This is a genomic window from Latilactobacillus sp., assembly GCF_033176295.1.
Classification (GTDB): Bacteria; Bacillota; Bacilli; order Lactobacillales; family Lactobacillaceae; genus Latilactobacillus; species Latilactobacillus sakei.
Genome location: NZ_JAMQEX010000008.1, coordinates 1 through 57,671 on the forward strand (window position 1 = coordinate 1; position 57,671 = coordinate 57,671).

General features: G+C 41.6%; 59 protein-coding genes, 1 tRNA gene, 1 riboswitch and 2 other annotated features (1 of these 63 running past the window's edge). Of the genes, 50 read left to right on the forward strand and 10 right to left on the reverse strand.

Translation table 11 applies throughout. From position 1 onward, the window contains the following. Positions 1–185: 185 nt before the first annotated feature. From fabZ (NDN60_RS05210) to NDN60_RS05285, 16 genes are all read left to right on the forward strand, one after another. Positions 186–641, forward strand: a complete 456-nt coding sequence (fabZ, locus tag NDN60_RS05210; protein ID WP_011374518.1) for a 3-hydroxyacyl-ACP dehydratase FabZ — start codon at positions 186–188, stop codon at positions 639–641. 10 nt (positions 642–651) lie between these two features. After that, complete coding sequence (locus NDN60_RS05215) at positions 652–1,632, forward strand: beta-ketoacyl-ACP synthase III (protein WP_011374519.1); 981 nt, start codon at positions 652–654, stop codon at positions 1,630–1,632. Between the two features lie 42 nt (positions 1,633–1,674). Beyond that, entirely contained in the window at positions 1,675–1,914 is a 240-nt protein-coding gene (locus NDN60_RS05220; RefSeq protein ID WP_011374520.1) for an acyl carrier protein, read from the forward strand. Positions 1,915–2,054: 140 nt separating this feature from the next. Continuing rightward, positions 2,055–2,996: an ACP S-malonyltransferase gene (locus tag NDN60_RS05225; protein WP_011374521.1), complete on the forward strand. Its 942-nt coding sequence runs from the start codon at positions 2,055–2,057 to the stop codon at positions 2,994–2,996. Continuing rightward, a complete protein-coding gene (gene fabG, locus NDN60_RS05230) occupies positions 2,996–3,727 on the forward strand; it encodes a 3-oxoacyl-[acyl-carrier-protein] reductase (RefSeq protein ID WP_011374522.1) in 732 nt (243 codons plus the stop codon). Before NDN60_RS05225 ends, fabG begins: the two co-directional genes overlap by 1 nt. A gap of 13 nt (positions 3,728–3,740) precedes the next feature. Continuing rightward, entirely contained in the window at positions 3,741–4,973 is a 1,233-nt protein-coding gene (fabF, locus tag NDN60_RS05235) for a beta-ketoacyl-ACP synthase II (RefSeq protein WP_041820810.1), read from the forward strand. A 4-nt stretch (positions 4,974–4,977) separates the two neighbouring features. Beyond that, a complete protein-coding gene (accB, locus tag NDN60_RS05240; protein WP_099947649.1) occupies positions 4,978–5,433 on the forward strand; it encodes an acetyl-CoA carboxylase biotin carboxyl carrier protein in 456 nt (151 codons plus the stop codon). A gap of 3 nt (positions 5,434–5,436) precedes the next feature. Then, entirely contained in the window at positions 5,437–5,859 is a 423-nt protein-coding gene (gene fabZ, locus NDN60_RS05245; RefSeq protein WP_011374525.1) for a 3-hydroxyacyl-ACP dehydratase FabZ, read from the forward strand. Positions 5,860–5,872: 13 nt separating this feature from the next. After that, positions 5,873–7,219, forward strand: coding sequence for an acetyl-CoA carboxylase biotin carboxylase subunit (accC, locus tag NDN60_RS05250; protein WP_011374526.1), 1,347 nt, complete (start codon positions 5,873–5,875; stop codon positions 7,217–7,219). A 13-nt stretch (positions 7,220–7,232) separates the two neighbouring features. Then, the gene (locus NDN60_RS05255; protein WP_011374527.1) at positions 7,233–8,084 is read left to right on the forward strand and encodes an acetyl-CoA carboxylase carboxyltransferase subunit beta; all 852 of its coding nucleotides are present in this window, start codon (positions 7,233–7,235) and stop codon (positions 8,082–8,084) included. Beyond that, positions 8,062–8,859, forward strand: coding sequence for an acetyl-CoA carboxylase carboxyltransferase subunit alpha (gene accA, locus NDN60_RS05260; RefSeq protein WP_011374528.1), 798 nt, complete (start codon positions 8,062–8,064; stop codon positions 8,857–8,859). Before NDN60_RS05255 ends, accA begins: the two co-directional genes overlap by 23 nt. 23 nt (positions 8,860–8,882) lie before the next feature. Further along, positions 8,883–9,632, forward strand: coding sequence for an enoyl-ACP reductase FabI (gene fabI / locus NDN60_RS05265; protein ID WP_016265006.1), 750 nt, complete (start codon positions 8,883–8,885; stop codon positions 9,630–9,632). A gap of 5 nt (positions 9,633–9,637) precedes the next feature. Further along, positions 9,638–10,393 (forward strand): biotin--[acetyl-CoA-carboxylase] ligase, encoded by a 756-nt coding sequence (locus NDN60_RS05270; protein WP_011374530.1) that lies wholly within the window; start codon positions 9,638–9,640, stop codon positions 10,391–10,393. 18 nt (positions 10,394–10,411) lie between these two features. Continuing rightward, complete coding sequence (locus NDN60_RS05275) at positions 10,412–10,945, forward strand: biotin transporter BioY (RefSeq protein WP_011374531.1); 534 nt, start codon at positions 10,412–10,414, stop codon at positions 10,943–10,945. A 114-nt stretch (positions 10,946–11,059) separates the two neighbouring features. Further along, a complete protein-coding gene (locus NDN60_RS05280; RefSeq protein WP_056948494.1) occupies positions 11,060–12,202 on the forward strand; it encodes a DUF4767 domain-containing protein in 1,143 nt (380 codons plus the stop codon). A gap of 63 nt (positions 12,203–12,265) precedes the next feature. Beyond that, on the forward strand, positions 12,266–12,736 hold the full coding sequence (locus tag NDN60_RS05285; RefSeq protein ID WP_011374534.1) for a GAF domain-containing protein: 471 nt from the start codon (positions 12,266–12,268) through the stop codon (positions 12,734–12,736). A 38-nt stretch (positions 12,737–12,774) separates the two neighbouring features. Here NDN60_RS05285 and NDN60_RS05290 read toward each other — a convergent pair whose 3' ends face one another. Beyond that, complete coding sequence (locus NDN60_RS05290) at positions 12,775–13,320, reverse strand: ECF transporter S component (RefSeq protein ID WP_011374535.1); 546 nt, start codon at positions 13,318–13,320, stop codon at positions 12,775–12,777. A 12-nt stretch (positions 13,321–13,332) separates the two neighbouring features. Next, on the reverse strand, positions 13,333–14,307 hold the full coding sequence (locus NDN60_RS05295; protein WP_011374536.1) for a nucleoside hydrolase: 975 nt from the start codon (positions 14,305–14,307) through the stop codon (positions 13,333–13,335). An 18-nt stretch (positions 14,308–14,325) separates the two neighbouring features. Further along, a riboswitch (PreQ1 riboswitch) is annotated at positions 14,326–14,370 on the reverse strand. A 171-nt stretch (positions 14,371–14,541) separates the two neighbouring features. On the opposite strand from NDN60_RS05295, the gene NDN60_RS05300 reads away from it, so the two are divergent. Then, positions 14,542–14,632: transfer RNA gene (locus tag NDN60_RS05300), tRNA-Ser, on the forward strand. Between the two features lie 131 nt (positions 14,633–14,763). On the opposite strand, the gene NDN60_RS05305 is transcribed toward NDN60_RS05300, so the two are convergent. Then, complete coding sequence (locus tag NDN60_RS05305) at positions 14,764–15,366, reverse strand: nitroreductase family protein (protein WP_016265012.1); 603 nt, start codon at positions 15,364–15,366, stop codon at positions 14,764–14,766. A gap of 327 nt (positions 15,367–15,693) precedes the next feature. Between NDN60_RS05305 and NDN60_RS05310 the strand changes: the two genes are divergently transcribed. The 3 genes from NDN60_RS05310 (at position 15,694) to NDN60_RS05320 (ending at position 18,338) form a co-directional block, all read left to right on the forward strand. Further along, positions 15,694–16,668 (forward strand): DUF2785 domain-containing protein, encoded by a 975-nt coding sequence (locus tag NDN60_RS05310; protein WP_099947650.1) that lies wholly within the window; start codon positions 15,694–15,696, stop codon positions 16,666–16,668. A 26-nt stretch (positions 16,669–16,694) separates the two neighbouring features. After that, a complete protein-coding gene (locus NDN60_RS05315; RefSeq protein WP_016265014.1) occupies positions 16,695–17,345 on the forward strand; it encodes an HAD family hydrolase in 651 nt (216 codons plus the stop codon). Between the two features lie 96 nt (positions 17,346–17,441). Beyond that, positions 17,442–18,338, forward strand: coding sequence for a helix-turn-helix domain-containing protein (locus tag NDN60_RS05320; RefSeq protein ID WP_231953189.1), 897 nt, complete (start codon positions 17,442–17,444; stop codon positions 18,336–18,338). A 40-nt stretch (positions 18,339–18,378) separates the two neighbouring features. Here the strand turns inward: NDN60_RS05320 and NDN60_RS05325 are convergent, their stop codons facing one another. The 3 genes from NDN60_RS05325 to NDN60_RS05335 all read right to left on the reverse strand — a co-directional run bounded on the left by NDN60_RS05325 (position 18,379) and on the right by NDN60_RS05335 (position 20,806). Beyond that, entirely contained in the window at positions 18,379–18,873 is a 495-nt protein-coding gene (locus NDN60_RS05325; RefSeq protein ID WP_011374541.1) for a universal stress protein, read from the reverse strand. Between the two features lie 62 nt (positions 18,874–18,935). Then, positions 18,936–19,211, reverse strand: a complete 276-nt coding sequence (locus NDN60_RS05330; RefSeq protein WP_016265016.1) for a hypothetical protein — start codon at positions 19,209–19,211, stop codon at positions 18,936–18,938. Between the two features lie 314 nt (positions 19,212–19,525). Beyond that, entirely contained in the window at positions 19,526–20,806 is a 1,281-nt protein-coding gene (locus NDN60_RS05335) for a replication-associated recombination protein A (RefSeq protein ID WP_011374543.1), read from the reverse strand. A 132-nt stretch (positions 20,807–20,938) separates the two neighbouring features. On the opposite strand from NDN60_RS05335, the gene gshAB reads away from it, so the two are divergent. Next, positions 20,939–23,218 (forward strand): bifunctional glutamate--cysteine ligase GshA/glutathione synthetase GshB, encoded by a 2,280-nt coding sequence (gshAB, locus tag NDN60_RS05340; RefSeq protein ID WP_099947324.1) that lies wholly within the window; start codon positions 20,939–20,941, stop codon positions 23,216–23,218. Positions 23,219–23,272: 54 nt separating this feature from the next. Here the strand turns inward: gshAB and NDN60_RS05345 are convergent, their stop codons facing one another. Continuing rightward, positions 23,273–23,716 carry a YueI family protein gene (locus tag NDN60_RS05345; protein WP_016265018.1) on the reverse strand — a complete coding sequence of 148 codons (444 nt, stop codon included), beginning with the start codon at positions 23,714–23,716 and terminating at the stop codon, positions 23,273–23,275. 70 nt (positions 23,717–23,786) lie between these two features. On the opposite strand from NDN60_RS05345, the gene NDN60_RS05350 reads away from it, so the two are divergent. Further along, positions 23,787–24,392, forward strand: a complete 606-nt coding sequence (locus NDN60_RS05350; RefSeq protein ID WP_056948499.1) for a DUF1054 domain-containing protein — start codon at positions 23,787–23,789, stop codon at positions 24,390–24,392. A 95-nt stretch (positions 24,393–24,487) separates the two neighbouring features. Here NDN60_RS05350 and rpsD read toward each other — a convergent pair whose 3' ends face one another. After that, positions 24,488–25,093: a 30S ribosomal protein S4 gene (gene rpsD / locus NDN60_RS05355; RefSeq protein WP_011374547.1), complete on the reverse strand. Its 606-nt coding sequence runs from the start codon at positions 25,091–25,093 to the stop codon at positions 24,488–24,490. Between the two features lie 372 nt (positions 25,094–25,465). On the opposite strand from rpsD, the gene ezrA reads away from it, so the two are divergent. From ezrA to cls, 17 genes are all read left to right on the forward strand, one after another. Beyond that, positions 25,466–27,178 carry a septation ring formation regulator EzrA gene (gene ezrA, locus NDN60_RS05360; protein WP_011374548.1) on the forward strand — a complete coding sequence of 571 codons (1,713 nt, stop codon included), beginning with the start codon at positions 25,466–25,468 and terminating at the stop codon, positions 27,176–27,178. A 159-nt stretch (positions 27,179–27,337) separates the two neighbouring features. Next, positions 27,338–28,486: a cysteine desulfurase family protein gene (locus NDN60_RS05365; protein WP_056948501.1), complete on the forward strand. Its 1,149-nt coding sequence runs from the start codon at positions 27,338–27,340 to the stop codon at positions 28,484–28,486. A 24-nt stretch (positions 28,487–28,510) separates the two neighbouring features. Then, entirely contained in the window at positions 28,511–29,728 is a 1,218-nt protein-coding gene (gene thiI, locus NDN60_RS05370) for a tRNA uracil 4-sulfurtransferase ThiI (protein ID WP_096585058.1), read from the forward strand. A 127-nt stretch (positions 29,729–29,855) separates the two neighbouring features. After that, complete coding sequence (locus tag NDN60_RS05375; protein WP_011374551.1) at positions 29,856–30,482, forward strand: redox-sensing transcriptional repressor Rex; 627 nt, start codon at positions 29,856–29,858, stop codon at positions 30,480–30,482. 45 nt (positions 30,483–30,527) lie between these two features. Next, positions 30,528–30,745: a binding site (T-box leader), on the forward strand. A gap of 55 nt (positions 30,746–30,800) precedes the next feature. Further along, on the forward strand, positions 30,801–33,449 hold the full coding sequence (locus NDN60_RS05380) for a valine--tRNA ligase (RefSeq protein WP_011374552.1): 2,649 nt from the start codon (positions 30,801–30,803) through the stop codon (positions 33,447–33,449). Between the two features lie 121 nt (positions 33,450–33,570). Beyond that, positions 33,571–34,875 carry a bifunctional folylpolyglutamate synthase/dihydrofolate synthase gene (locus NDN60_RS05385; RefSeq protein ID WP_082268166.1) on the forward strand — a complete coding sequence of 435 codons (1,305 nt, stop codon included), beginning with the start codon at positions 33,571–33,573 and terminating at the stop codon, positions 34,873–34,875. Further along, positions 34,876–35,526, forward strand: coding sequence for an HAD family hydrolase (locus NDN60_RS05390; RefSeq protein ID WP_016265026.1), 651 nt, complete (start codon positions 34,876–34,878; stop codon positions 35,524–35,526). A gap of 73 nt (positions 35,527–35,599) precedes the next feature. Further along, positions 35,600–36,274, forward strand: coding sequence for a RadC family protein (radC, locus tag NDN60_RS05395; RefSeq protein WP_011374555.1), 675 nt, complete (start codon positions 35,600–35,602; stop codon positions 36,272–36,274). A 163-nt stretch (positions 36,275–36,437) separates the two neighbouring features. Next, on the forward strand, positions 36,438–37,442 hold the full coding sequence (locus NDN60_RS05400; protein ID WP_011374556.1) for a rod shape-determining protein: 1,005 nt from the start codon (positions 36,438–36,440) through the stop codon (positions 37,440–37,442). Positions 37,443–37,599: 157 nt separating this feature from the next. Then, complete coding sequence (mreC, locus tag NDN60_RS05405) at positions 37,600–38,460, forward strand: rod shape-determining protein MreC (RefSeq protein ID WP_011374557.1); 861 nt, start codon at positions 37,600–37,602, stop codon at positions 38,458–38,460. 1 nt (position 38,461) lies between these two features. Further along, positions 38,462–38,992 carry a rod shape-determining protein MreD gene (gene mreD / locus NDN60_RS05410; RefSeq protein WP_041820821.1) on the forward strand — a complete coding sequence of 177 codons (531 nt, stop codon included), beginning with the start codon at positions 38,462–38,464 and terminating at the stop codon, positions 38,990–38,992. Between the two features lie 16 nt (positions 38,993–39,008). Next, positions 39,009–39,680 (forward strand): septum site-determining protein MinC, encoded by a 672-nt coding sequence (locus tag NDN60_RS05415; RefSeq protein ID WP_056948505.1) that lies wholly within the window; start codon positions 39,009–39,011, stop codon positions 39,678–39,680. A 1-nt stretch (position 39,681) separates the two neighbouring features. Continuing rightward, positions 39,682–40,476: a septum site-determining protein MinD gene (minD, locus tag NDN60_RS05420; RefSeq protein ID WP_016265029.1), complete on the forward strand. Its 795-nt coding sequence runs from the start codon at positions 39,682–39,684 to the stop codon at positions 40,474–40,476. Positions 40,477–40,515: 39 nt separating this feature from the next. Continuing rightward, positions 40,516–40,739, forward strand: a binding site (T-box leader). Positions 40,740–40,927: 188 nt separating this feature from the next. Next, positions 40,928–41,569, forward strand: coding sequence for an amino acid ABC transporter permease (locus tag NDN60_RS05425; protein ID WP_011374561.1), 642 nt, complete (start codon positions 40,928–40,930; stop codon positions 41,567–41,569). 12 nt (positions 41,570–41,581) lie between these two features. Beyond that, on the forward strand, positions 41,582–42,223 hold the full coding sequence (locus NDN60_RS05430) for an amino acid ABC transporter ATP-binding protein (RefSeq protein ID WP_016265030.1): 642 nt from the start codon (positions 41,582–41,584) through the stop codon (positions 42,221–42,223). Next, positions 42,220–43,023, forward strand: coding sequence for an amino acid ABC transporter substrate-binding protein (locus NDN60_RS05435; protein WP_011374563.1), 804 nt, complete (start codon positions 42,220–42,222; stop codon positions 43,021–43,023). Before NDN60_RS05430 ends, NDN60_RS05435 begins: the two co-directional genes overlap by 4 nt. Before the next feature lie 12 nt (positions 43,024–43,035). After that, entirely contained in the window at positions 43,036–44,472 is a 1,437-nt protein-coding gene (gene cls / locus NDN60_RS05440) for a cardiolipin synthase (protein ID WP_025015815.1), read from the forward strand. A gap of 54 nt (positions 44,473–44,526) precedes the next feature. On the opposite strand, the gene NDN60_RS05445 is transcribed toward cls, so the two are convergent. Continuing rightward, positions 44,527–45,849, reverse strand: coding sequence for an N-acetylmuramoyl-L-alanine amidase (locus NDN60_RS05445; protein WP_016265033.1), 1,323 nt, complete (start codon positions 45,847–45,849; stop codon positions 44,527–44,529). A 388-nt stretch (positions 45,850–46,237) separates the two neighbouring features. Here NDN60_RS05445 and hisS point away from each other — a divergent pair, with 388 nt between their 5' ends. The 8 genes from hisS (at position 46,238) to NDN60_RS05485 (ending at position 54,997) form a co-directional block, all read left to right on the forward strand. Beyond that, on the forward strand, positions 46,238–47,542 hold the full coding sequence (gene hisS, locus NDN60_RS05450) for a histidine--tRNA ligase (RefSeq protein ID WP_025015814.1): 1,305 nt from the start codon (positions 46,238–46,240) through the stop codon (positions 47,540–47,542). Then, complete coding sequence (aspS, locus tag NDN60_RS05455; RefSeq protein ID WP_056948509.1) at positions 47,542–49,314, forward strand: aspartate--tRNA ligase; 1,773 nt, start codon at positions 47,542–47,544, stop codon at positions 49,312–49,314. The genes hisS and aspS overlap by 1 nt, the downstream gene beginning before the upstream one ends. 112 nt (positions 49,315–49,426) lie before the next feature. Continuing rightward, complete coding sequence (msrB, locus tag NDN60_RS05460; protein WP_056948511.1) at positions 49,427–49,858, forward strand: peptide-methionine (R)-S-oxide reductase MsrB; 432 nt, start codon at positions 49,427–49,429, stop codon at positions 49,856–49,858. Continuing rightward, entirely contained in the window at positions 49,858–50,376 is a 519-nt protein-coding gene (msrA, locus tag NDN60_RS05465) for a peptide-methionine (S)-S-oxide reductase MsrA (protein ID WP_099947651.1), read from the forward strand. Before msrB ends, msrA begins: the two co-directional genes overlap by 1 nt. A 107-nt stretch (positions 50,377–50,483) precedes the next feature. Beyond that, complete coding sequence (locus NDN60_RS05470) at positions 50,484–51,332, forward strand: YitT family protein (RefSeq protein WP_016265038.1); 849 nt, start codon at positions 50,484–50,486, stop codon at positions 51,330–51,332. Between the two features lie 147 nt (positions 51,333–51,479). Beyond that, positions 51,480–52,382, forward strand: coding sequence for a deoxyribonuclease IV (locus NDN60_RS05475; protein ID WP_035146949.1), 903 nt, complete (start codon positions 51,480–51,482; stop codon positions 52,380–52,382). Continuing rightward, the gene (locus tag NDN60_RS05480; protein WP_056948515.1) at positions 52,379–54,244 is read left to right on the forward strand and encodes a DUF2207 domain-containing protein; all 1,866 of its coding nucleotides are present in this window, start codon (positions 52,379–52,381) and stop codon (positions 54,242–54,244) included. The genes NDN60_RS05475 and NDN60_RS05480 overlap by 4 nt, the downstream gene beginning before the upstream one ends. Positions 54,245–54,343: 99 nt before the next feature. After that, entirely contained in the window at positions 54,344–54,997 is a 654-nt protein-coding gene (locus tag NDN60_RS05485) for a nitroreductase (RefSeq protein ID WP_056948517.1), read from the forward strand. Between the two features lie 50 nt (positions 54,998–55,047). Here the strand turns inward: NDN60_RS05485 and NDN60_RS05490 are convergent, their stop codons facing one another. After that, on the reverse strand, positions 55,048–55,890 hold the full coding sequence (locus NDN60_RS05490) for a pyruvate, water dikinase regulatory protein (RefSeq protein ID WP_016265042.1): 843 nt from the start codon (positions 55,888–55,890) through the stop codon (positions 55,048–55,050). Between the two features lie 208 nt (positions 55,891–56,098). On the opposite strand from NDN60_RS05490, the gene rpsU reads away from it, so the two are divergent. The 3 genes from rpsU to NDN60_RS05505 form a co-directional block, all read left to right on the forward strand. Further along, the gene (gene rpsU / locus NDN60_RS05495) at positions 56,099–56,275 is read left to right on the forward strand and encodes a 30S ribosomal protein S21 (protein WP_004270806.1); all 177 of its coding nucleotides are present in this window, start codon (positions 56,099–56,101) and stop codon (positions 56,273–56,275) included. A gap of 24 nt (positions 56,276–56,299) precedes the next feature. Continuing rightward, the gene (locus NDN60_RS05500) at positions 56,300–56,743 is read left to right on the forward strand and encodes a GatB/YqeY domain-containing protein (protein WP_016265043.1); all 444 of its coding nucleotides are present in this window, start codon (positions 56,300–56,302) and stop codon (positions 56,741–56,743) included. A gap of 354 nt (positions 56,744–57,097) precedes the next feature. Continuing rightward, positions 57,098–57,671 carry the 5' portion of a PhoH family protein gene (locus NDN60_RS05505; RefSeq protein WP_231953193.1) on the forward strand. 335 nt of this gene lie beyond the right edge of the window, so 574 of the gene's 909 nt are visible here — the first part of the coding sequence; its start codon is at positions 57,098–57,100; the stop codon falls past the right edge of the window.

Sequence of the window (57,671 nt, forward strand, 5' to 3'; positions counted from 1 at the left end):
TCCCTATATTGGTTGGAATTAGCTACTACCATTGTAAGTGATTGCTTTGGGCTTTTTAATTTCTGTTCGGATTAATTATAGAATTTGCCAAGTCGAATTGACTTCAAAAAAAACATATGGTATTGTTCATGAATGGAAATGTGATGCGCCGTATTACATTTTTAAATAATCAATGGGGAGGCATTATGACACTCTTAAATACAACTGAGATTATGGCGCTAATTCCAAATCGGTACCCGATTATTTATATCGATACTGTTGAGTCGTTAGTACCTGGTGAAGAAGTGGTGGCAATCAAGAACGTCACGATTAATGAACAGTTCATGCGTGGCTATCGTCCCGATTCACCACAGATGCCAAATACATTAATGATTGAAGCCTTGGCACAGACAGCTTCAATATTAATTCTAAAATCACCAGAATTCTTTGGGAAGACAGCTTACCTAGGCGCTGCTAAAAACGTTTTGTTCCACCAAACGGTTCGGCCCGGTGATCAAATCGTCTTCACGGTTAAATTAACTAAGAAAAAAGAAAATATGGGAGTTGTCCAAACCAATGCGACTGTTAATGGTCAAATGGTTTGTGAAGCGGAGCTAACCTTTGTTGTGGCCCCGCGTGATGATCTCCTCGGAAAAAAGTAGAGGTTAACAAATGGCCTTTAAAATAATTGAAACGGCAAGTGCTTTACCCGCCAACATTGTGACTAACGACGATTTAACGGCCATTATGGAAACTTCTAATGAATGGATTGAAAGTCGAACAGGTATTTTAGAAAGACGGATTTCGGAAACGGAAAATACGTCTGATTTATGCTTACGCGTAGCACAAACGTTATTGGACAAGAGCGGTATCGCAGTTTCACAAATTAAGGCGATTATCGTTGCGACGATGACGCCGGATTATTACACACCTTCAACAGCAGCTATTGTGCAGGGGCGATTAGGGGCTGACCAAGCATTTGCGTTTGATATTAGCGCAGCTTGTTCCGGCTTTACTTACGCATTATCTGCTGCGCGAGGATACGTGCAGACACCAGATGATTACGTTTTGGTCATCGGTGGCGAAGTTATTTCCAAAATGCTCGATTGGTCAGACCGCAGTACTGCCGTTTTATTCGGTGATGGCGCTGCGGGTGTCTTGTTACAAGGCACTACCTCTGACCAAGAGAGTTGGGTCAGTGAAAAGCTGATCACGATTGGTACGGAAAGTGACCAATTAGTTTCAGGTTACGCACCGGTTAAACGGCCTAATTTCGGGCAGGTTGGTCAAACGCAAGTCGGGATTGATTTTTTCAAAATGACCGGTAAAGCAATCTACCAATTTTCAACACGGCGCGTGCCTAAGGCGATCGAAGCGGCGGTCCTAGAAGCCGGTTTGACACTTGATCAAATCGATCACTTCTTAGTCCACCAAGCGAATTCACGCTTGATTACAAAAATGGCTAGCATGTTGGATCAACCGCTAACCAAGTTTCCAATGAATTTACAGCACTACGGTAATACTTCGGCTGCCAGTATTCCACTATTATTAGCGGAACAAGTCGAAACAAACCAAATTAAGCGCGGTGATTTATGCGTGCTCTGTGGTTTTGGCGGTGGGTTAACCATCGGCATTCAAATTATTCGTTATTAAAAATAAACTAAAAAAATTAATTAATTATAAGGGGTTTTAATCATGACACAAGCAGACATCTTAAAAAAAGTACAAGCAGTTATTGCAGAACAATTAGACGTTGAAGAAAGCCAAGTAACACCAACAACGAACATCCGTGAAGATTTAGATGCAGATAGCTTAGATATCTTTGAAGTAATGAACCAATTAGAAGATGACATGGAACTTAAATTAGATCCAGACGAATCAATCGTAACGGTTCAAAACGTTGTTGACTACATCGAAAAAACAATAAACAAATAAAGAGTGCGTTTGAAACGGTTTGACTCTGAGCATTAACCGCATTTGGCGAATTGGCGATGGAATCGCTGATTTGACAAATATCGTTAAGCGCAAGAGTCAGTTTCAAAATGGACATTTAGCAATCTAAAGGAGCACAGATGATGGTTAAAATTGGACTTTTAATGAGCGGTCAGGGTAGCGAAGCCGTTGGAATGGGGAATGATTTATATCAAGATTATCCCATTTACCGCGACACGATTGACCAAGCGAGTCAGCTGACACAACTTGATTTACAAAAAATCATGAATGATGCTGATTTATTAGGTCAAACGCGTTATGCACAGCCGGCGATTGTAGCCATGAGCGTTGGGATTAGCCGCATGTTAACAGACGCGGGGGTTTCAACAGCTGGTGCCTTAGGGCTTAGCTTAGGTGAATATTCAGCATTAATTGCCAGTGGCATGTTTGATTTGACGACCGGTTTGCCGCTAGTCGCCAAGCGTGGTGCTTTAATGCAAGCGACTGTTGAAGCACATCCTGGCGCGATGATTGCGATCTTAAAACCTGATATTAATCAAATTCAAGCAGCTTGCGAGACGATTCAAAAGACTGGTGAAACGGTGGCGATTGCGAATTATAATTCGGCCAAACAAATCGTCGTTGGTGGGACTCAAAAGGGGATTCAGGCATTAACAACGTTATTTGAAACGCTTGAAGTAGCGCCTAAAGTGATTCCGTTACCCGTTAAAGGGGCCTTTCACACCGCTTTATTTGAAGAAACGGCGCACCAATTTGAACAAGCACTAGCGCAAGTCACTTTTAAAGAGGGCGTTTATCCCGTGATCAGTAATACAACTGAACAACCTTTTGAAGTCGCTAGCTTACAAGCAACCTTAACCGCACAGATGTATCAACCTACTCATTTTGCGACTGGCCTGACACAATTGGCTAAGCAAGAGGTGACAACGGTTATTGAAGTGGGGCCGGGCAACGCACTTAGCAAGTTTGCACGTCAAACGGTCCCTCAATTAGACCGATTTAATATTAGCAGTAGCGCACAGTTTGAAACTGTCGTGGCTGCCTTGAAAGAAGGCGCACATTAATGACTTCAAATGAAAAAGTAGCCGTGATTACTGGTGGTAGCCGCGGTATTGGTCGGGCAATTACCCTCAAATTTGCAGCAGCAGGTTATCAACTCGTGCTTAATGCGCGTTCAGCATTGGATGCTGAACTCGTCCAAGCAATCGAAGATTTAGGCGTGACCTATTTATTCGTACAAGGCGATATTACCGCAGCAGACACCGCTGATCGTTTGGTGAAAGAAACCTTTGAACGCTATGGTCGATTGGACGTTTTGGTGAATAATGCCGGTATTACGCGCGATAAACTCGTGATGGCGATGTCCGTTGAAGATTTCCAAGCGGTCGTTGATGTCAACTTGGTCGGCACTTTTAGAGTGACCCAAGTGGCCTTCAAAAAAATGTTACGTCAACGCAGTGGTTGTATTATCAACCTTTCAAGCGTGATTGGCCAACACGGTAATATGGGCCAAGCCAATTACGCCGCTAGTAAAGCTGGCGTGATTGGATTCACCCAATCCGTCGCCAAAGAAGGCGCTATGCGCAACGTCCGGTGTAACGCGATTGCACCAGGAATGATTGAAACTGAAATGACGGCGGTCTTAAAACCGAGTGTTAAAGAAGCGATTATGACGCAGATTCCATTACAGCGTTTTGGTCAACCAGAAGAAGTGGCATCGGCCGCTTTATTTTTAGCAGAAAATGACTATTTGACGGGGCAAGTTTTGACTGTCGATGGCGGGATGACAATATAAGTGAGGGATTAAGATGACGAGAGTAGTAATTACAGGAATGGGCGTTGTGGCACCTTTAGGAAACGACGTTGAGACATTTACACGCCGGATTCTAGCGGGCGAATTAGGCATTGGCCCCATTACAAAGTTTGATGCAACCACAACGGGTGTGTCATTAGCTGCCGAAGTTCTTGATTTTGATCCGGCATTACGAATCGGCAAGAAAAAAGCAAAGCGAATGGATTTATTTTCACAATACGCGCTTGATAGTGCACTAGCAGCACTCGAACAAGCCGGTATTAACGACGAAAATACCGTACCAGCCGACATGGGCGTCATTTACGGTTCTGGGATTGGTGGTTTAACCACGATTCAAGAACAAGTGACGCGTATGGTTGAAAAGGGTGCTGATCATATCTCACCACTCTTCGTACCTAAATCAATTGGAAATATGGCTGCGGCCAACATCGCCATTGAAATCGGTGCGCAAAATATTTGTACAACAATCGTAACGGCTTGCTCAAGTGGGGCTAATGCGATAGGTGAAGCTTATCGCCAAATTAAAGAAAATCGGGCCACTGTGATGGTGACCGGTGGTTCTGAAGCCTCAATCAATGAAATTGGGATTGGTGGCTTCGCGGCGTTATCAACGTTATCAACCGCGACAGATCCAACGCGGGCTTCATTGCCTTTTGACGCAGACCGTAAAGGGTTTGTGATGGGTGAAGGTGGCGCCACTTTAATTTTAGAAAGTCTTGAACACGCACAAGCACGCCATGCGACCATTTTAGGTGAAGTCACAGGATACGGGACCAATTGTGATGCCTACCATATGACATCGCCTAATCCAAATGGTGAAGTTGCTGCTCGTGCAATGCAAATGGCAATTGATGAAGCTGGGATTACAGCGGCCGATGTTGATTACGTTAATGCACACGGCACTGGAACGGTTGCCAATGAGTTAGCAGAATCTGCTGCTTTGGCACGTGTTTTTGGTGATGAAGGAACAGTTCCTGTCAGCAGTACAAAGAGTATGACAGGTCATTTATTAGGGGCAGCCGGTGCGCTTGAAGCAATCGTTACAATTGGTGCTTTACAAGCCGGTACTTTGCCACCGAACGTTGGGTTACAAAATACTGATCCGGATTGTCACGTGAACTTAATTAAGACACCATTAGCTGCCCCAGACGCACAATATGGTATGAGTAACTCATTTGGCTTTGGTGGCCATAACGCTGTGTTGTTGTTGAAGAAATGGAGCGATTAGTTAAATGAACTACGATGAAGTCAAAGAAATGGTGGCCTTGTTTAATCAATCGGGCAACCAAGAAATGCAACTTGAAACAAGTGATATCAAACTTTATTTAAATAAACGAGGCGTTCAAGATGTGCAACACGCACCTGTAGCGCCGTCAGTGCCACCCACAACGTCAATGACAAGTATGCCAACTGAGAGCACTGAAGCACCAATGGTTGTTGCTGATGACACAATTGCGATTGAAGCACCGCTGGTTGGGAGTATTTATTTACAACCAGCACCTGCTGATCCAGCTTTCGTGAAGGTTGGTCAAACTGTAGCGGTTGGCGATGTCGTTTGTGTGATTGAAGCCATGAAGATGATGACGGAAGTCAAAAGTACGGTGGCTGGGACAATTACTGAAATCCTCGTTCAAAACGAAGAATTAGTTGAATACCAACAACCACTATTTAAAGTGAAAGAAGGCTAAACCATGTTAGATAGTCAAGAAATCCAAGCGATTCTACCCCATCGTTATCCGATGTTATTAATCGATCGCGTATTGAGTTTCGAACCAGGTGAATTCGCGATTGCACGGAAAAACGTGTCAATCAACGAAGCTGTTTTCCAAGGCCATTTTCCAGGTAATCCAGTATTGCCAGGTGTTTTCATTTTAGAAGCAATGGCCCAAACGGGGGCAGTCGCTTTATTAACGCTTGACCAATTTAAAGGGCGGACAGCCTTTTTTGGTGGCGTTAAGTCGGCTAAATTCAGACGGGTGGTTCGCCCTGGCGACACACTTGAAATTAAAGTCACACTTGAAAAATTAAAAGATCGGATTGGGGTCGGTAAAGCGATCGCAACGGTTGATGGTGAAAAAGCCTGTACCGCAGAATTAACATTTATTATCGAATAGGAGGCACCACGCGATGTTTAAGAAAGTATTAGTCGCTAATCGGGGCGAAATCGCGTTGCACATCATTCGGACGTTAAAAGAAATGGGCATTCCCTCTGTATCGGTTTATTCTAAAGCCGATAAAAGTAGTTTGCACGTTCAATTAGCGGACGAAGCGGTCTGCATCGGCGGTAATCGACCACAAGAATCCTATTTAAATATGCAAAACGTTTTATCCGCAGCGATTGGGACTGGTTGCGACGCGATTCATCCAGGTTACGGTTTTCTATCTGAAAACAGTCAATTTGCTGAAATGTGTGAAGCCTGTGGCGTGACGTTTATCGGCCCTTCTAGCCAAGTGATTGCGCAGATGGGGGATAAAAGTCAGGCCAAAACCAGTATGAAGGCGGCCGCCGTGCCGTTGATTCCTGGGAGTGATGGCCCATTAAAAAGTCTTGCAGACGCTAAAATCGTCGCCGCTAAAGTTGGTTATCCCGTAATGATTAAAGCCGTCGCTGGTGGCGGTGGCAAAGGCATTCGCTTTGTTGATGATGAAAGCCAACTCGCTGACAGTTATGCGCAAGCACAATTAGAAGCGGCTGGTGCTTTTGGCAATGATCAATTGTACCTAGAAAAAATCATGCTGGACGTTAAACATATCGAAGTCCAAATTTTTAGAGATCACTTTGGCAATGCTGTCTACTTCCCAGAACGGGATTGTTCAATGCAACGCTTTAAACAAAAGGTGATTGAAGAAACGCCGTCGGCTTTATTAACCCCGGATGAACGGGCTGAATTGGGCGCAATTGCACTCAAAGCGGCTGAACAAATTAATTATGAAAATACGGGAACCGTTGAATTTTTAATGGACCAAGATCATCAGTTCTATTTCCTAGAAATGAACACCCGAATTCAAGTTGAACATCCGGTAACCGAAATGGTGACGGGTGTCGATCTTGTCCGGGAACAAATTTTGGTGGCCGCGGGGGCACCATTATCATTTGATCAAGCTGCCGTTGAAACGCGTGGCTTTGCGCTTGAATGTCGTTTAAATGCTGAAGATCCGGACAATAACTTTGCCCCATCGGCTGGTACGGTGAACTATTTATACTTACCAACTGGTAACTTAGGTGTGCGCATCGATACGCATTTATTCAGTGGTTATGCAATTTCACCGTTTTACGATGCGATGATTGGCAAGTTAATTACTTGGGGCGCAACGCGAGAAATTGCGATTGCTAAAATGCATCGGGTGCTCAACGAGTTGATTGTCTCAGGGATTAAAACGAATGCACAGTTCCAACAAACGTTATTAGAAGATCCGGTCTTTTTAAGTAGCCAAGCGACGACGGATTATTTAACGTCATTAGCAACAGATTAAAAGGAGGGGCACCATGCAATTATTCAATGCCGTTCGTAATATCGGTAAAGCCCATCTTAAATATAATCAAGAAGCACGACAAAAGGTGCCAGACGGTTTATGGGTTGCCTGTCCTAAGTGTCAGCAATCGATTTATCATAAGGACCTTGGTTATTACCGGACTTGTCCGGTCTGTCAATATGGATTTCGGACGCGGGCTAAGGTTCGCCTAGATTGGTTGGTGGATAGTTTTGAACCAGCCGGCGATCTAGCGCAAACGCCTAATCCGCTCCATTTTCCCAAATATCCGCAGAAATTGCGAAAAGCACAGCAAATCACTGGACTAGAAGATAGTATTCTGACCGGTGTTGCGACTATTAAACAACAAAAATTCGCATTAGGTATCATGGACCCTTATTTTATTATGGGAAGCATGGGTAGTGCGACTGGTGAAAAAATTACACGGCTTTTTGAGCTAGCAACTGAAAAAGGCTTACCCGTGATTTTAATTGCGGCTTCTGGTGGTGCTCGGATGCAAGAAGGGATTTTTTCTTTGATGCAGATGGCTAAAACCTCAGCGGCTGTTAAACAGCATGCCGAACAAGGACTGTTGTATATTAGCTTATTAACCGATCCGACAACCGGTGGGGTAACAGCTAGTTTTGCAACGGAAGCCGATATTATTTTAGCCGAACCCAAAGCGGTGATTGGCTTTGCGGGCCGGCGCGTGATTGAACAGACGATGCACGAACAGATCGCACCGGATTTACAAGATGCTGAAACCGTCTTAAAAAATGGGTTTATTGATCAAATCGTAGCACGTCAGGATCAAAAAAAGGTACTTCATCAATTGTTGAAGTTACATGAAAGAGGGGCTCATTATTAATCGTCAAAAAAAGACAGCCGCTAAGATTGTCGCCGGCGCCCGTAGTAGTCAAAAAATAACGACACCGGCATTATTGGCCAACCTTTTTGATGATTTAATGATTCTCAAAGGCGACCGAGTCGGCGGCGAAGATCCAGCCATTATTGGTGGTATCGCGTTATTTAATAATCAACCGGTGACGGTGATTGCAACTAATAAAGGGACAACACTTGAAGAACGTATGGCGTGTCACTTTGGTTGTCCTGAACCCGCCGGTTATCGCAAAGCACTACGGTTAATGAAGGAAGCAGAAAAATTCAAACGTCCGATTATCACTTTGGTGAATACCGCGGGAGCTTATCCCGGGGCGCACGCTGAAGCGACTGGTCAGGGAATGGCGATTGCCAATAATTTATATGAAATCAGTACTCTGAAAACACCGATGATTAGCGTAATCTTCGGTGAAGGGGGCTCAGGTGGTGCCTTGGCACTTGCCTGTGGCGATCAAGTTTGGATGACCACTGAGAGTATGTATTCCATTTTATCGCCAGAAGGGTTTGCTTCAATTTTATGGAAAGATAGCCAGCGCGCTGATGAAGCGGCGGCAATCATGCAATTAACACCCCAATCTTTACAAGATGCCGGTGTGATTGAAGGGATTATTCAAGAAGAACCAGATGAACACCTTTTCTGTCAAAATATAACCACCGTCTTAACCGAACAATTAAATCAATTACAACAATTACCTGTCGAGACTTTATTGGCCAATCGACAAGCCAGATTTAGGCAATTTTAACGAAAAAAAGGAGTGTCAGAAACGTGTTAAATGGAAAGAAAATCCTAGTGATGGGCGTTGCTAATCAAAGAAGTATCGCGTGGGGATGTGCACAAGCAATTACACAAGCTGGTGGGGAGGTTATTTATACCTACCAAAACGACCGAATTAAACATAGTTTGTCAAAATTTGTCCCCGAAACAAGCTTATTGGTTGAATGTGATGTCAGCGATGATGCCGCAATTGAACAAACTTTTGCTGAAATTAAAGCTAAAGTGGGTCAAATTGATGGGATTGTTCATGCGATCGCCTATGCCAACCGTGAAGAGTTAGAGGGTAAGGTTTATGAAACATCTCGTTCAGGTTACTTATTAGCCCAAGAAATCAGTGCGTATTCATTAATCGCCGTCGCTAAATATGGTCGTGACCTCTTAAAACCAAATGGTAGCATTGTGACAATGACTTACTTTGGTTCAGAACGCGCTGTTCCTAACTACAACGTGATGGGTATCGCCAAAGCATCATTAGAAGCTAGTGTTCGCTATTTAGCACGAGATTTAGGCGCTGATCAAATTCGCGTTAATGCCATTTCTGCAGGGGCCATCAAGACACTCGCAGTGACCGGGGTTAAAGATTTCCGTTCATTATTAGAAGAATCAGAAAAACGAACTGTTGATGGTCAATCAGTCACGATTGAAGAAGTTGGGAATGTCGCTGGGTTCTTACTCAGTGATATGGCAACCGGTGTGACTGGTGACATTATCTACGTTGACAAAGGCGTTCATTTACAATAGACTTAATGACAATCGAGGCGGCGCAGATACAGCGGGTACTTTCCCCGGAACTACGCGATTTGCTCACCCTCTCAGTTCAGCAAGTCCTACCATCAACCAACGCTTATTTGTTGCAACAGCCAATGCGTGATCAGCAATGGTCAGTCGTGATAGCACAACAACAAACACAGGGCCGCGGGCAAAGAGACCACCAATTTGCATCACCGATTGGTGGTCTTTATTTAAGTCTTTTGATGCCAGTTAGAGATTCCGCGCAGTTTAATACCTTTCAACAGACGGCTGCAGCTGGTGTTGCACTTGCTGAGACAATTCAAGCCTTATTACATTATGAAGTTCAGCTTAAATGGGTCAATGATGTCTATGATCAGCAGCAAAAACTGGCGGGTATTTTAACAGAGGGCTACCTGGATGTCACCGGCCGCTTAAGTGGTGTTGTGGTGGGGGTCGGGCTTAATTTTGCCTCAACGATTGAAACTGAACACATTGGTAACTTGCGGGCGCTAGTAGTGGCACAGCAAGTCACGATTAACCAATTTAGTGCCCAGTATCTCAATCGATTGTATACACTCTTACAATTACCAGCCCTTGAACTAACACGACGTTATCAGCGCTGGACGCCTTTGGTTGGTCGTAAGCTTCAAACGATTGCCGGACAACCAGTTCAAGATATAAGTGTTAGTGCACTCAAACCAGATGGTACATTAATTTTAAGTAATCAACAAATCGTGCGAATTGGACAACGAGTCCGGTTTGCAGATTAATGAGCAGGAGGAATTGCGATGTCAGTATCAGTTGCGCGCCGGTTAAGCTATATCGGCGTATGTCTAGCCTTATTAATTGTTTGTGCCCAGATTAGTATTCCGATTTGGATTGTTCCGATTACACTTCAAACACTAGCTGTTGGACTGATTGCAACCGTCTTACCATTACAGTTGAGTAGTGCGGTCATTGCGGCTTATCTATTACTAGGATTAGTTGGATTACCAGTCTTTGCTAATTTTGCCGGTGGGGCGAGTGTTATCGTCGGGCCGACAGGTGGTTATTTATTTGGCTTTATCATCTATATTGGCATCGTGCATTATGGTTTGCATTATTTTGGCCGTTCACGGCGCGTGATGTTTAGTGTTAATTTACTCGCTAGCCTCTGTCAGTTATTAATTGGCACGTTGTGGTTGAGAATAGCACTTCATTTAGGCTGGCAAGCTAGTTTCTTAACTGGTTTTGCGCCCTATGTCCCAATTGAAATATTAAAAAGTGGGCTGATTGTGGCAGTGATTGCACGATTGCCACAACGCATTCAGCAGTTCCGTTAATCATGAAGAAAGTCGCCGAAGAAGGCGGCTTTTTTTGTGGTCAAAAAAAGCAAGATTTGCATAATATGCTATAATAAAACCGTTATCATATTCAAGTACAATGGGGGAGTTTATATGAAAAAGCAAGGGGTATTATTTGGTGCAGCGGCGCTCTTATTATTAGCAGGGTGCAGTCAAAAGGTTGAAGGACCTAAGTCAACAGCCAAAAGCAGCAGTACGAGTCAACAAGTTAAAACATCAAAAAAGGCGAAGAAAACAACGACTAGCTCGGCTAAAAAAGTGAGTCGTAAACAAGTAACACAAACATCGTCTTCAGATAAGGCAGTCTGGTCATCAGCCAAGTCACAAGCGTTGAAGACCTATATGGCCAGTTTTAGTCAAGCGATGAATCAACAATATGCGGATTATCAACCGGGTAATGAAACCCATTTCTTTGGGCTTAATTATCCAAGTTACTTTAAAGAAGACAAACTAGCTGTTGATGATCAACACGTGACAGCTGATTGGTCAGCAGACGGGACTGGCAGCAACGATTACAATGTCGTGGGGATTTATTCAGACAGTGCGGCTGCGCACGATATGTCGGCTCATCTATATCTATTTACGATTCATGACGGCCAACCGGTGGTCTTGATTACAGAACAAAATCAAGGCATGCCAGATGGTCTTGTGCATTTCAAAGAAACAGCCAATACTGACTTAAAACAAAACTTTGCGCAAATTGTCGGTGGTGGCTCGGCAACTTCAACTTCAGAAAGTACCAAAGCAGCGAGTGATGTAAAAGAAAATACGAAGCAAGCGGGTTATCAAGTTCCAGCTACGTTCGAGGGAACTTGGTATAGTAGTGATGCGACTGGTGAAATTACTAAATTACAAATAGCTGGCAATAAGATGATTGATCCTGATCATACAACGGAGTTACACAGTAGTTCGGAAATGAATACTGAAGAACGTGGGTTAGTAAACGGGACTATTGGAATTAATCAGACCACACCCAATTCCGCTAAAATGAATTGGGGACGAGTTGATCCGATTAATTTTGATGGTCGGGAATGGTTAACCGTTCACGGATGGTATCAAACTAATGGTGCAGGACTGCTCTACGGTGTTAAGGATAGGGATATTAATGGCAAGAGTATGCCAGTGTTATCAATACTTGAAACCGCTAGTCGAAGCTCGTATGGACACTATTATCCAACCGAAGAAGCGGCATTAGCAATGAAAGATACTAAATTTGCAGATGAACATAATAGATAAAATGTTAAAAAATTGCGCTTATACGCAATTTTGATTATAATAGCCTAAAAAGAAGGTTATGAGATGTTATTTAAATCAACTGAAGCTAAGCGTGGCGCTTACGAAATGCTACTCAAGCAACAAGCAGCATTATTAGAAGGCGAGACAAATTTAATTGCTAATTTGGCTAATTCTTCGGCCTTGTTGAACCAAACGTTACCAGAAACAGTTTTTGCCGGTTATTATTTGTATCAAGATAATGAGTTAGTTTTAGGGCCTTTTCAAGGCAATGTCTCATGTATGCATATTACAATGGGCAAGGGCGTCTGCGGTGAAGCTGCTGCTGAACAAGCGACTGTGATTGTAACGGATGTGACGAAACATCAAAATTACATCGCCTGCGACTCAACAGCTCGCTCTGAAATCGTCGTACCAATGATGAAAGACGCGCAATTGATCGGCGTTTTAGATCTCGATAGCCGCGAAGTCGGCGCTTATGATGCAGTTGATCAAGAATACTTAGAACGTTACGTGAAGTTATTAATGCAAGCATAAAAAAACAAGGTCCCTTTTAGGGGCCTTGTTTTTAGTTTCTAGAGTGTTGCAATTTGCTTTTTGAGGTGGTAACAAACTTGGGTCACAATCACAATTGCCAACAAACGGTCCAAGTAATCAGTTCCGGCTTGGACAAGCGTGATGCTCGCGAATTGATTGAGGCCGAGGCCACTGAGTAGTTGAACAATCATGCTGGAACCTGAAGACGTAATACCGTGGAATAGGAAATAAGTAATCAGTGAACTAACGACAGTGCCCGGCAAAGCAACGCCAATGGCAACTAACGGAATTTCGCGTTTACTACGTTGATGTTGGTATAAAAACCAACCTGCTAGTAAGCCGGTTAAAAGGCCATCTGGTAAATAGTATAGCGCGAATAAGTCAGTCGTAATACCACTAAGAACGCTACTGGCAGTCGCCGTTAATGCGCCAGCTAAGGGCCCTAGTAAGGCACCGGCAAGGATTGTCCCAATACTGTCGAGGTAAATTGGTAACCGTAAGACGAGCGCAATGTTACTGCCAACGTAATTTAAGGCGATTGCCAAGGCGATAATTGTTAGATGGCGCGTTTTAAATTTTTTCATTAAAGGTTGTTCCTATCTGAGTTTTTTTAAGTCCGTTTTAATGATTGAAGCCTGTGCATTTAAAACGACGGTCAAAAACTGTTCAAAGAAACGATTTGTATCTACCTCAGTTAAAATGAGGCTATTAATAGGACGGTGCCAAAAGTCGAAGCGGTCCACCAGTGTTTGGCCAATACTGATGCCGGTTGTTTCGACAGTGGTGTAGCTTTCAAAACCCTGACAAAGTGTCGGGTCGATGAAATAGGCGACTGCGAGCGGATCATTAATGACACAGCCGATGATATGTTCATATTGCCAGTGGAAATCAAAATAAAACTGCGTAATAGCGGCTAAATAGTCACCAACTTCAGGATTGATCCGCTGACAATAAGCTAACAAAGTGGGCGTGAAGACAATCTCACGAGTGATATCTAAGCCAATCATTTCGATTTTCTGATTGAGGTGTTCATAGACCGCCAAAGCAGCCTCCGGATCACTCCAATAATTAAATTCCGCCACTGGGGAGCAATTACCATGACTTTTATAGGTGCCACCCATCGAAACGAACCGCGCACAATTGGCCCCCAATTGGGGATTTAATGTTAGCGCGGTCGCAATGTTGGTCAGTGGCCCGAGTGCGATAATACTAATATCACAAGGTGCCTTAAAAGTCGTCGCTAAAAAATCGGCTGCCGATTGCTCAGCGGCCTTGGTAGTCGTTTGGCGGGGAATATGACTATCGCCCAAACCATCCATACCATGTGTATCTTGAGCACTAACAAAGGTCTTCTTGAGCGGCTGGGCCGCACCAGCGTAGACCGGGATATCTAGTCGACCGAGTCGTTCTAGACATTTAAAGGCATTGTCGACGCCAATTTCGACGGGGACGTTGCCGCAAACAATCGTTAAAGCAACGACTTCTACTTCAGGCGATTGAATGGCCAAATTCAACGCGAGAGTGTCATCGATGCCTGGATCGCAATCAATAATAATTTTGCGAGTTTGCATTTATTTCTAACCTCCTTGAGATCCTTAGTTTTTTATTCTGGGAAGTTTCCGAACCAGTCCAAGCGGGGCTTAGGCGCTTGATTTCAAATGCACCATTTCATAATAACGTGTTGATAGCCTCCTGTAAATAGGGGGATTTAAGCCGGATTGAAAAAAATTAAATAACTTAGTAAATTTGAGTTGACATTAATTGTCAGACTTGGTATTATAATAAACGTTGTAAGATATTGATATGGAGAATTACCCAAGTCTGGCTGAAGGGAACGGTCTTGAAAACCGTCAGGTGGGTTCTGCCCACGCGAGAGTTCGAATCTCTCATTCTCCTTAATAAATAACAGATAAACACCTCATCGGATAATCGATGAGGTGTTTTTTGTTTTGATTGCGCAAAAAAATAACCAGACGATTGAAAAATCAATGACTGGTTATTTTTTGAAATGCCTTAATTAAAAGCGCTTATTTATTGTATGTTGTGAAACGGTCTTCAACAGTTGCGTATTCCTTAGCATCTGCTGGATTTTCGATTGAGCCAAATGGCATTTGAGCGCGTAGTTTCCAGTTTGATGGGATATTCCATTTAGCAGCAACTGCTTCATCAATGACTGGATTGTAATGTTGCAAGTTAGCACCGATATTTTGTTCAGCGAGTGCCATCCATGTTGCGTATTGTGCCATACCATTTGATTGTTCTGCCCAAACTGGGAAGTTTTCAGCATATAATGGCACGTTTTCTTGGAAGCCTTTGATAATATCTTGATCTTCGAAGAACAGAATTGTGCCGACACCACCAGCAAATGATGCTAGTTTAGCTTGTGTATTAGGGAAGTATTCAGCGGGTGTTAATGGTTTTAAGGCACTTGCTGTAATATCATTCCACAAAGTATTGTTGGCTTCACCGAATAAAATAACTGCACGTGAACCTTGGCCGTTGAAAGCACTTGGTGTTTCTTTGATTGTCTTGAAGATTAATTCTGAAACTTCAGCTTCAGTTAAGTCGATGTTTTGACCTAAAGCGTAGATTGAACGGCGTTGTTGTTGTAAATCGAATAAGTTTGTCATATTTAAAATGCCCCTTTAGAAGTTAGTTTATTGATAACAGGTATTACTATATTACACTTACAAAAGATAAGTAAAGTGTTTTGTAAGCCTTTTTTTGTTAATTAATTTATAGATTGTTGACAATTTAATTGCTAAAAGCCGTTATGACGCTATTTATAGCATATCTAAATGTTGGGATTAATATTTAATTTAGTAATATTTTTTTGGCGATTAGGATTATTAGTTTCAGAAAGCGTTTTATTAATCTTAACGGTTTATGTCTGGGTTAGAATACTCTATAATAAGGAGCTATGAGCAGTTGTCTGTAGAAAGTAGGGTGACGATTAATTGAAACAAGTTCAAAATGTTATTCAGCAACTTACAGAAATTAGAACAGCACTAATGAATGGTGAAATTTATCAATCTGTACCAGAAAAAGTATTAGCCGTCATGGACGGTGTTCAATACAAAACACGGCGCACGCACATTGCAATTCCGGATGATGCGGATGCCGCTTTGGCACGAATTGCCGTAATTGACCAACAAATCAAAACCGATGGTAAAGCAGCGCAGATATCGGATGAAGCGTTGGATGATTTATTACGGCATATGGCTAGTCCAGATGCACGTGTGAGAGATAAGGGTGTCTTTTATCTCTTTAATCGGTTATTACGCCAAACCGTTTTAACGAAAGAACAATTATTATGGGTTAAAGATCGTTTGTTAAGCGATGACTATTTATTCGCCCATATTTTTGAACCTGAAAACGATGGTGTTTTCTTGCGCTCATTTAGCGCGATGTTTTTGGCCGGTGTTTTATACGCCAATCGGACGTTCTATCACGTTTTAACAGAGGCTGAGTTAGTGGCGATTGAAATGCGCGTTATGGCCTATACGGTCATTGAATTGGATTCAAGAGGGTATGTTGAAAATAAAGGCTGGGCGCACGCAATGACGCATATTATTAACGTCTGGTCTGAACTAAACGAAACGACCGAATTACAACGGGCGGATAAATTATTAATGCTAGTGGTTGTGATGCAAGCTTATCGCTTCTCTGATAATGCATTAGCGTATGGTGAAGACAGTCATTTAACCAACGTGATTATCAATTTAATGAAGAAGAATCGGTTATACATCGATTACTTTTTAATCGTGCTGCAAGAATGGCAACAAGCGATGTTAACCATTGCACCGGAAGAAAACGTGGCGTTTTGGAATCGTTGGTATAACCGGAATCGATTTTTACAATCATTGCTGGTACAGCCAGAATTACCAGAAAAAATTGCGGATTATTTACGTAAAATTTCTGATTTATTTTAAGACTATTAGTGAGGATTGAAACAAGGATGACAGTAAAAGGTGTAATTTTTGATGTTGATGGGATTTTAGTCAACAGTGAACCATATTATTTTGAACAACGCTTAACATTTTTAAATGCAATTGGGGCAAAGTTAACCGTTGAAGAAAGTCGACGCCAAATTGGCTCTAACATGAATGCCGTTTTAAAACAGGTTTATCCGGGTAGAACTATGAATGACTATGCGATGATTAAAGAGGGCTATCGCTCTTATAAGCGTAAACATCCGATTCGCTTTGATAAAATTTTAAATCAGGATGCGCAGACGCTGTTAGCCGAGATTGCACCGAAATATCAAATCGGGTTGGCCTCAGCTGGTGAACGTCAAATTATTAATCAAATGCTTGCTGAAACTAAACTAACGCCTTATTTTGAAACAATTGTCAGTGGTGCGGAGACGGCTCACAATAAACCGGCACCGGATGTTTATACAACTGCAATTGCACAATTGGGGTTAAAAAGTGATGAAGCAGTGGCCATCGAAGATTCTGAGTTTGGCATTAAGGCTGGTAAGGCGGCGGGATTAACCGTCATTGCTTTAAAACCGCTTGACAGTCAATTTAAAATTAACCAAGAAGAGGCTGACTACCGTGTTGAATCTTTAACCGAGGTACCGGCTATTCTGGCACAATTATCATAAAAGTATAATCTTGAACCTGAGATTATTTTTTAGTTAATTGGCTAAATAACGTATATTAATACCTGTTTATCGTATATAATGGTAGGCAGGTATTAAGTGTCAACGGGGTTAAATAAGAATGTCACTGGGAATTTGAAGATGATGAAGATATTAGGGGAAAACTTTAAACGAATCCGTAAGTCAAAAGGATTCACGCAAGCTGATTTAGCGCATGGTATTTGTACGCAAGCGACGGTTAGTCTCGTCGAACGTCGTAATCAGGTGCCGAGTACGAAAATCTTAATGCAGCTTTGTCAACGCTTGGAAGTCTCGGTCGATAAAATTATCGTCCAAGAAGAAGATCAATTACACGTTTTAATGCGTAAACTACAAGATTTAGCGAATGATGATGAGTTTGAACAGGCGCATCACATTATTCAACAGATTCATAGTAATGAGTTAGCCGAACCTGAAGATTTTAAACGTTACTACTATTATCAGGGGCAGATTAGCTTATTATTACAAGATAGTCCGGATGATGCACTCTTTTTCTTCCACCGGGCTTATGAACAATATGTGACGTCACGAACGGATACGTATGGTGTTTTATGTATTATTGGTATGAGTTTGGCCAATGTGAAGAAGGGTCAATTAGACCGCGCGCAAAAGCAAGTCGATAAAGCAATCCGGATTATGGATAGTGAACCGGGCTTAATGATGATTGATTTTCCGAATCATTTGCGCATTTACGGCACCATTGCTGAAATTTTCTGTGCATTAGGCGCTTATCCGACAGCACGACGTTATGTGAAAGAAGCAATCCAAGATGCACTCGATAAACATAGTTTGTATCTATTGGATTATCTCTACTTCGTTTTAGGCCAAATTGAAGTTCAACGCGAAAACGACCAAAAAGCATTGCAACATTTTCACGTTGCCCAAACACTTGCGCAAATTAGAAAGCATCCTTTAATTTTGACGCAAGCCAACGCACAAATTCAAAAATTAGCATAAAAAAAGCTGAGGATTTAAATCCTCAGCTTTTTTAGTGCCATTAAATATCTTGGCCAATACTACTTTTCTTCTTATTGAGTGCATGTTTATTGTCGAGATCTGTTCTAACCACTAAAACGTCGCAAACAGCTGTCCGAGTAACGTATTCCGTTACTGAACCGATTAATAATCGTTCAACCGCATTTAGACCTGTCGCACCAATCATGATGAGATCGATGTCTTTTTTCTCAGGGACTTCGCGAGCGATAAGGCTCTTAGGTGCCCCGTATTCGATACTATAATCGACGTCGGTTAAGCCGAGATCATTGGCAGTAACGATATATTCGTCCATTGTTTTCTTAGCTGTTTCAGTTACTTGTTCGACCATTGCTGAATCGAAACTTGAAATGTTTTGGAAAGCGCGTGTATCGATAACGTGAATCAAATGTAATTGACCGTTGTTTCTAAGGGCTACTTCAACTGCTTTTCTAAAAGCAAGTTCAGCTTCATAAGAACCATCAATTGCGACCAAAATATGTTTATATTGTTGTAACATAGTCATCACCTCATTTAGATTTACAAGCTTATTGTACGCTAATTCAAGAACAAAAGTAAAACTTAAAGACTACCAGCAAAAGATAATGCAACAAATCCAGTGACTAAACTAGCGGCAATTACGGTGATTAGATTCCATGTGAGGGGCAGTGTTATAAAAATAACGAGGCCCAACACAGCAATTAATAAGAGTAACCAACCGGCAACTAGCACGCGACGACCTAAGCGACGATTCTCAGCGAGGTTGAAAAGTAAAAATGATTTATTTTGGTAGTAACAAAGTACACCGCCTAATAGGGCGATGACTACCAAAAATAAAATAAGGACAAAAGAAATCAAAAGAAAACCTCCTAAAAATTGTCAACAAAAAAGGGCCAACGCAAATGTTAGCCCTGTCAAAGTCATTGGACTTTGGGAAATCTAGTGGTACCGTAGAAGCTTCCCGATAGTTGAGCCCGCTTTAATATGCAGGTGGGTCAGACTATTGTTAGACTTGGTTCCTTCATGAAAAAGTATACACTTGCTAACAACTCGTCCATCCCATTAACGAATTACTTGATCGGTCAACATAAGGTGGGAAGACGCGCATACCTTAGAAATCCTACTATTATAGTAGCACGCTTATGGGATTGGTGCAACTTTTTTGTAACCGTTCACTTGTGGCGGCTTGCTTGTCTCAGCCGTTCAAGTTGTTGTTTCAAAACTTGCTCGTATTTACCAGTTGCTTTGGCTTCGTAGTAATGACTCCCTAAAAGTTTTGTCGGGAGGTAATCTTGTGCGACCCAATCATTGGGATAGTTGTGTGGATACTTGTAGTCTACACCATGACCAAGCTTAGCAGCACCGGCGTAATGGGCGTCTTTTAAATGCGCGGGCACTTCACCGGCCTTACCGGCGCGAATGTCGCCTAACGCATTATCGATTGCTGTGATAGCGGAGTTTGATTTTGGTGAGAGACAGAGATCAATCACGGCAACTGCCAATGGAATCCGTGCTTCGGGGAAACCTAATTGCTTAGCGGCTGTTACTGCTTCAACGGTTCGAGCGCAGGCTTGCGGATTAGCTAAACCAACGTCTTCATAAGCCATCGTCATCAAACGGCGACTAATGGAAGGCAGATCACCGGCTTCAATTAAGCGGCCCATATAATGTAAAGCGGCGTCAACGTCGCTACCGCGAACAGATTTTTGAAAAGCCGAGATGACGTCATAGTGCGCATCGCCATCTTTATCATGGGTAATGGCCTTTCTTTGAACGCATTCCTCAATGACAGCAATATCAATGTCGATTAAACCAGTTTCTGGGTTTTTAGGTGTCGAGCGGACGGCTAATTCTAGCGCGTTTAAGGCGCTTCGAAGATCACCATTGGTGACTTGTGCGAGGTATTTTTCAGCCGTTTCATCGAGGTTAACGGGTTCATCACCCAAGCCTTTTTGAGGGTCGGTTAGGGCCCGCTGGATGGCGACGTGAATATCGGCTTCATTAAGTGGGTGAACTTCAAATATCTGGGTCCGACTCCGAATAGCGGGGTTAATCGTGATGTAGGGATTTTCGGTGGTAGCACCAATTAGAACAATCCGACCGCTTTCGAGATGGGGCAGTAAGAAATCCTGTTTTGTTTTATCGAGCCGATGAATTTCATCGAGTAATAAAATAACAGTACCGCTCATTTTAGCTTCTTCAGCGACGATTTGAAGATCCTTTTTACTATCTGTTGCGGCATTCAGCATCCGAAAGGCGTATTGCGTACTACCAGCAATGGCGCTGGCAATACTGGTTTTTCCGGTGCCAGGTGGGCCATAAAGAATCATTGACGAGAGTAATTTGGCATCAACCATTCGTCGAATGATTTTTTGCGGACCCACTAAGTGTGTTTGACCCACAATTTCATCGATATTTGTGGGGCGCATACGATATGCGAGTGGTTGTTGCATAGCTGTCATCCTTTAAAATAATGTTTACCATTAGTATAACACGTGTCAAAAATTTAACGACGAACAAGCGTTTTAAAAAACGGTGGGGATGTGTATAATGGGGATACAACTTTGAATAAAAGAGGCCTCGATATGTCCAATCAACTATTTGAACAAATTCAACAATTACATTTAGCCCCACTTTTAAATTGGGGGGCCTTCGGGATTGAAAAAGAAGGGCACCGGGTGACAGCCGTTGGACAATTAAGTCCGCTAAGTCATCCAGCGAGTTTGGGTTCTCGTGATTTTCATCCGTACATTAAAACTGATTTTGCCGAAATGCAGACGGAATTGGTTAGCGATACCTTCGATAATACCGACGAAATCATGCAACAGCTAGGTGCCTTATCAGAAGTACTTGAGATGAATCTAGCCGACGATGAATTGATTTGGCCCCTCAGTATGCCACCTGTATTACCAAGCGATGAAACGACGATTCCAATTGCAGACGTCGCACCAGATGCGCGTGCTTACCGTGATTACTTAGCCAAGCGGTATGGTCGTCGGCTACAGATGATTTCTGGCGTTCACTTTAATTTTAGCCTGGCCCCAGCCTTAATCGCGCGCTTATACGATGAGGTCTATCATGATCAATTTGCAACGGTGAAAGATTTTAGCGATATGTTGTACTTACAAATCGCACAGAATTATAGCCAATACCGGTATTTATTAACTTATTTATTTGGTGCTAGTCCGATTACTGAAGCACTTTTTCAAACAGATACGACGAACTTGCCAGATTATGCAGTCCGCAGTTTACGTTCAAGTCAACTCTTTGGTTATGCCAATCATGACTTGGTAGTCTCGTTTGAATCGGTTGCTGCGTATCACGATTCATTGGAACAGGCAATTAGTAAGAAACAATTGATTTCAGAACGTGAATATTACGGCAGTGTTCGGTTACGTAGTCACGGCCATCTCGCCCAAGACGGTGTTGATTATCTTGAATTCCGCGGTTTTGATTTGAATCCATTCGCTGCAAGTGGTGTGACACAAGAACAACTTGATTTCTTACATCTGTTCTTTATGTACTTATTATCGTTACCTAAGGCTGCTGAAAGTTTAACTGCTCGCATGGCAGAAGGGCAACAACTAAATGAGGCGATTGCGCTTGAAGATGCGACGAAAGCATCGGCACAACAAGCTAATATGCAAATGTTGATGACTAATATCCGTCAATTTATCACGACTTATCAATTGGATCAACGATTTATTGATGCGTGGACAGTTATGAATGAACGAGTTAATGATTTCAAACAGACATTGAGTTATCGACTAGCCCAAGAAGTCCAAGACGATTCTCTAACCGCTTTTGCCATGCAGCAAGCACGGCAATTTAAACGCGAATTAACCGAGAAACCATTCCAATTACAAGGCTATACGGATATGGAATTATCAACGCAAATGTTAATGCTAGATGCCTTTCAAAAAGGGCTCCACGTTGCCGTATTAGATCGTAGTGATCAATTTGTCGAATTGACCTACCAACAACATCATGAGTTGGTGAAAAATGGCAATATGACCAGTCTCGACCGTTTAATTAGTTGGCCGTTGGTGGATAACAAAGTTGTTACCAAGATTGTCTTGGCCAACCAAGGTATTCGCGTGCCAGCCGGTGCTGAATATGCGGATTTAGAAGTTGCTAAGCGCGACTACCAAGCGGCCTTTGGGCAACGGGCGTTGGTGATTAAGCCCAAGACTAGTAACATGGGGGCCGGTATTACGACCTTTTTAACGCGACCATCAGAAACTGATTTTGTTACAGCCTTTAAACTCGCACAACAATACGACCAACAGGTGTTAGTTGAAGAGTATATCGCCGGTTCAGAATACCGTTTCTTAGTCATGGATCATCAGGTGCAAGCCGTCTTGGAACGCGTGCCTGCCAATGTTGTTGGCGATGGCCGTTCAACAATTACGCAATTAGTCGCTAAGAAAAATCGAAATGAGTTACGTGGTGAGGATCACCGCACACCGCTCCAAAATATTCGCTTAGGAGCGCGTGAACAATTGATTTTGAAACAACAAGGTTACCAAGTCGATGATGTGCCAATGCGTGGGTCGCAGGTCTTCTTATTACAAAATTCCAATATTTCAAATGGTGGGGATTCCGTTGATGTGACGGATGATATCGATAAGAGCTATTTTGCAATTGCCGAAAAGGTTGCGGAAATTCTTAATCTGAACGTTACCGGTGTTGATATCATTATTCCTAATTTATATCAACCGTATGATCCTGAACATCCTGAAATGGCGGTTGTCTTAGAAGCTAACTACAATCCAGCGATGTTGATGCATCTTTTCCCAATGATGGGGCAACAGCGCCGTGTGACAACTAAAATGTTAACGATGTTGTTCCCTGAAATGGATTAATTTAAAAAGAATACCAAAAAAGCCGTTGGCATTGCCCACGGCTTTTTTGTGTGGTTAATCGAATAGACGACCGAAAAGCCCTTCTTTTTTAGGCTTTTCCGGAGTCGGTGCTGCTGATGGATATTTAGCGCTAATTGCGACAGTTTCGCAATTAATCGCGTCTTTGGCAACGACTAGTAAGCCGATTGCTTCTGGTGCAGTTTGCGCAGTTTCGTTATTGACCAAAGTAAATTCAACTTGGTGTTTGGTAATTGCCGCGAGATAATTAGTGGCCGCGTCATTTTTACCATTCAAGAGAATATGGTAAGCCTTGAAATCGGGTAGATGGCTTTCAAATGTCGCTTGAATTGCAGGTTGGCTTAATTCAGCATTGGTGATGCTGAGTAAGACGCGTTCGCGCAGAGAGCCTAAATACCGACGGCGTTCATCAGGATTGGTTTGGGGCGCGCCATGGATCGCACTATCTAGATGTTGTTGCAATTGATCGTTCTCTGACAAAATGGTCACCTCATTTCTAATTTGTGCTATATTAGAACTAAACCTAAGTATAACATGTTGGAGGAAAAAGATGTTTACACGTGCTGATTTTGAAATTTTTGATGACCCGACTCTAAAGGGGCGTTTAAATAAAATTTATACGGAACTTGATCCCAAATTTGAAGTATTTGGGGCCCAATTACAAAATGAACTAGCTGTAGCTACTAACCGCGAATTTACGCTGCATATTGCCAAACATTTACGCCGCTTCAAAAATCCACCAATGAATACTTGGATGGCGCTTAGCGAGAGTTCACGTGGTTACAAGATGATGCCGCACTTTGAAGTTGGCTTTTGGGATGATCGAATTTTCGTTTGGTTTGCCCTAATGGCCGAGATGCCAGACAAGACGGATTATGCACCACTATTGGCGAGCCAATCAGAAAAACTCTTAAGTGATTTTACTGATTATGATTTAAGTTATGATCACATGACGAAACAAAAATTCCCGATGTCACCGGATAACTTACAGTTGATCCAAGACAAGTTTGCTAAGACCAAAAAAGGGGAGTGGTTGCTCGGAAAGGTCTATCTGAAGGACAATCCTTTGTTTGACCACCCTGAAGAACTAATGGCCGATATCCAGACCACATTATTAAAGATGGTGCCACTTTACGAATTAATAAATGCTAAATAAACCAAAAGGTGCTGCTAAATTTTAGCAACGCCTTTTTTGATGACAAAAAAAGAGCCAGACCGAAGTCTGACTCTTTTTGTTTAACAGATAACAGCTTATCTGTTGTAGAATTCAACGATTAAGGCTTCGTCGATTTCTGGTTCTAATTCTGAACGTTCTGGTAAACGAACAAGTGAACCTTTTAAGTTGTCAGCGTCAAATTCAACGAATGAAGGACGACCAACAGTGCCTTCGATAGCGTCTTTGATGATAACAAGGTTCTTAGATTTTTCACGGATTGAAATTTCTTGACCAGGTTTTACTTCGTATGAAGGAATATCAACACGTTTGCCATCAACGGTAACGTGACCATGGTTAACTAATTGACGTGCTTGTGCACGAGTGCTTGCTAAACCTAAACGATAAACAATGTTGTCTAAACGTTGTTCTAGTAAGATCATCAAGTTAACACCATGTTTACCTTCGCGAATCTTACCAGCGCGAGCAAATAAGTTTCTGAATTGGCGTTCTGTTAAACCATACATTAAACGTAGTTTTTGCTTTTCGCTTAATTGCATACCATATTCTGAAATCTTACCGCGACGGTCGTTACCATGTTGACCAGGAGCGTAAGGGCGACGGGCAAGTTCTTTACCTGTACCTGATAATGAAATTCCTAAACGACGTGAAAGTTTCCACTTTGGACCTGTATAACGTGACATAAAAAAATCCTCCAATAATTGTTTTGGAGTAAAATAATCCGATGTAAACTTAGTAATCGTTCAGTTCACTTATTAACAATCTTCACCTTTGCAGCCGCAAGGTTACACAATTGAACCAAAACTCTGGGCAAATGAACTGTTGACGGCTTTACCGTTTACTGCTGCATTATTTTACACAATGGCTAGTATAGCTTATTCATTTGGACAACGCAAGCTATTTTAATAGTTGCTTGGTTTAATTTTTATACAATTTATCGGCAAATATTGCTGTATCAACGGCTTATTCATGCTATAATCAAGATTAGTTTGTAATAAAGAAATCGGTTAACTATTTAAAAATCTGAGTTAAATCGCAAAAGGGTGGGTCTTTGAATGCTTTACATTCTAATAGGAATCGTAGTCGTCGTTTTGATTGGCTACTTAGGAGTTGCTTTTTATCAGCGTTACTTCACCAAACAAATTAAGAGTTTAGAAGAACGTAAGGGCGCTTTAATGGCGTTGCCGATTCCCGAAAAGTTGACGAAGTTGCGCTCACTACGTTTAACGGGTGAAAGCCAACAAAACTTTGATCGTTGGGAAAAACAATATAATGACATTACCAATCATAATTTCGAAGCGATTGAAGCTTATTTATTTGATGCAGAAAAAGCCAACGGTAAGTATCAATTCCTATTAGTAGCGCGGATTTTAAAACAACTACGTGCCTACCTACAGGAAACGGATCAAGATTTGGTTGATGTCAAAGATGCGCTGGATCAACTATTAGCAAACGAAGCTGATACGCGCGAACAAATCGAAACGCTGCGGGTTAAGTATCAAGGTCTGCGCAAACGTCTGTTGACTAAGAGTTTTTCATTTGGCCCAGGACTAGAAGGACTAGAAGCCATTTTAGGCCAACTAGAAGAAGATTTTAACCAAGCTAATGAATTAACGGGTGCCGGTGATTACTTAGGTGCCAAGATGATGTTACAAAAATTAATTGAACAAACTGATGATTTAGAAGATAAAATGGCACGTATTCCGAAGCGTTATAGCGAGTTAGCCAATGAGTTCCCTGAACAAATTGACGAAATTAGTGAAACGTATCAAGCCATGTTGCGTGAACATTATAATTTTGGCGATAATCAATTGGAAGTGCAGCTCACACAAGTGACAGAACGCGTTGATAAGAGTTTAGATTTAATGGAAGCTCTTGATATTGAATCTGTTGAAGCCAATAATGTTGAAATTGCGCAAAATATTGATCAACTCTATGCGAGTTTAGAGGTTGAATTAAATGCACGCCAAACAGTTGAGGAACATATTGGTAAGACTGAGACAATTGTGTCACACGCGCAAACTCAAAATCGCGAACTACTATTAGAACTTGATCATTTGAACCAAAGTTATGCCTTAACGCATGATGAGTTGGTTACTGCTAAAAAATTAACGAAGCAAATTAATGAGCAAAAAGCGATGCTTGAAGGCCATCAAGGTAAGATTGCCAATCATGAAGCCGTTTATTCTGTTATTGCGGATGACTTAATGGCCATTGATGAGCGTCTTACTGAGATTGAAACGCAACAAAGAGATATTCATGAACAAGTTTCTGGATTACATCAAGGTGAAGCAGTTGCTAACGAGAATTTACAACAATTCGAATTAGAATTGCGAAATTTAAAACGAACCGTCGAAAAATTACACTTACCAGGTCTTGCGGATAGTTACCTTGATTTCTTCTTTGTGGTAACGGATGAAATTAAACGCTTAGATCATGATTTAAGTCAGATTAAGATTAATTTAGACGAGATTGCCAAACAAATGGTACTTATTCAAGATGATCTAGATAAGTTGAAAGTCAAAACAAATAATTTGATCGATAGCGCGTTGATTACAGAACAGCTATTGCAATATGCTAACCGCTACCGAATTGATTTCCCTGAAATTCAAACGGCTTGTGAAGAAGCACAAGCGGTCTTTAACCGTGAGTTTGATTATCCTAAGTCAGTTGATATTTTAGCAACAGCTTTAGAACGAATCGATCCAGGGGCTTATACGCAGGTTGAAAAGAACTATTATAGTCAAAAACAAACTGATGCATTATAATCTTTAAAAAAGTGGGCTAAAAGATAGCGCTGATATTAATCAGGTGTTGTCTTTTGGCCCACTCTTGTGTTTAATGTAAGATAGAACACTGGTCTTTATAAAAGAATTTGTTATAATTAAAAAAGTTTAAATACTAATTTTTAGTAAGAAGGATCGATAATGATTTATTTTGATAATAGTGCGACTACCAAGATAGCGCCCGGCGCGCTACAAACTTACCAGGCAGTCAGCGAACAGTTTTACGGTAATCCCTCAAGTTTACACGTTGTCGGCGAAAAAGCATTTCATCTTCTAGAACAATCACGGCAGCAAATCGCCGATTTATTGAACGTTCAATCCGATGAAATCTACTTCACCAGTGGCGGGACTGAAGGTGACAACTGGGTATTAAAGGGGACTGCGATTGAAAAGAGTGCTTTTGGCAAGCATCTGATCACAACGTCAGTCGAACATCCAGCCATCATTAAATCAATGCAGCAACTTGAAAAATTAGGCTTTGAAGTGACCTACTTACCAGTTGATAAGTTTGGCCGGATTAATCCGGCTGATCTAAAAGCGGCGATTCGTTCCGATACCATTTTGGTGTCAATCATGGCCGTTAATAATGAAATTGGGACGTGCCAACCGTTAATGGCAGCGGCAGAAACCTTAAAAGATTATCCCAATATCCATTTCCACGTTGATGCGGTTCAGGGGATCGGTAAAGGTATCCAAAAAGAAATCTTTAACGATCGCGTCGATTTTGTAACACTCTCTGGGCATAAGTTTCATGGCCCACGTGGCACGGGAATTTTATACAAAAAACGGGATCGTCATCTTGCACCGCTACTAACAGGTGGCGGTCAAGAACATGATTTGCGTTCTGGTACCGAAAACGTTCCGGCAATTGCCGCTATGGCTAAGGCCCTTCGTTTGTTATTGACTGATGAAGCACAAAAGGTTCAAAAACAAGCAGCTATTCGTGAACGCATCTACCAACATGTCAGCCAAGCTGAAAAAACGGTGATGTTTTCACAATTGACACCTGATTTTGCACCGCATATCTTATGTTTTGCAATCAAGGGTGTCCGGGGTGAAACGACGGTTCATGCTTTTGAAGAACACGAAATCTATATTTCAACGACGAGTGCTTGTTCTTCTAAGAAGGGCATGGAATCAAGTACGTTAAAAGCGATGCACGTTAACGAAAAGATTGCGACAAGTGCCATTCGGATTTCATTGGACGAATATAACACTTTAGCTGAAGCAGATGAATTCATCAAAGCCTTTGACCAAATTAACCACCGTTTCAAGAAAATTAATTCTTAAAATTAAACATTAAGGGAGATATTAATGCAATACACTGAAATTATGGTTCGCTACGGCGAGCTCTCAACAAAGGGTAAAAACCGTAACGATTTTATCGGTCGTTTGAACGGTAACGTGACAAAAGCACTTCACGAATACAAGCAATTAAGAATTCATCCAAAACGCGATCGGATGCACATTATTTTAAATGGCGACGATGCTGAAGGGGTTATCGAACGTTTGCGCCACGTTTTCGGGATTCAAAACTTTTCACCAAGTATTGAAGTTAATCGTGATTTAGATTCTGTTAAAGAAACAGCTTTGGCGATGATGAAAGAAATTGGTAAACCCGGTATGACTTTCAAGGTCAATACACGTCGTTCTGATCATAACTTCTTCTTGGATACCAATGATATGAACCGTGAATTGGGCGGTTACTTATCAGACGAATTACCAGAGTTAGAAGTTCAAATGAAAAAACCTGATATCACATTGCGCGTTGAAATTCGCCAAGATGCGATTTATTTAACAAATCAAGTGATCCAAGGTGCCGGTGGTTTACCAGTTGGTTCAGCCGGTAAAGGGATGTTAATGTTATCTGGTGGGATTGATTCACCAGTTGCTGGCTACTTAACACTTAAACGGGGCGTGGATATTGAAATGGTTCATTTCTTCAGCCCACCATACACAAGTGATAATGCTTTAAATAAGGCGAAAGAATTAACGGCTAAATTGGTACCATACGTTGGCGGAATTAAGTTTATCGAGGTCCCATTCACTGAAATTCAAGAAGAAGTGAAACATTCTGTACCAGAAGGCTACTTGATGACGATTCAACGACGGATGATGCTGCGTTTAACGGATCAAATTCGTGCCAAACTTCAAGGGTTAGCGATTTTTAATGGCGAATCAGTTGGTCAAGTGGCTTCACAAACGCTTGAAAGCATGATGGCAATCAATGACGTTACAACAACGCCAATTGTCCGCCCGGTAGCAACGATGGATAAGAATGAAATCATCGAAATCGCTAAAGATATCGATACGTATGATTTATCAATCATGCCATTTGAAGATTGTTGTACAATTTTTGCACCACCAGCACCAAAGACGCGTCCTAATTTGGATAAAACACGTTTTTACGAACAACGAATCGATGTCGACGCTTTAATCGAACGTTCACTTGCTGGCGTTAAGGTAACAGAAATCAAAGCAGGTGATCAATTCTTAAATCAAGACGAAGAGATCATTGCCGAACTTTTATAGCATCAAACGGTCCAACCAGAAATGGTTGGGCTTTTTTTGTTTTTAAAAGAATATGAAAAAATTCACAAAAATGAAAGCGCTTATGTTATGATAAATTTATCAGGATTAATAAAGTGAGGTTAGCAAAATGAGAACGCCAAAGCATGATTTACCAGAAGCAGTTGCTAAACGGATTCCAATTTATTATCGTTACTTTAAACTACTCGAAACAGATGGTATCGAGCGGATTAAATCGGAACAATTGGCAAAATTGGTTGCCATTCCTTCGGCGACGATTCGCCGCGACTTTTCTTATATTGGTGACTTAGGCCGGAGCGGTTACGGTTATGAAGTGAGTCACTTAATTCAAATTTTTTCAGCTGTTTTAAAAGCCGATATTCTAACTAAAATGGCCGTTATCGGGGTTGGTAACTTGGGCCGCGCCCTAATTGAAAACAACTTTAGAAGAAATGACAACTTACAGATTACATGTGCTTTTGATACGAACCCCGCATTAGTCGGTCAGACTTTAAATGGCGTACCAATCTACGCCATTGATCAACTGGCGACCGTTATTCCCGCTGCTGGGATCACAACGGCGATTTCGACCGTGCCTAGTGAAGCCTCGCAACGGTCAGCTGAACAACTAATTGATGCTGGGATCACATCAATTTTGAATTTTGCACCGACGCGTCTGCAAGTGCCACGGCATATCAATGTGCGTTATTTAGATTTAACGGCGGAACTTCAAACTTTATTATTATTTGAGGAATGAATGGCCTAGCCTATTGACCTTTGGCGTCGACTCAGCTAAACTATTAACAACGCGTTGAACAAGAGCGATTAATATTGGACTAGTTTAGAGAGAAGATGCATGGCTGAGACGTCTTCCAATGACCAATTAATCGGTAGCTTGTGAGCTGTTAACCTGAAATTTAGTAGGGCTAACCGGACCATTTCGTTCGTTAACAAATCATGAGTTGGGGACTAGTCTAGTCCTAATTTAGGTGGTACCGCGAAAAAGCATTCGTCCTATTGTGAGGAATGCTTTTTTGTTTGCCATTAAACGCAATATTCAAAAGGAGTGAAGCAGATGACTGATCACAAAGAAATGTCAACCAAATACGATCCTAATCAAGTCGAAGACGGTCGTTATCAAGATTGGTTAAAAGAAGATTTATTTAAACCAAATGCAAATCCAGATGCAAAACCATATTCAATTGTTATTCCACCGCCCAATGTTACAGGTAAGCTACATTTAGGCCATGCTTGGGATACCACTTTACAAGATATGTTAATTCGCCAAAAACGGATGCAAGGTTACGATGTGTTATGGCTACCAGGAATGGATCACGCCGGCATCGCAACGCAAGCCAAAGTTGAAGCAAAATTAGCAGAACAAGGGATTTCACGTTATGACCTTGGCCGCGAAAAATTCATCGATCAAGTTTGGGAATGGAAAGATGAATACGCCGCAACAATTCATGATCAATGGGCTAAGATGGGCTTATCACTTGATTATTCACGTGAACGTTTCACATTAGATGATGGTTTATCAGACGCTGTTCGTAAAGTCTTTGTTAACTTATACAACAAAGGACTAATCTATCGTGGCGAATACATCATCAACTGGGATCCAAAAGCGCGGACTGCTTTATCAGATATCGAAGTGCTTCATCAAGATGATGAAGGGGCCTTCTATCATGTTAGTTATCCGTTGACAGACGGTTCTGGCAGCATTGAAATCGCCACAACGCGTCCCGAAACATTACCTGGGGATACAGCAATTGCCGTTCACCCAGATGATGAACGTTACGCTGATCTTGTTGGCAAGACAGTCACATTGCCATTAATGAATCGTGAAATTCCAATTATCGCCGATCACTATGTTGATAAGGATTTTGGAACAGGGGCGCTTAAGATTACACCAGCGCATGACCCTAACGATTTTGAAGTTGGTAACCGTCATGACTTACCACGGATTAACGTAATGAATGAAGATGCAAGCATGAACGAAAGTGCCGGTAAGTATAACGGTATGGATCGTTTTGAAGCACGTAAAGCAATTGTTGCCGACTTAAAAGAACAAGGTTTCTTAATTAAAGTCGATCCAATGACGCATAGTGTTGGTCATTCAGAACGGACTGGTGTTCAAGTTGAAGCGCGTCTTTCAACCCAATGGTTTGTTAAGATGAAACCACTTGCTGAAATGGCTTTGAAGAATCAAGAAACAGATCAAAAGGTTAACTTTGTGCCAGAACGATTCGAAAATACCTTCACACAATGGATGGAAAACGTTCATGATTGGGTTATTTCACGTCAATTATGGTGGGGTCACCAAATCCCAGCTTGGTACCATAAACAAACTGGTGAAATGTACGTTGGTGAAGAAGCGCCAGAAGATATCGAAAACTGGACACAAGATAGTGATGTCTTAGATACATGGTTCAGTAGTGCATTATGGCCATTTTCAACAATGGGTTGGCCTAACACAGAAGCACCTGATTTCAAACGGTACTTCCCAACAAATACGTTGGTAACTGGTTATGACATCATCTTCTTCTGGGTATCACGAATGATCTTCCAAAGTTTGGAATTCACGGAACAACGCCCATTCGAACACGTCCTTATCCACGGTTTAATTCGTGACGAACAAGGCCGTAAGATGAGTAAATCACTTGGTAACGGGATTGACCCAATGGAAGTCATTGAAAAATACGGTGCTGATGCATTGCGTTGGTTCTTAACAAGTGGTTCAACACCTGGTCAAGATGTGCGTTTTAGTTACACGAAGATGGATGCTGCCTGGAACTTCATTAATAAGATTTGGAACGCGAGTCGTTTCGTTATCATGAATCTTGAAGATACACCGGCACCAACTAAGGTTCCAGAAGCTGCTAACCTCGATTTAACGGATAAATGGATCTTAAGTCAATTAAACCAAACCGTTGCTGACGTGACCCGTTTATACGAAGGCTTTGAATTTGGTGAAGCTGGTCGGACATTGTATAACTTTATCTGGAATGATTTCTGTGATTGGTATATTGAAATGGCTAAAGAAGTGCTTTATGGTGATGATCAAGAAGCGATTGCCAATAAACGCTATAACTTAGCTTACGTATTGGACCAAACATTGCGTCTATTACACCCAGTAATGCCATTTGTAACGGAAGAAATCTGGCAAAGTATGCCACATACCGGCGAATCAATCATGACCGCTAGCTATCCTGAAGTACATGCTGAATTAGATGATCAAGAAGCAACAACTCAAATGAACGCTTTGATCGACTTAATCAGAAGTGTTCGGAATATCCGTTCAGAAGCAAATGCCCCATTAAGTAAGCCAATCGATATCTTAATCAACATCCAAGATACACCGTTGATGGCCATCTTTAAGCAAAATCAAGACTTTATCGAACGTTTCGTTCATCCTAAGTCACTTGAAATTGCAGAAGGCCTAACAGCCCCTGCATTAGCTAAGACAGCCATTATCAGTGGCGCTGAAGTTTACGTGCCATTGGCAGAACTATTGGACTTAGACGAAGAAATTACGCGCCTAGAAGGCGAATTGAAACGTCTAAACGGCGAAATCAAACGCGCACAAGGTAAGTTAGCCAATAAAGGCTTCACTGACCGCGCCCCTGAAAAAGTCGTCCAAGAAGAACGCGATAAACAAGCTGATTATGAACAACAATATCAATCAGTTGAAAAACGGCTTGCAGAACTAAAAGCAGCTCGTTAAAGCACATCTCAAAACGCCACCTTATTTTAAGGTGGCGTTTTTGTATGCCATCAGTTTTTGGCAACCGATTAACGGTCAATCTATGCTAAAATGGAGGGAGCATGTTAAAGGGGATTGAGCAATGTTGGTGACAGATTACGAAACAGCTTTGGCGTATATTCATTCACGACCAAGATTACATAAAGAAGCAAATTTAAACCGAATGACCCAGTTATTAGCGGCACTGGGTAATCCACATCAGGGACAACAGTTTATTCATGTGACAGGCACCAATGGGAAAGGCTCAGTAGTCAATATGGTCAGTAGCTTGCTGGTCGAATTGGGTTTAAAAGTTGGTCGCTACACATCACCATTTATTACTCGTTTCAATGAACGCATTGCGATTGATCAACAACCAATTGCGGATGACGATCTGGTCGCAGTTACGCAACATGTGCAACAGACAATTGAAACAGTTCAACAAGCAGACACCACTTTTGAAGTGACGGAATTCGAACTGATTACTGCAATTATGTTCACCTATTTCAAGCAGCAAGCAGTTGATATTGCGGTCATTGAAGTTGGCATTGGCGGCTTATACGATTCTACTAATGTCCTAACACCATTGATTTCGGTAATTACTTCGGTTGGGCTAGATCATCAAGCCTTGCTGGGCGATACGTTGGCAGCGATTGCCACCCAAAAAGCCGGCATTATCAAAGCGCAACACCCTGTAGTGATTGGCAAATTACCAGCGGAAGCACAAACCGTGATTGTTGAAACAGCCAAACGATTAGCAAGTCCACTAGCAATTAGTGGGGTCGACTTTTCGACAACAGCGGTTAAAACCTTACCAACTTGGGGGCAACAGTTAAACTTTCAGAATCAAACGGTGACACTTAAGCAACTTCAAATACCATTGATGGGCGATTATCAGATTGAAAATGCTGCAGTAGCGTTAGAAACCTTTTGTCAGTATCTAGCGTTGACGCAGCAGCGGCTTGATATTAAGACGCTTAAGCGGGGCTTGGCTCACGTGAGTTGGCCGGGCCGCTTTGAAAAAGTAAATGATGAACCGCTGATCATCTTGGATGGGGCGCATAATCCAGCCGGCGTTGAGCAGTTGGTTAAAACAGCTAAGCATCAATTTAAACATCAAGATATTTACATTTTATTCGGTGCTTTGGGTGATAAATCACTGGCTGGGATGTTACCGGAACTTAATCAGTTAGCAACCCACTTAGTATTAACGACGGTGCCGGACAATCCGCGAGCTGCTACCCAGGCGCAGTACGCGGCAGTTGATAACACGATTCCATTTGAAGCGGATTGGCCCGTGGCGTTAACCACAATGGTCAGTGAATTATCGGCCGATGATGTTTTATTGGTGACCGGTTCGTTGTACCTAATTAGTACCATTCGTAGTTATTTTAAAGGAGTGTCATAGATGCAAACTAGAGGGATTATTTTTGACATGGACGGCTTATTAGTCGATTCAGAAAAAGTTTATTATCAAGCTAACCAATTAGCAGCGCAAAAAATGGGCTTTGAGGTGACGGCAGAAGATCATCAAGCCATTCTGGGGACGACAGATACTTATTTACGCCAATATTTCTTACAGAAATTAGGCTCACCGGAATTAGTGAAGCAGTTTATTGATTTGTCTTATAGAACAGTTGATGAAATTATTCAAGACCAAGGGGTAGCCATTAAACCGGGGTTAGTAGAATTATTGGACTACTGTGACAATCACGGGATTAATCGGGTGATTGCTTCTAGTAATTTTAGAACAATGGTCGAAGATTTCATGCAAAGCACAGGGTTAAAGCCCCGTTTCAACCAGATTGTCTCGGGCGATGAAGTGACACACGGTAAACCTCATCCAGAAATCTTTTTAAAGGCTTTAGATAAACTTGCCATTCCAGCCCCTAGCGCTTTAGTACTCGAAGATTCACCAAATGGGATTTTAGCGGCTAGCAAGGCTGACATTCCAGTGATTATGGTGCCAGATTTGATTGCCCCAACTGCCATTACTAACCAACAAACATTGGCAACGGTTGATAATTTAGCAGCCGTTATTCCGTTTTTAGAAAAATAAAGGACCAGTTAACACGTATAGTTAAATGAATCGAAAAGGCGATTAAAAATGCCTTTTGCAGGAGGCTATGACGATGTTAACGAGTCAATCAAAGTTACAACCCAGAGAGCAAGTCGCACTGTATGGTGCGGCCAGTCTAAGTGATGAACAATTAGCAACCGTAATTTTACGTTCAGGCACCCAACATTTACCCGTTGAAGTCGTTGCACAACGATTATTGCAACGGTACCCCGACTTTCAAGATCTTGAGCAAGCGGACTTAGTACAATTACGTCAAATCGAAGGTATTGGACCGGTTAAAGCGATTGAACTCCAAGCGATTTGTGAGTTAAGTCGGCGCATTCAAAATCAGCGGACATTACGTTTTGGTGTAGTGGCTTCTAGTCAGATGGTAGGCCAACGAATGATTGAATCCTTAGCGGGAGAGACACAAGAACAGCTATTAGCGGTCTATTTAGATGTTAAAAATCAGATTATTCAGATTAAGCAACTCTATCTGGGCACACTTAATAGTTCTGTTGCACATCCGCGGGAAGTCTTCAAATGGGCGGTTCAGTATTCAGCGGCTAAGTTTATCTTGGTCCATAATCACCCGAGCGGTCAATTGGCACCATCAACGCAAGATATTAACTTTACAAAAAGAATTGTTAATTGCGGACAGTTGATGGGGATTACTTGTTTGGATCATTTAATCATTGGTAGCTCACAGTACTTAAGCCTACGTGAAGAAGGGTATCTAGTCGATTAAAGGTGTTTTGAATCTTGTTAAGAATCTATTAATTTTAAGGTAGACTTGAAAATTCTCCTGAAAATCAGGTACCATGAAGCTACATTGCGTTTTTTATTATTAAAAATTATGATATAATGCCAATGACTATAAAAACGTTTGGTTATTGAAGGAGAGAAAAATAGTGTTCGGATTAGGGACTAGAAATATTGGTATCGACTTAGGTACCGCAAACACACTTGTATATATGGACGGGAAAGACATTGTCTTAAGAGAACCCTCTGTTGTCGCCAAAAATACACAAACAGGCGAAGTCATCGCTGTCGGTTCCGAAGCACGCGACATGATCGGCCGGACACCTGGTAATATTGTAGCGATTCGTCCTATGAAAGACGGCGTTATTGCAGATTATGATACAACTGCAGCAATGCTTAAATATTTTATCGAAAAAACAATCGGCCATTCATCAAGCAAGCCATTTGTAATGGTTTGTGTGCCTAGTGGTGTTACAGAAGTTGAAAAACGCGCCGTTATCGATGCCACTAAAGTTGCCGGTGCGCGTGATGCTTATGTAATTGAAGAACCTTTTGCAGCCGCAATTGGTGCAGGACTTCCTGTAATGGATCCAACTGGTAGCATGGTTGTTGATATCGGTGGTGGTACAACAGATGTTGCTACCATTTCATTAGGTGGGATTGTCTCAAGTCGTTCAATTCGAATGGCTGGCGATAAGTTTGACGACGCAATTATTTCTTACATCCGTCAAAACAGTAACCTATTAATTGGTGAACGGACAGCTGAACAAATCAAATTAGCGATTGCTTCAGCTTCACCAGAACGTGCTAAAGAAGTTGAATCAATGAGTGTTCGTGGCCGTGATTTAGTCACTGGTCTACCAAAGACTGTTGATATTAAAGCAAGTGATATTGCCGAAGCAATTAAGGAAATTGTGACAGCAATTATCGATGCTATCAAAGAAACGCTTGAAGAAACATCTCCTGAAATTGCAGCCGATGTGATTGATCACGGGATTGTTTTAACTGGTGGTGGTGCTTTATTGAAACATTTACCAGAAGTTATCTCTGATGCTACTAAAGTACCTGTCTTCATTGCCCAAGATCCATTGGACTGTGTTGCAGTCGGTACTGGTGAATCATTGAAGAATATCGAAGTCATGAAAAAAAATTAAGATTAGCGTAAAATAGTGGGACAAAGAGCGGTTAGCGTTTAAGTAGGCCTAAATTAGTGATTGATTCAGGTTTTTTTGAATCAATCGCACAAGGCCCTTAATAACCGGTTTTTGTCCCATATTTACGATATTAAAGATGGATGGTGGCGAATAAACCATGCAAAAATTCTTTTCAAATAAAAAGTTAATCATTTTATTGGTGACATTAATCGTCTGCATGGGCTTTATCGCAATGTCAGTTGGCTTGCGTAATAGTAAGAAGAGTCCAAGTTTTATCCGTCAATTCGGAAACGATGTGACAGGCATTACAAACCAAGTTGTTAGTGTGCCTGCTAATGGGATTGGTAAAGGTGTCGATGCACTGACAGACTTAATTAATACTTATCAAGAAAATAAAGCCTTAAAAGCGCAATTAGATGATTTAGCACAAACTAAGGTCCAAGCACAAACTTTAAAAGAAGAAAACAAGAACTTGAAAAAAGAATTAAACTTAGCAGGGACTTTAACAGACTATACGACGCTCAATGCTTCCGTGTTGTCACGAAATCCGGATAATTGGCAGAATTCACTGGTGATCAATAAGGGTGCTCTAGCAGGCCTTAAGAAGAATATGCCAGTGATGTCTGAATCAGGCATTATCGGGCGGATTTCAGAAGTTAATAAGACCAATGCTAAGGTGGAACTCGTTTCAAGCACTGGTCGTAACAGTAATGGTTTTGCCGCGGTGGTTAATACCAAAGATGGTAAACAAGTTAACGGTATTATGACGGGCTATAATTCAGATAAGAAACAATTGAAATTAGGTCAAATTAAAACCGATACAGCGATTGCTAAAGGCGATAAAGTTGTTACTTCTGGCTTGGGTGGTTTAACACCTAAGGGGCTTTATTTAGGTAAAGTAGCTTCAGTTAAAAAGGACGACTATGGTTTGGCATTAACTGTGTATGTTACGCCAGCCGCTGATCTGAATAACTTAACAGTTGTGACGGTTATCAAACGTTCGATTGAAGGTGAGTAATATGGGGACATTTCGCTTGAAACATCGCTATTTAATCCCAATTTACTTACTAGTCGCTTTTTACCTGGATGGTGCGATTAGTTCATTAGGGGAACAATGGCTATATACGCCAGATCATACCCTAATTAGTCGGTTACCCATGTTAATGTTTATCATGGTTGCGTTTGTTCTACCTGAAGAGACGAATTTATCATGGTATGCAGTGGGGATTGGTCTTTTGTATGATTTATATTATACGGGGATGATTGGCATGTATCTTTTTGTATTGCCACTGATTATTTATATCGTGCGTTACTTAAAACAATACATTCCAGATTCACCATTCTTTATTGGGTTAGTCGACGTTATTTGTTTAACGTTGTTGGAGGCCTCAATTTATATTATGAATCGGCTCGTTAATTTAACGAGTATGACACCAGTTGATTTCATTAGTAACGTTTTAGCACCGACAATTGCATTAAACTTAGTCTTTTTTATCTTTTTGTATTTGCCTTTAAAGAAATTATTGCTAAAATTAAAATCAGAACGATGAGGGGTTTGATTTTTTTATGGATGCAGTCACGTTAAGAGGACGCAAAGAAGGATTCGAATTAAACATTGATGCTGGTGCCGATTTTGATCAAGCATTAGATTCAATTGTCGCATTATTGAGTAAAATTCGCTCAGAACAACCTAATTTGGGTAATGATAAGATTGAACTTGAGTTAACAACTGGGATGCGCTTATTAAGTGAACAACAAAAAAAGGCGCTATATCAAACACTAGAATCATTCCCTGAGTTTGATATTATGAGTATTCAGTCTTCGGTAATGACGATTGAGCAAGCCCAAATTGAACGGCAAGAAAATAGTATTCATGTTGAACCGAATGTTATTCGGAGTGGACAAGAAGTTAACTATGTCGGTGATGTTTTATTTGTTGGTAATTTACACCAAGGGGCTGTCATCAAAGCGACGGGGAGTATTTTCATTCTAGGGTCTGTTGCAGGGATTGTGCATGCTGGTTTTCCAGATAATGCAGATGCAATCGTTGCTGGGAACCTGACGGAAGCTGTCCAACTTAGAATTGCAGATGCGGTTGAAATTATCGATCCAAAGAAAACGCCCTTTAATTCACAAAGTATCAGTTATATTAACGATTTACACGTCATCGATTACGGTGAGATAACGGATTTAAAACAAATTAATCCTAAACTATATCGTAAAATGGAGGAGCAATAAAATGGGAACAGCTTTGGTCATCACATCCGGTAAAGGCGGTGTTGGTAAAACAACTTCGAGCGCTAATATTGGAACGGCGCTTGCGCTTTTGGATAAAAAAGTTTGTTTGCTTGATTTAGATATCGGTTTAAGAAATTTAGACGTCGTCTTGGGATTAAGCAATCGAATCATCTATGATATCGTGGATGTTGCCAAAGGCCGTGCCAAATTACATCAAGCGTTGATTAAAGATAAACGCTTTGATGAAAAACTCTATTTATTACCAGCCGCACAAAACACGGATAAAGAAGCACTCGTACCAGAAGATGTCACAGCGATTGTGACGGCTTTAAAAGAAGAATTTGATTTTGTCATCATTGATTGCCCAGCCGGAATTGAATCAGGCTTTAAGAACGCGATTGCCGGCGCAGATGGTGCGATTGTAGTCGCAACGCCTGAGATTTCATCAGTAAGCGATGCTGATCGTGTTGTTGGTTTGCTTGAAGAAACTGAAATGCAAATCGCACCACGTTTGGTCATCAATCGCATTCGTCGTCATATGATGAACGATGGTGAAACAATGGACGTCGATGAGATTACAAAACATCTTTCAGTATCATTGTTGGGGATTGTTTTTGATGACGACGCCGTTATCAAGACATCCAATGCTGGTGAACCGATTGTCTTAGATCCTAAGAACTCGGCCAGCCAAGGTTATCGCAATATTGCCCGGCGCCTATTAGGTGAAACAGTGCCATTAATGACGTTGAAAGAAAAGAAAATCGGTTTTTGGGGTCGACTCTTTGGTAAAAAATAGTTGACTTTTCAAGTGAGAATCACTAGAATAATGTCAATACTTAAAACGTTGAACGGACCAAATTAGTTTTTAAGGCACAGAGAGCTGAGGTATGGTGTAAATCAGCCCTTCGAAACTAGTGGCACATCCGTGAGTTGATTATCTGAACGAAGTAAGATAATCCGTTAGCCCGTTATCGCTGTAGTTTTAGAAACTACATAAGTTTAAGCAATGTGAGTTGTTTATTAAACTGAGGTGGAACCGCGATAATATTCGTCCTCTTGGAGTAATCCGAGGGGACTTTTTTTATTGGTCTAAAACTAGTAGAGTTGTTTGCTGTGAAGTAAACAAAAAACTGAGGTGGAACCGCGATTGATCGCCCTCTTGACGTGTAAACGTGAAGAGGGCTTTTTTTGTGCAATGTTTAGCTAACACGCTTTGAAGGATATGTTTATATAAGGGAGATTTTATCATGCAATATAGTTTATCGATTTTACCAGCGCTTTTGAGTGGCGCTAAAATGACGTTAGCCATTTTTAGTTTAACCGTGATTGGTGCCATTCCCCTGGGGTTATTATTGAGCCTTGGGTTATTATCTAAATTCAAGCCACTTCATTATTTGCTTAACCTGTATGTTTGGCTAATGCGGGGAACGCCATTGCTATTACAATTGATCTTTGTCTTTTACGGCTTACCGGTGATTGGGATTGTCTTTAATCGTTTCGACGCCGCATTGATTGCATTCATCTTGAATTACGCCGCTTACTTCGCTGAAATCTTCAGAGGCGGCTTTCAAGCGGTTGATGATGGTCAAATCGAAGCAGCATCAGTTTTAGGATTAACCTATCCCCAAACCATTTTAAAAATTATCGTGCCCCAAACGGTTAAAATCGTTTTACCGTCTGTCGGTAATGAAGTCATTAATTTGATCAAGGATTCATCATTAGTTTATGTGATTGGGATTGGCGATTTATTACGGGCAGGAAACGTTGCCAGCGCGCGTGATGTTAATTTAGTGCCATTGCTGTTAGTGGGTGTGATTTATCTCGCATTAACCGCCATTTGTACATGGTTGTTAGGCCGATTAGAACAATATTATCGTTATTACCGTTAGGAGGACTTATCGATGTTTAAATTAGAAAATATTAATCAGTCATTCAAAGGTCGCCAAATTTTGAATGATTTAAATTTAGAAGTTGAAACGGGCAGTATTTTAGCAATCGTGGGTCCTAGTGGCGCCGGTAAATCGACCTTGCTCCGCTTAATCAGTGGGTTGGATCAACCAGACAGTGGCCGGTTCGTGATCGACGGTGAAACCTATGTCCCAAGTGCCGCTGAAAAAGGGGGCCGGATAGGTGTTGTCTTCCAAGATTTCCGCTTATTCCCGCATTTATCAGTGTTAGAAAACGTCACGTTAGCGCCTAAGATGGTGAAGCAATTGGCTAAGGACAAAGCGAATGCATTAGGTCAGCAATTATTACGCCAATTAGGATTAAGTGCACAAGAGGCTGCTTATCCATTTCAATTATCAGGTGGTCAACGACAACGGGTCGCGATTGCGCGCGCGTTGGCGATGCAGCCGGATATTTTGTGCTATGACGAACCAACTAGTGCCTTAGATCCCTCGTTAGTCGCTAGTGTGGCAGAATTGATTTTAAGCCTTAGGGAAGACGGCATGACCCAAATTGTTGTCACTCATGATATTCAATTTGCGAACAAAATTGCCGATCAAGTTTTTGAATTACAACCAAATGAGGCCAACCAATGATGAGATTAAAGAGATTAGCAACAGCTGGTTTATTATTAGGCCTATTAGTCAGTCTAGCGGGGTGCCATAGCCGCCAAAAGACCGATAGTTGGGCAACGATTGAACGCCGGCAAAAAGTAGTGATTGGCATCGATGATAGCTTTGTACCGATGACTTATCGTGAAAAAAACGGGCAACTAACCGGCTTTGACGTCGAGTTAGCCAAGGCGATTTTTAAAGGCAGTGGCATCCAGGTTGATTTTCAATCGATCGATTGGGATATGAAAGAAACTGAATTGAACAATCAAACGATTGATTTAATTTGGAGTGGTTATTCTAAGACCGAAGAACGGGCCAAACGAGTGGCCTTCAGTCAACCCTATCTCACGAATCATCAGATGATTGTTTCGATGAAACAAAACCCAGTGAATCGCTTAGCGGATTTGAAGGGCCAAAATTTAGGCGTTCAAACCGGTTCTTCGGGGATGGCACAACTGGATCGTCGACCAACTGTTTTAAAACAAAAAATTGCCAATCAAACGCCAATCCTATATGATACCTATAACAATGCTTTTATCGATTTACAGGCTAAGCGGATTAAAGGGATCTTAATTGATCAAGTTTATGCTAACTTTGAGATTAAAGCGCGGGCAAATGGGCAAGATTTTCAAGCGATTGAAAGTCCTTTTGCGGCTGAGAAGTTTGCGGTTGGCATGCGCCCAGAAGATCAAAAATTACGACGCTTTATTAATCGCCGGTATCAAGTCCTCAAACAAAATGGACAATTAGCGAAGATTCAAGCCAAGTGGTTTAAAGAATAGGACGCGACAGAGATGACGACGATTATTATCATAATTCTTAGTCTCATATTAGTAATTAATACAATCGGTGCGATCATTACCGTTTTTCGACAATCAAGAGATATTGCGGCGACTTGGGCCTGGCTACTCGTTTTAATTTTATTGCCAGTGATCGGGTTTGGTTTTTATCTCTTTTTTGGTAAGAAATTATCAGCAGAGCACCTTTATGATTTACGGACACAGGCCAAATTAGGCATTGATGAACGCGTGACGCAACAAAAAGCGGAATTACGGCAACGACGGAAGCAAAATCACCATTCTACAACGCCGGAGATTCAAAGCTTAATTAATCTCTTCCTAGTGTCTAATACAGCCGTTTTGACGCAAGAAAATAAGGTATCGGTCTTAACGGACACAACCACTGCCCAAGAGCGACTACTGGCCGATATGAGCCGTGCTCGCGATCACATCCATTTAGAATACTATGCTTTTTTCGATGATCCTTTCGGGCACATCTTAATTAAGACGCTCGCCTATAAGGCATATCAAGGGGTTAAAGTCCGCGTCATTTATGACGGCTTTGGTTCGCAAAAGATTCCACGCTCTTTTTTTAAACCATTAGAAGAAGCGGGTGGGCAAGTAACGCCCTTTTTCAGTTCGCGGTTTCGTTTGATTAATTTTCGGTTGAATTTTAGAAACCACCGCCAATTAGTCGTGATCGATGGTAACACGGCCTATCTTGGGAACTTTAACCAACATAGTGTTGATACGCATTTGCCAGTTCGAGACACGCGCTTACGAATTAGTGGCGACGGTGTTTTATCGTTTCAATCACGTTTTTTTATGGATTGGAACGCGGCAACACAACGCCAGAAGGTTTATTACAGTCAGCATTATTTCCCGACTTCTGTCGAACATGGACAAACTAGCATGCAACTTGTTTCGGGTGGCCCTGATCGCGATTTACCTGAAATTAAGCTTGGTTTTTTAAAGTTAATTGCGGCCGCTAAAAAACGGTTATGGATTCAAACCCCATTTTTTATTCCGGACGATTCCGTTTTGGCAGCATTAATACTTGCCATTAATTCAGGGGTAACGGTTAAAATTATGATTCCTGAAAAAGCGAAACATAGTTTAGTCCAACATGCTAATCTCTACTATGCTAGGCAGATTGTTAAAGCGGGCGGACAGATTTATCTATATAAAGCGAGTGCTTTTAGAGCACGGACGATGATGGTCGATGGTCAGTTATCAGCTGTGGGAACAGCTAATTTAGATATTCGCAGCTTCAAACTTAATTTTGAAACGACCAGCTTTTTATATGATCCTGCATTGACCAATACGTTGGAATTGACCTTTCAAAGGGATTTAAAAGCAAGTGTACCGCTGACTAAACAACAGTTAAATGCACAAACAACAAATCAGCGACTCTCGCAAGATTTAGCGCGACTGTTGGCGCCCATTTTATAAAAGTAGTCACAAAAAGGCCCTCGAAATTTTTCGAGGGCCTTTTTGTGATAGTGATTATTTGAAATAGTTTTGTAAACCAGCGTAAACGGCATCCGCCACTTTTTCTTGATAACTACTACTACTGATGTAATTAAAGTCTTGATCAGAATTGATATAACCCATTTCCAATAGAACAGAAGGGCGTTCGTTATCACGAAGTACTTGATAATTACCGTATTCAACACCACGATTAGTTAGTGGTAATGATTTAATCTGATTATTAAGCGCGTTGGCTAAGCTAGTGTCCTTACTATTTGAGTAATAATAAGTAGTTGTGCCACTCGCTTGGTTAGATTGCGCACTGGAATCAAAATGAATACTGATAAAGGCATCTGCACGTAATTTATTAGAAAGTGCAGGCCGAGGTGCTAAATCAACGAATTTATCAGACGAACGGGTTAAGACAACGTTGGCGCCGGCGGCTTTTAACTTCTTAGCAATCGCATCGACGGTCTTAAGCGTATAAGTCTTTTCGTATTTATTACTATTTGATAGCGCCCCAACATCGTTACCACCATGACCGGCATCTAAAACAATGGTTGCTTCAGAAAGGGAGGTAGCACTTGTTTTAACGACTTCGTTCTTAGCAGAAGGGGTGACGACCCAACTGGCGACATAACCCGTATTGCCGTCCGCGTCTTTAACTTTGTACCAAGTGTCGCTCTTATCGAGATACGTTAGCTTCGTGTTGGCGGAATAGACTTGAGAATAGGTGTAGTTGACACCAGGACCGCTTCGCAACTTAGTATTATCCAGTTGCGTTGTGACGGATTTAATATCAGAAGTGGATTGACTGCTACTATCATCTGTTTTCGTATCCGTTTGAACAGCTGTTGGTGCTTCGTTAGAAATACTAATCAGGTCACTTTGGACCCAGCCCACAGCTGAATTATATTTAACTTGGCTCCAACCGTTTTGTTGGTAGAGAACTGTTAACTTGTCGCCTTTATTGACTTTTCCTAACAGGGGGCTGCTGGCATTGCTGCTTTGGCGGACATTTGCAAAATCATTGGTGACAGTTGCGACCCGGTTAGAGGTTGCGCTGACTTCCGTATTATTGACCAACCAACTGGCAACCCAGCCAATTTTATCGCCACTTAAGCGGACTTGATACCAGTTATTCTTTTGTGAGATAACGTTCATTACTTCGCCTTTGCTTGCCTGGCCCATTGTGTCGTAGGAAAGGCCGGGTCCTTGGCGCACATTAACGACGTTTGCTTTAATGGTAATTTGTTGGTACGTTGCAAGGACGTGTGTCGCGAAGAGACCGACACCAACTAGAATGAATAATATGAGAACGGCAGGATACCGTTTTATCCAGTTCAAAGGTTTTTGCATATCTTCAACACCTTTGTCATTTATTTATAAGAGCTTCACATGGTTCATTATAGCAAAGATAGTGGATATCTAAAGGGGTTGACCCTTAAAAATTAGAAAAAATTCAGGAATTATTGACTTTTTTTTCAAATAACGTTAATCTAATAGCAACGAGAATATGAGATGACCAGTGATAAAGTATGGTAAACGCACCACTTAACAGAGACGATTTCAGAGCTGAAAGAAATTGGCGGTGTCCACCTGACTGCTTTTGAGGTCTGCGTGTCTAACACGCCGTTGGCTAACAACGTTATGCTTAAGCAAAAATTAAGGTGGTACCGTGCATTCAAGCACCCTTGTTCAACGACAGGGGTGTTTTTTTATTGGGTATCTATTGGAGGAATGGAACATGGGTTATCAAAAGCCAAAAGGCACAGCCGATATTTTGCCAGGAGAATCAGATCAATGGCAACTTGTTGAAAAAACAGCGCGCGACGTTTTTGCGCGTTATCAATTTAAGGAAATCAGAACACCATTATTCGAAAGCTACGATGTCTTTTCACGAAGCTCAGGCGATACATCTGATATTGTCAGCAAAGAAATGTATGATTTCATGGATAAAGGGGATCGGCACATTGCGTTGCGTCCAGAAGGCACAGCCGGTGTTGTCCGCGCCTTTGTTGAAAACAAATTATATGGTCCTGAACATCAAAAACCTTACAAAGTGTATTACATGGGGCCTATGTTCCGTTATGAACGGCCACAATCAGGTCGGCAACGTCAATTCCACCAAATCGGCGTGGAATCATTTGGTTCTGAAAGCCCAGCAGTTGATGTTGAAGTCATCAGCATGGCAATGCGTCTATTACGTGAATTTAAAATCACTGATTTGAAGTTAGCGATTAATACACTGGGCGATGCTGCTAGCCGGGCTGCTTATCATGAAGCCTTAGTTAACTACTTAGAACCACATTTTGATGAACTGAGTGATGACTCTAAAGTTCGTCTACACAAGAATCCATTGCGGGTTCTTGATAGTAAAGATGCGAAAGATCAAGAAATTGTCAAAGATGCACCAGTCATTCTTGATTATTTAACGGATGAAGCTAAAGTGCATTTCAATACAGTGAAGACTTTATTAGAATCATTAAATATTCCATACGAAGTTGATACTGAAATGGTTCGTGGTTTGGATTATTATAACCACACCATCTTTGAAATCATGACGAACAATAAAGTCTTGGGTCGCGGCTATACAACGGTCTTAGCCGGTGGTCGTTACAATGGCTTAGTTGAACAATTAGGTGGTCCTGACATGCCAGGGGTTGGTTTTGGCCTGGGTGTTGAGCGCTTATTATTATTGATGAACGCTCAAAATAGTGACTTAGTAGCGGCGCCTGTGTTAGATGCCTACGTGGTTGGCATCGGTGCTGAAACGAGTGCAACAACGCTCCACTTGGTTGAAAGCTTGCGGGAAGCTGGGTTGACAGCTGATCGTGATTATTTAGATCGGAAACCAAAAGCCCAATTTAAGACAGCCAATAAGTTAAACGCCCAATTTGTGGTGACAATTGGTGAATCAGAATTAGCTGATAAGACGGCCCACGTGAAGGATATGACCAGTGGTGTTGAAATCACAGTGCCATTGACGATGCTAGAAGCCGATTTTGCAGCAGTTAAAAATGAACTAAAAGCACAAGAGGAGAATGCATAATGAAAACAAGAACAACTTACAGTGGTTTAGTTGATGAAACATTTGTTGGTCAAACAGTCACATTACATGGCTGGGTTCAAAAACGCCGGAGTTTAGGTAATTTAATCTTCGTTGATTTACGTGATCGTGAAGGTTTAGTTCAATTAGTCTTTAACCAAGACAATGCTGATATCTTAACGCTTGCTAACACTTTACGTAACGAATACGTTATTGAAGTGACTGGGACGGTGCAAGCCCGTGATGAAGCTGCTATTAACCCAGATATGAAGACTGGTAAAGTAGAAGTCACCGTGAGTGAATTAACGATTTTAAACGAAGCTAAAAACTTACCTTTTGAAATTAAAGATGGCATCACAACTTCTGAAGAAACAAAATTAAAGTATCGCTACCTTGATTTACGTCGGCCAGAAATGCAAAAAGCAATTATTCGCCGTTCACAAATTACACAAGCAGCACACAGATATTTAGACAATAATGGTTTCTTAAACATCGAAACACCTGATTTAACACGTTCAACACCAGAAGGTGCTCGTGATTACTTAGTGCCATCTCGTGTTTATCCTGGTAGTTTCTATGCCTTGCCACAATCACCACAAGTCTTCAAACAACTTTTGATGGATGCTGGTTTTGATCGTTACTACCAAATGGCCCGTTGTTTCCGTGATGAAGATTTACGTGGCGATCGTCAACCAGAATTTACACAAATCGATGTTGAAACATCATTTATGAGTGCCGAAGAAATTCAAGAACAAGCAGAAGGTATTATCAAACAAGTGATGCAAGATGTCATGCATATTGATGTCCCAACACCATTCAAACGAATGAAATGGCAAGAAGCAATGGACCGTTACGGTTCAGATAAACCTGATATCCGTTTTGATCTTGAAATCCAAGACTTAACTGAAATGATGAAAACAAGCTCATTTAAGGTCTTCAGTGACACTGCCAATAGTGGCAATCTGGTTCGTGCAATTGTGGTCCCAGAAGGTGCTGCTAAGTACTCACGGAAGATGTTGGACGAGCAAACAGAATATATCAAACGTTACGGTGCTAAAGGGATGGCCTGGGTCAAAGTTGTTGATGGCGAATTAACAGGACCAGCTGCCAAATTCTTAAAAGAACAAGAAGCTGAATTGCTTAGTGCCCTATCAGCAAATGATGGCGATTTAGTGCTCTTTGTAGCTGATAAGTTCCAAGTAGTCTGCGATAGCTTAGGCTACTTACGGAAACACTTTGCACATGACATGGGCTTAGTGGATGAATCACAATTTGCCTACCTTTGGGTTGTTGATTGGCCATTATTTGAATATGATGAAGGCTTTGGTCGTTGGATTGCAGCACATCATCCATTCACACGTCCAAACGATAGCGATGTTGATTTATTGGAAACAGATCCTCATAAAGCGCATGCGCAATCATATGACATTATCTTAAATGGTTACGAATTAGGTGGCGGTTCACTCCGTATCTACCAACGTGATATCCAAGAAAGAATGTTCAAAGCACTTGGTATCAGTCCAGAAACTTATGAAGAACAATTTGGTCACTTATTAAGTGCCATGGATTATGGTTTCCCACCACATGGTGGCTTTGCCATTGGCCTTGATCGTTTTGCAATGTTACTCGCAGGCCGCGATAACATTCGTGACGTAATTGCCTTCCCTAAAAACTCACATGCTTCAGAACCAATGACGAATGCACCTAGTCGTGTTGCACCAGCACAATTAGATGAACTCGGCTTAGAAGTTGAACCAGAGGTTGAAAAGGATTAATTAAATACTCAATAAAAAGGGCTCTCCAAATGGGGAGTCCTTTTTTGTGAGCATATTAATCGCTAATTGCGGGCATCTGACTATAATAATAACCACGAAGGAGTGATGGATAATGAGCGATGATTTACGACAACAGTTAACACCAGAGCAGTATGCGGTGACACAGGAGAATGCAACTGAGATGCCATTTAGTGGGGAGTACGATGAATTTGATCAACTAGGTATCTACGTTGATGTCGTCAGTCATGAGCCGCTATTTAGTTCCTTAGATAAATATGACGCTGGATGTGGTTGGCCCTCATTTACGCGACCAATTACTAAGTTAAATGAAAAACGAGATCAAACACACGGGATGGAACGTGTTGAAGTTCGTAGTCAAAACGCCGATTCGCATTTAGGTCACGTTTTTACGGACGGTCCGCAAGAACAAGGTGGTTTGCGCTATTGTATTAATTCAGCAGCCTTAAAGTTTATTTCCAAAGACGAATTAAAAGCTGCAGGGTATGGCGAATATCTCGCGTTATTTGAAAAGGAGGGTCAATAATGGCAACTGAAACAGCAATTTTTGCAGGTGGGTGTTTCTGGTGTATGGTCCATCCGTTCGATCAACAACCAGGGATTATTAAAGTGGTCTCTGGCTACACCGGCGGGCACGTCGCTAATCCAACCTACGAACAAGTTTGTTCCCATACAACCGGGCATACAGAAGCGGTTGAGATTACGTTTGATCCCGCAGTGATTTCGTATGCTGAACTAGTCGAAATCTATTGGCGCCAAACAGATCCAACAGATGCGATGGGGCAATTCCAAGACCGAGGCGATAGTTATCGGCCAGTGATTTTTGTTAATTCAGCGCAACAACGGGTAATTGCTGAAGCGTCTAAAGAAAAATTGATTGCTAGCGGTCGATTTAATGAACCAATCGTGACGCAAATCGAAGCAGCTAAACCATTTTATCCTGCTGAAGAGTACCATCAAGATTTCTATAAAAAGGAACCCTGGCGAGCAGAATTAGGAGAAGTCAAGCGAAAAACCTTCATTAAAGAGAAATGGTCGGACTAATTCTAAAATAGCCTTTAGTATTAAGGGTTTGTGTGCTAGAATGAAAGACATTAAAACGAATGATAGGTGATTATTAAGTGGACGATCTAGCGCGAAAGCATCAGAATATGGCCAAAGTTTCGGCGGCTATCTTATATGGGATTTGTGTGTCAATTGCATTGAACTTTTTCTGGGAAGAAGGCGGCGTATACGCCTCGGGCATTACCGGGTTCGCGCAATTTATTCACACCGTGACGGCGAAGTTTATGCCGTTTCTACCGTTTCCATTATCAACTTCCTTGATGTTATTCTTGCTAAACGTACCGCTTTTTGTTTTAGCTTGGTTTAAAATTGGGCATCACTTTACAATTTATACGTTTATTGCTGTTATTTTTTCAAGTTTAATGGTTCAAATTATGCCATTAACCCAATTGACGGACAATCCAATTATCTGTGCGATTTTTGGGGCCGTTATTAACGGTTTCGGGACCGGGATGGCCTTGAAAAATGATATTTCAACCGGTGGGTTAGATATTATCGGAATTGTCCTTCGGAAGAAGACCGGGCGTTCTGTTGGGACCATCAATATTATCTTTAACGTTGCGTTAGTCTTTGCGGCTGGCTTTATCTTTGGCTGGGAACACGCTTTGTATAGTATCTTGAGTATCTTCGTTAATGGTAAGGTCATCGATATGGTCTATACGCGTCAACAAAAGATGCAAGTGATGATCATTACGGACAATCCTAAAGTCGTGATTCAAATGATTCAAGACGAGATGCGTCGCGGGATTACGATTGTGCACGACGTTGAAGGGGCTTATAACCGCGAAGAAAAAACGATGTTATTCACCGTTATCTCACGCTTTGAAATGCATGACCTTGAGATGGTCATGAAAGAAGCCGATGATCACGCTTTTGTCAGCATTACAGAAGCGGTCAAGATTCTGGGGCATTTCTACGAACCGAAAATTAAATAACTATCAACGGAGCCATCAATATTAAATTGACGGCTCTTTTATTTTCTGAACAGGCGTTTATCAGCTAATAACCGCGCTCTTTTTCGCTTGCTTTTTATTCTGGTATCTGTGACAATCGAAGTAATTATGATAGTTGGAGGTCACGCGATGTTATTAGGTAGTCACGTTAGTATGAAGGGTAAAGAAATGCTGTTAGGTTCAGCGCAACAGGCGGCTGAGTTTGGGGCAAACACATTCATGATTTATACCGGGGCACCTCAAAATACCCGGCGTAAACCAATTGAAGAGTTGAATATTCAAGCAGCACAAGAATTAATTGCAGCCAAAAACTTAGGCCCGATTGTAGTGCATGCGCCTTATATTGTTAACTTAGGCAATACAGTGAAACCAGAAAACTTTAAATTCGCAATTGAATTTTTACAACAAGAAGTCATTCGAGCTGAAGCGCTAGGCGCAAGCCAAATCGTTTTACATCCGGGTGCACATGTTGGTGCAGGCGCAGACGCTGGTATTCAACAAATTATTAAAGGGTTAAATGAAGTTTTACGACCAGATCAAACGGCTCAAATTGCCTTGGAAACAATGGCTGGCAAAGGAACAGAAGTTGGCCGTCGTTTTGAAGAAATCGCTCAGATGATTGACGGCGTAACGTTGAATGATAAGTTGTCCGTGACGTTTGATACTTGTCATACCAGTGATGCGGGTTACAATATTCGCGAGGATTTTGACGGCGTTTTAAACGAATTTGATCATATTATCGGTTTGGACCGACTTAAGGTGATCCATTTGAACGACTCTAAGAATCCACAAGGGGCGCATAAAGATCGACACGCCAATATCGGATTTGGCGAAATTGGTTTTGATGCCTTACACGGTGTTGTGACCCATCCACAGCTTGTTGATGTCCCTAAAATTATGGAAACACCATACGTTGGTGAGGATAAGAAACATAATTTTGCACCATATGCATACGAAATTGCGATGCTCAAAAAGGGCGAATTTGACCCAGAATTATTAACGAAGATTGAGCAGAATGAAGGTCGATTATGAGATTGAAACGTTCTCGCTATCTTTGGCTAGCGCTAATGGTTTTACCGGTATTGTTATTGCTGGTCAAACCGGTGCAAGCAGCCGATACGTATGATATTAGTCGCTATCATGTTCAGGTTAACGTCCAAAAAGACGGTAGCGCACTAGTAGAACAAAAAATGAATTTTGATATTCAAGATAATATCAACGGTATTTACCTCAATCAAAATTTACAAACAACCGTTGGTGAGTCTAAAAAGTTGGTGCAGCCACAAGTGGCCGTTAATGGCCGGACTTTCCAAGCGAGTCAATCCGAGACGGCGGGGACGTATTCGCTAACAGATGATGATCAAAAATATCGTTTCAAGCTCTACCAACCAGCGACAGAAGATGATCGGTTAGCGGTCACTTTGAAATATCAGTTACAAAATCTGATTGTTAATTATCAAGATACTGCTGAATTGAACTGGAAAGTGATAGGGGACGCCTGGGACAGCAGTCTGGGCGATGTTCAAGTTACGATTCAATTACCGACAACTCTGAAACAGTCTGAATTAAAGTCGTGGACACATGGCGATTTAGATGGCCAACAGATTGTTGATCCGGCAAAAGGGCGGGTTACCATCAAGATGACAAATAACCCGGCCAATCAATTTGTTGAATCCCATCTTATTTTTCCAACTTCAGTTACCCCAACTAACCCCAATCGGGTGGCTAAAAAGCAACGGGCAACCATTATCGTGCAAGAAGCGAAACGGGCTGAAGAAGCCAATCAAGCACGTCAGGCGCAACAACGGCGGTATTGGGTACTTTCGGTGATTGCAGTGGTCTTAGCGCCAGTCTTATTGTTAGTGGTTTGGTATCGGGTTAAACGGGCATTGCCCCGGATTCATTATCAGGGTCATGCGCCAGAACACGTCTACGACCTACCAGATAATAATGGTCCAGCCGTTATTCGTTATCTATTAGCACTACCAATGACGGAAAAAGCAAAGGAAGAAAGCTTATCGGCTACCATTTTAGATTTGGTAGCCCGTAAAAAACTGACAATCGAGGTCCAAACACCTGAGAAACAAGTTTTTAGAAAAGTAAAACCACAATTTACGTTAACTTTATTAAATCGCAATCGATTATCACGTTCTGAACAAAAATTAGTGACCTGGTTATTCGATATCATTGGAAATGGACAACAGGTTAGCCTTTTTGAAATTGAAAAATATCCTAAACGCCATAGCGAAAAAGTCTTTAATCAACATTATCGCGGTTGGCAAATGGCGGTTGAAGATGAAGCGAACCAAAGTGGTTGGCTACGGGACCGTGTTTTTGCCGTTGCAACTAGTTTAAATTATTGGTTGATAGGACTTGGTACACTAACCGTGATTTTAATGTTAGCAGCGTTAATCGAAGTCGCCGCTTGGTGGACGATTTTACCAATGTTGATAGCCTTTCTCCTAACGGGCTGGCAGAGGCTACGATTGCAATTATGGACGCAACACGGTTATGAAAAACGGGGCGAGTGGTTAGGCTTTAAACAGATGTTGAAAGACATTTCGACGCTTGATATGGTCAATGTGCCGGATGTCATGTTGTGGGATCGTTATCTGAGTTTTGCAACGGCATTCGGAGTAGCCGATAAAGTGGTCAAAGCGTTGAAGATTAAATTGACTCCTGAGCAACTACAAACAATGCCATTAGGTTATTATTATTACTACGGCTATACAGGCGGCCTCAATATTGGCCAATCCTTTACAAGTGCCCTTAGTAGTAGTGTGAATAGTGCGGTGAGTGCGGCTAATCCAACTAGTGTTAGTGGTGGCTCTGGCGGATTCTCCGGGGGTTCATCAGGTGGTTTTGGTGGCGGTTCCGGCGGCGGTACATTCTAGCAAACAAATGATTATGATATTCCCGTTAAACGTGGTATGACTATATGGAATAAATACAAAGTATAAGTGATACCGGTTTAAAATAAGGAAGGCACCAATATGGAATTCAACGATGTTATTAATAACAGAAAGTCAATCCGCTCGTTTGATCCTCACAAAACAGTATCAGATGAATTAATTAAAAAAATTATTACCTCAGCACAACGCACACCGTCATGGACGAATTCACAACCTTGGCGAGTTTACGTGGCAACTGGTGGAACACTTGCTAGTATCAAAGCAGATCACCTTGAACGGACGCAAAATAAGGTTAAGGGCAATTCTGATTTAGCAGTGATTCATCGTGTTGATTGGGGTCAGGCGATGGCTGAAAATAGTCGGGTGTGGAATGCTGAAATCAGTGATTATTTGGGCGAAGAAGGTTTAGCAGCATTTAGCGATTTACAAATGCATCTTTTTAACGCACCAGCCGTTATCTATTTGACGGTTGAACGCAAAGTCTCACCGTGGATGATTTATGACATGGGTGCTTTTAGCCAGTCGATTTTACTGGCGGCGGCTAATGAACAGGTAGACACAATTCCGGCTTACGAAACAGCTAAATATCCGGATGCAATTCGCAAAATTGTGGGTACTCCAGACAATGAAGTAATTATTGGCGGTATTGCGATGGGTTATCGCAGCGAAGGAAAGATTAATCAATTCCACGCTAAACGAAGCCCACTGGATCATTTCTTGACGATTAAACATTAAAAAAGGCCTCGGACAAATTAAATATTGTCCGAGGCCTTTTTTAATTGGGATTAATTAACGTGATCTGTTGAGCTGCTTGCAAAGTCTAAACCGGTTTGTTCGAGAATAATAGCCGCTGTTTCTTCGATTGAGCGGTTGGCGACATTGATGACTTGGCAACCAATTTTGTCATATAAATCTTGTGCGAAGTCTAATTCGGCTTTAATTTCATCCATATCGGAATAGGTTGTGTCGGGATTTAAGCCATAGGCAATCATCCGTTCACGACGAATATTATTCAAAACTTCGGGTGTATTCATCAAACCGATAATCTTCTTAGGATCAACATGCCATATTTCGTCTGGAATGTGCGCCTGTGGCACGATTGGCAAATTGGCAACCTTGATGTTCCGGTTTGCTAAAAACAGCGACAGTGGCGTTTTAGAGGTCCGAGAGACCCCTAATAAGACGATGTCTGCCTCTAAGAAGCCGTGGGGATCTTTACCATCATCGTACATTACAGCAAATTCCATTGCTGAAATCCGGTCAAAGTAGCGCTCGTTTAAATGATGGAGTGCGCCGGCTTCACCTGATGGGGCCAAACCTGTTTGAGCCGTAATTAATTTAGAAAGTGGGCTCATCATATCAAATGACGCAATTTTTTTAGCGTCACAATAATTTTGAGCAATTTCTGAAAGGCCTGTTGTGGCTAATGTATGCACAACAATTGTTTCTCCCGGAACAGCCTTGCTTAAAACGTCAGTTAATTTATCAACAGAATGCACAAATGGAAAACGAATAATATCGGGTTTAATGTTTGGATATTGCGCTAAGGCTGCTTGCGCAAGTTGTAAAGCGGTTTGACCAACTGAATCTGAGAGGACAAAAACCGTTAAGGGGGTAGACTGTGACATAATAAAACTCCTTTTTGCACTTTTATAGCGCTATCATATCATATTTGGGCAAAAAGCGGCGATATTTAAAAAAAGTTTTAATTAATTGCCCGTGGGTTATTGACCGTATTTTCAACATTCGCTATAATAGCAAAGAACAGTTTATGTGAAACCAATTTTTGGGCGCGCATAAACGGTTATACTTAGCACGCGAGGGGAGGGATATCATATGGGCAAGACAGTCGTTCGCAGTAACGAATCTCTAGATGATGCTCTTCGTCGCTTCAAGCGTTCCGTATCAAAAGCTGGTACAATACAAGAATATCGTAAACGTGAATTTTACGAGAAACCAAGTGTAAAACGTAAGTTGAAATCAGAAGCAGCAAGAAAACGTAAGAAATTCTAATTTCTTCATAAAGGAAATGATTGAATGAGTTTACTTGAACAATTAAGTTCTGATTTGAAAACGGCGATGAAGGCCAAGGATAAGTTGCGACTAACAGTTATTCGGAGTTTAAAGACCGCTTTAACTAACGCAAAAATTAGTGCAGGGCAAGACTTATCTTCTGACGAAGAACTAAGTGTATTATCATCACAAGTTAAGCAACGTAAGGATTCTTTAGCTGAGTTTGAAAAGGGCGATCGTGCAGATCTCGCTGAACAAACAAAAGCAGAAATTGAAATCGTACAAGCTTATTTACCAGAACAGCTGGATGAAGCCGCTGTGATTGTAATTGTTGATGAAGCAATGCAGGCAACAGGAGCGACAGGCAAGGCTGACTTTGGTAAGGTGATGCAATATGTAATGCCTAAGGTCAAAGGACGAGCTGATGGCGCAATGGTCAATCAAGTCGTTAAATCAAAATTGAGTTAATTTTTGGTAGGACTTCCCGCGGGAGGTCCTACTTTTTTTGTGGCAAAGACGGGCTTAAACAAGGAAATCAGTTAATTTTTTCCCTTTGTGATTATAAAGTCGCTATAATTGAAGAAATAGCGCGGTTGTCTGCTTTTAAAACCAGTCTTGATTGTGATAGAATGAATGTAGTTTTCATCTTGAAAGGATGAATCGTGCTATTGAAAGTTGCTTTTCACACTTTCAAGGTAGTTTGATTTTGAAATGTGTTTAGGTGAATAAGCTCATCTAAACATTCTGAGAGGGGTTTACTTTTTGGTTGAGGTAGAAGAGCGTTTATTTCAATTAGCAACGCCTAATTTGGCGGCTGCTTTAATGGGTGCACACGATCACTTTTTAAAAATCATTGAAGAAAGTCTAACCGTTGAATTGATTGCGTTTGATGATCATATTACGATTCGGGGGACTCAGCCGGGGTTAAGACAAGCAAACGCGGTTTTAGAGAGTCTAGTCGCGTTATTACAACACGGTGTGATCCTCAAGGAGACAGACGTGGTCAGTGCGACGAAAATGGCGCTCAAAGGGACGTTAAATCAATTTGAGGCCCTTTATACTGAACCACTCATCAATGACCGCAAAGGCCAACCAATTCGTGTTAAGACGTTTGGACAACGGCAATATATCGATGCAATTCGCCACAATGATGTGACGTTTGGGATTGGGCCTGCCGGAACCGGTAAAACGTTCTTAGCAGTCGTCATGGCGATTGCTACTTTGAAAAAAGGAACGGTTGAACGCATTATTCTAACGCGGCCAGCTGTTGAAGCTGGTGAAAGTCTCGGCTTTTTACCAGGTGATCTAAAAGAAAAGGTCGATCCTTATTTACGGCCCATTTACGACGCGCTTTATGCGGTGTTGGGTAAGGAACATACGGAACGACTAATGGACC

Excerpts from the sequence above, each read along its gene's own strand:
- rpsD (WP_011374547.1), bottom strand. The coding sequence starts at position 25,093 with ATGTCACGTTATACAGGTCCAAAGTGGAAACTTTCACGTCGTTTAGGA.
- NDN60_RS05390 (WP_016265026.1), top strand. The coding sequence starts at position 34,876 with ATGCAAACTAGAGGGATTATTTTTGACATGGACGGCTTATTAGTCGAT.
- gshAB (WP_099947324.1), top strand. The coding sequence starts at position 20,939 with ATGTCCAATCAACTATTTGAACAAATTCAACAATTACATTTAGCCCCA.
- NDN60_RS05425 (WP_011374561.1), top strand. The coding sequence starts at position 40,928 with ATGCAATATAGTTTATCGATTTTACCAGCGCTTTTGAGTGGCGCTAAA.
- thiI (WP_096585058.1), top strand. The coding sequence starts at position 28,511 with ATGCAATACACTGAAATTATGGTTCGCTACGGCGAGCTCTCAACAAAG.
- NDN60_RS05295 (WP_011374536.1), bottom strand. The coding sequence starts at position 14,307 with ATGCAAACTCGCAAAATTATTATTGATTGCGATCCAGGCATCGATGAC.
- accB (WP_099947649.1), top strand. The coding sequence starts at position 4,978 with ATGAACTACGATGAAGTCAAAGAAATGGTGGCCTTGTTTAATCAATCG.
- hisS (WP_025015814.1), top strand. The coding sequence starts at position 46,238 with ATGGGTTATCAAAAGCCAAAAGGCACAGCCGATATTTTGCCAGGAGAA.
- NDN60_RS05255 (WP_011374527.1), top strand. The coding sequence starts at position 7,233 with ATGCAATTATTCAATGCCGTTCGTAATATCGGTAAAGCCCATCTTAAA.
- ezrA (WP_011374548.1), top strand. The coding sequence starts at position 25,466 with ATGCTTTACATTCTAATAGGAATCGTAGTCGTCGTTTTGATTGGCTAC.
- aspS (WP_056948509.1), top strand. The coding sequence starts at position 47,542 with ATGAAAACAAGAACAACTTACAGTGGTTTAGTTGATGAAACATTTGTT.
- mreD (WP_041820821.1), top strand. The coding sequence starts at position 38,462 with ATGGGGACATTTCGCTTGAAACATCGCTATTTAATCCCAATTTACTTA.
- fabZ (WP_011374518.1), top strand. The coding sequence starts at position 186 with ATGACACTCTTAAATACAACTGAGATTATGGCGCTAATTCCAAATCGG.
- NDN60_RS05490 (WP_016265042.1), bottom strand. The coding sequence starts at position 55,890 with ATGTCACAGTCTACCCCCTTAACGGTTTTTGTCCTCTCAGATTCAGTT.
- msrA (WP_099947651.1), top strand. The coding sequence starts at position 49,858 with ATGGCAACTGAAACAGCAATTTTTGCAGGTGGGTGTTTCTGGTGTATG.
- cls (WP_025015815.1), top strand. The coding sequence starts at position 43,036 with ATGACGACGATTATTATCATAATTCTTAGTCTCATATTAGTAATTAAT.
- NDN60_RS05380 (WP_011374552.1), top strand. The coding sequence starts at position 30,801 with ATGACTGATCACAAAGAAATGTCAACCAAATACGATCCTAATCAAGTC.
- NDN60_RS05215 (WP_011374519.1), top strand. The coding sequence starts at position 652 with ATGGCCTTTAAAATAATTGAAACGGCAAGTGCTTTACCCGCCAACATT.
- NDN60_RS05470 (WP_016265038.1), top strand. The coding sequence starts at position 50,484 with ATGGCCAAAGTTTCGGCGGCTATCTTATATGGGATTTGTGTGTCAATT.
- NDN60_RS05275 (WP_011374531.1), top strand. The coding sequence starts at position 10,412 with ATGTCAGTATCAGTTGCGCGCCGGTTAAGCTATATCGGCGTATGTCTA.
- NDN60_RS05285 (WP_011374534.1), top strand. The coding sequence starts at position 12,266 with ATGTTATTTAAATCAACTGAAGCTAAGCGTGGCGCTTACGAAATGCTA.
- NDN60_RS05475 (WP_035146949.1), top strand. The coding sequence starts at position 51,480 with ATGTTATTAGGTAGTCACGTTAGTATGAAGGGTAAAGAAATGCTGTTA.
- NDN60_RS05220 (WP_011374520.1), top strand. The coding sequence starts at position 1,675 with ATGACACAAGCAGACATCTTAAAAAAAGTACAAGCAGTTATTGCAGAA.
- msrB (WP_056948511.1), top strand. The coding sequence starts at position 49,427 with ATGAGCGATGATTTACGACAACAGTTAACACCAGAGCAGTATGCGGTG.
- NDN60_RS05365 (WP_056948501.1), top strand. The coding sequence starts at position 27,338 with ATGATTTATTTTGATAATAGTGCGACTACCAAGATAGCGCCCGGCGCG.
- NDN60_RS05280 (WP_056948494.1), top strand. The coding sequence starts at position 11,060 with ATGAAAAAGCAAGGGGTATTATTTGGTGCAGCGGCGCTCTTATTATTA.
- NDN60_RS05270 (WP_011374530.1), top strand. The coding sequence starts at position 9,638 with ATGACAATCGAGGCGGCGCAGATACAGCGGGTACTTTCCCCGGAACTA.
- NDN60_RS05385 (WP_082268166.1), top strand. The coding sequence starts at position 33,571 with ATGTTGGTGACAGATTACGAAACAGCTTTGGCGTATATTCATTCACGA.
- NDN60_RS05480 (WP_056948515.1), top strand. The coding sequence starts at position 52,379 with ATGAGATTGAAACGTTCTCGCTATCTTTGGCTAGCGCTAATGGTTTTA.
- NDN60_RS05485 (WP_056948517.1), top strand. The coding sequence starts at position 54,344 with ATGGAATTCAACGATGTTATTAATAACAGAAAGTCAATCCGCTCGTTT.
- radC (WP_011374555.1), top strand. The coding sequence starts at position 35,600 with ATGTTAACGAGTCAATCAAAGTTACAACCCAGAGAGCAAGTCGCACTG.
- fabG (WP_011374522.1), top strand. The coding sequence starts at position 2,996 with ATGACTTCAAATGAAAAAGTAGCCGTGATTACTGGTGGTAGCCGCGGT.
- rpsU (WP_004270806.1), top strand. The coding sequence starts at position 56,099 with ATGGGCAAGACAGTCGTTCGCAGTAACGAATCTCTAGATGATGCTCTT.
- NDN60_RS05375 (WP_011374551.1), top strand. The coding sequence starts at position 29,856 with ATGAGAACGCCAAAGCATGATTTACCAGAAGCAGTTGCTAAACGGATT.
- NDN60_RS05305 (WP_016265012.1), bottom strand. The coding sequence starts at position 15,366 with ATGACAAACTTATTCGATTTACAACAACAACGCCGTTCAATCTACGCT.
- NDN60_RS05430 (WP_016265030.1), top strand. The coding sequence starts at position 41,582 with ATGTTTAAATTAGAAAATATTAATCAGTCATTCAAAGGTCGCCAAATT.
- NDN60_RS05500 (WP_016265043.1), top strand. The coding sequence starts at position 56,300 with ATGAGTTTACTTGAACAATTAAGTTCTGATTTGAAAACGGCGATGAAG.
- accA (WP_011374528.1), top strand. The coding sequence starts at position 8,062 with ATGAAAGAGGGGCTCATTATTAATCGTCAAAAAAAGACAGCCGCTAAG.
- NDN60_RS05315 (WP_016265014.1), top strand. The coding sequence starts at position 16,695 with ATGACAGTAAAAGGTGTAATTTTTGATGTTGATGGGATTTTAGTCAAC.
- NDN60_RS05350 (WP_056948499.1), top strand. The coding sequence starts at position 23,787 with ATGTTTACACGTGCTGATTTTGAAATTTTTGATGACCCGACTCTAAAG.
- NDN60_RS05415 (WP_056948505.1), top strand. The coding sequence starts at position 39,009 with ATGGATGCAGTCACGTTAAGAGGACGCAAAGAAGGATTCGAATTAAAC.
- fabZ (WP_011374525.1), top strand. The coding sequence starts at position 5,437 with ATGTTAGATAGTCAAGAAATCCAAGCGATTCTACCCCATCGTTATCCG.
- mreC (WP_011374557.1), top strand. The coding sequence starts at position 37,600 with ATGCAAAAATTCTTTTCAAATAAAAAGTTAATCATTTTATTGGTGACA.
- minD (WP_016265029.1), top strand. The coding sequence starts at position 39,682 with ATGGGAACAGCTTTGGTCATCACATCCGGTAAAGGCGGTGTTGGTAAA.
- NDN60_RS05435 (WP_011374563.1), top strand. The coding sequence starts at position 42,220 with ATGATGAGATTAAAGAGATTAGCAACAGCTGGTTTATTATTAGGCCTA.
- NDN60_RS05335 (WP_011374543.1), bottom strand. The coding sequence starts at position 20,806 with ATGCAACAACCACTCGCATATCGTATGCGCCCCACAAATATCGATGAA.
- accC (WP_011374526.1), top strand. The coding sequence starts at position 5,873 with ATGTTTAAGAAAGTATTAGTCGCTAATCGGGGCGAAATCGCGTTGCAC.
- NDN60_RS05445 (WP_016265033.1), bottom strand. The coding sequence starts at position 45,849 with ATGCAAAAACCTTTGAACTGGATAAAACGGTATCCTGCCGTTCTCATA.
- NDN60_RS05225 (WP_011374521.1), top strand. The coding sequence starts at position 2,055 with ATGGTTAAAATTGGACTTTTAATGAGCGGTCAGGGTAGCGAAGCCGTT.
- NDN60_RS05325 (WP_011374541.1), bottom strand. The coding sequence starts at position 18,873 with ATGTTACAACAATATAAACATATTTTGGTCGCAATTGATGGTTCTTAT.
- NDN60_RS05290 (WP_011374535.1), bottom strand. The coding sequence starts at position 13,320 with ATGAAAAAATTTAAAACGCGCCATCTAACAATTATCGCCTTGGCAATC.
- fabF (WP_041820810.1), top strand. The coding sequence starts at position 3,741 with ATGACGAGAGTAGTAATTACAGGAATGGGCGTTGTGGCACCTTTAGGA.